General features: G+C 66.2%; 37 protein-coding genes, 2 tRNA genes and 1 pseudogene (2 of these 40 running past the window's edge). 10 read left to right on the top strand and 30 right to left on the bottom strand.

Going from position 1 to position 57,671, the window contains the following annotated elements; all coding sequences use genetic code 11:
- Positions 1-881 carry the 5' portion of a stealth conserved region 3 domain-containing protein gene (locus E5671_RS01160; protein WP_160501963.1) on the bottom strand. 733 nt of this gene lie to the left of the window's left edge, so the window shows 881 of its 1,614 coding nt (coding positions 1-881); it begins with the start codon at positions 879-881; its stop codon lies beyond the left edge, outside the window.
- 1,018 nt (positions 882-1,899) lie between these two features.
- On the opposite strand from E5671_RS01160, the gene E5671_RS01155 reads away from it, so the two are divergent.
- Entirely contained in the window at positions 1,900-3,837 is a 1,938-nt protein-coding gene (locus tag E5671_RS01155) for a glycosyltransferase (RefSeq protein WP_160501962.1), read from the top strand.
- 82 nt (positions 3,838-3,919) lie between these two features.
- Here E5671_RS01155 and E5671_RS01150 read toward each other — a convergent pair whose 3' ends face one another.
- The 18 genes from E5671_RS01150 to E5671_RS01065 form a co-directional block, all read right to left on the bottom strand.
- On the bottom strand, positions 3,920-5,860 hold the full coding sequence (locus E5671_RS01150) for an ATP-binding protein (RefSeq protein WP_160501961.1): 1,941 nt from the start codon (positions 5,858-5,860) through the stop codon (positions 3,920-3,922).
- A complete protein-coding gene (locus E5671_RS01145; protein ID WP_160501960.1) occupies positions 5,857-6,513 on the bottom strand; it encodes a Pvc16 family protein in 657 nt (218 codons plus the stop codon). Before E5671_RS01145 ends, E5671_RS01150 begins: the two co-directional genes overlap by 4 nt.
- 26 nt (positions 6,514-6,539) lie before the next feature.
- On the bottom strand, positions 6,540-7,871 hold the full coding sequence (locus E5671_RS01140; protein WP_160501959.1) for a COG1470 family protein: 1,332 nt from the start codon (positions 7,869-7,871) through the stop codon (positions 6,540-6,542).
- Between the two features lie 81 nt (positions 7,872-7,952).
- Positions 7,953-8,795 carry an NADase-type glycan-binding domain-containing protein gene (locus E5671_RS01135; protein WP_160501958.1) on the bottom strand — a complete coding sequence of 281 codons (843 nt, stop codon included), beginning with the start codon at positions 8,793-8,795 and terminating at the stop codon, positions 7,953-7,955.
- A 213-nt stretch (positions 8,796-9,008) separates the two neighbouring features.
- Complete coding sequence (locus E5671_RS01130) at positions 9,009-9,581, bottom strand: phage tail protein (protein ID WP_160501957.1); 573 nt, start codon at positions 9,579-9,581, stop codon at positions 9,009-9,011.
- Positions 9,578-11,563, bottom strand: a complete 1,986-nt coding sequence (locus E5671_RS01125; protein ID WP_160501956.1) for a putative baseplate assembly protein — start codon at positions 11,561-11,563, stop codon at positions 9,578-9,580. The genes E5671_RS01130 and E5671_RS01125 overlap by 4 nt, the downstream gene beginning before the upstream one ends.
- Positions 11,550-12,011: a GPW/gp25 family protein gene (locus tag E5671_RS01120; protein ID WP_160501955.1), complete on the bottom strand. Its 462-nt coding sequence runs from the start codon at positions 12,009-12,011 to the stop codon at positions 11,550-11,552. Before E5671_RS01120 ends, E5671_RS01125 begins: the two co-directional genes overlap by 14 nt.
- Before the next feature lie 182 nt (positions 12,012-12,193).
- Complete coding sequence (locus E5671_RS01115; protein WP_160501954.1) at positions 12,194-12,517, bottom strand: PAAR domain-containing protein; 324 nt, start codon at positions 12,515-12,517, stop codon at positions 12,194-12,196.
- A 39-nt stretch (positions 12,518-12,556) separates the two neighbouring features.
- A complete protein-coding gene (locus E5671_RS01110) occupies positions 12,557-14,290 on the bottom strand; it encodes a VgrG-related protein (protein ID WP_160501953.1) in 1,734 nt (577 codons plus the stop codon).
- Between the two features lie 148 nt (positions 14,291-14,438).
- A complete protein-coding gene (locus tag E5671_RS01105) occupies positions 14,439-15,173 on the bottom strand; it encodes a CIS tube protein (protein WP_160501952.1) in 735 nt (244 codons plus the stop codon).
- Position 15,174: 1 nt separating this feature from the next.
- On the bottom strand, positions 15,175-15,633 hold the full coding sequence (locus E5671_RS01100) for a phage tail protein (RefSeq protein ID WP_160501951.1): 459 nt from the start codon (positions 15,631-15,633) through the stop codon (positions 15,175-15,177).
- Positions 15,634-17,905: 2,272 nt separating this feature from the next.
- A complete protein-coding gene (locus E5671_RS46845) occupies positions 17,906-18,064 on the bottom strand; it encodes a DUF6760 family protein (protein ID WP_336605638.1) in 159 nt (52 codons plus the stop codon).
- Positions 18,061-18,462 carry a hypothetical protein gene (locus tag E5671_RS01090; protein WP_160501950.1) on the bottom strand — a complete coding sequence of 134 codons (402 nt, stop codon included), beginning with the start codon at positions 18,460-18,462 and terminating at the stop codon, positions 18,061-18,063. Before E5671_RS01090 ends, E5671_RS46845 begins: the two co-directional genes overlap by 4 nt.
- 83 nt (positions 18,463-18,545) lie before the next feature.
- Positions 18,546-18,992, bottom strand: coding sequence for a phage tail protein (locus tag E5671_RS01085; protein ID WP_160501949.1), 447 nt, complete (start codon positions 18,990-18,992; stop codon positions 18,546-18,548).
- Between the two features lie 69 nt (positions 18,993-19,061).
- A complete protein-coding gene (locus E5671_RS01080; RefSeq protein WP_160501948.1) occupies positions 19,062-20,723 on the bottom strand; it encodes a phage tail sheath subtilisin-like domain-containing protein in 1,662 nt (553 codons plus the stop codon).
- Positions 20,724-21,001: 278 nt separating this feature from the next.
- Positions 21,002-22,690 carry a hypothetical protein gene (locus E5671_RS01075; RefSeq protein WP_160501947.1) on the bottom strand — a complete coding sequence of 563 codons (1,689 nt, stop codon included), beginning with the start codon at positions 22,688-22,690 and terminating at the stop codon, positions 21,002-21,004.
- 5 nt (positions 22,691-22,695) lie between these two features.
- Positions 22,696-22,872, bottom strand: a complete 177-nt coding sequence (locus E5671_RS01070; protein ID WP_160501946.1) for a hypothetical protein — start codon at positions 22,870-22,872, stop codon at positions 22,696-22,698.
- A 1,553-nt stretch (positions 22,873-24,425) separates the two neighbouring features.
- A complete protein-coding gene (locus tag E5671_RS01065; protein WP_160502219.1) occupies positions 24,426-24,839 on the bottom strand; it encodes a C40 family peptidase in 414 nt (137 codons plus the stop codon).
- A 965-nt stretch (positions 24,840-25,804) separates the two neighbouring features.
- Between E5671_RS01065 and E5671_RS01060 the strand changes: the two genes are divergently transcribed.
- On the top strand, positions 25,805-26,500 hold the full coding sequence (locus E5671_RS01060; RefSeq protein WP_160501945.1) for a hypothetical protein: 696 nt from the start codon (positions 25,805-25,807) through the stop codon (positions 26,498-26,500).
- A gap of 213 nt (positions 26,501-26,713) precedes the next feature.
- Here the strand turns inward: E5671_RS01060 and E5671_RS01055 are convergent, their stop codons facing one another.
- Entirely contained in the window at positions 26,714-27,361 is a 648-nt protein-coding gene (locus tag E5671_RS01055) for a DUF4360 domain-containing protein (protein ID WP_160501944.1), read from the bottom strand.
- A gap of 744 nt (positions 27,362-28,105) precedes the next feature.
- Here E5671_RS01055 and E5671_RS01050 point away from each other — a divergent pair.
- Positions 28,106-28,189 (top strand) — tRNA-Leu (locus tag E5671_RS01050).
- Between the two features lie 407 nt (positions 28,190-28,596).
- Here E5671_RS01050 and E5671_RS01045 read toward each other — a convergent pair.
- A tRNA-Ile gene (locus tag E5671_RS01045) sits at positions 28,597-28,670 on the bottom strand.
- A gap of 666 nt (positions 28,671-29,336) precedes the next feature.
- Between E5671_RS01045 and E5671_RS01040 the strand changes: the two genes are divergently transcribed.
- From E5671_RS01040 to E5671_RS01025, 4 genes are all read left to right on the top strand, one after another.
- On the top strand, positions 29,337-29,612 hold the full coding sequence (locus E5671_RS01040; RefSeq protein ID WP_160501943.1) for a GlsB/YeaQ/YmgE family stress response membrane protein: 276 nt from the start codon (positions 29,337-29,339) through the stop codon (positions 29,610-29,612).
- A gap of 1,497 nt (positions 29,613-31,109) precedes the next feature.
- Entirely contained in the window at positions 31,110-32,078 is a 969-nt protein-coding gene (locus E5671_RS01035) for a matrixin family metalloprotease (RefSeq protein ID WP_336605614.1), read from the top strand.
- Between the two features lie 1,740 nt (positions 32,079-33,818).
- On the top strand, positions 33,819-34,712 hold the full coding sequence (locus E5671_RS01030; protein WP_160501942.1) for a hypothetical protein: 894 nt from the start codon (positions 33,819-33,821) through the stop codon (positions 34,710-34,712).
- 1,633 nt (positions 34,713-36,345) lie between these two features.
- Positions 36,346-36,657, top strand: coding sequence for a hypothetical protein (locus E5671_RS01025; RefSeq protein WP_160501941.1), 312 nt, complete (start codon positions 36,346-36,348; stop codon positions 36,655-36,657).
- Positions 36,658-37,290: 633 nt separating this feature from the next.
- Here E5671_RS01025 and E5671_RS01020 read toward each other — a convergent pair.
- The 4 genes and pseudogenes from E5671_RS01020 to E5671_RS01005 all read right to left on the bottom strand — a co-directional run bounded on the left by E5671_RS01020 (position 37,291) and on the right by E5671_RS01005 (position 41,028).
- Positions 37,291-37,641, bottom strand: coding sequence for a FluC/FEX family fluoride channel (locus E5671_RS01020; protein ID WP_160501940.1), 351 nt, complete (start codon positions 37,639-37,641; stop codon positions 37,291-37,293).
- Between the two features lie 565 nt (positions 37,642-38,206).
- Positions 38,207-38,425 (bottom strand): annotated as a pseudogene (locus tag E5671_RS01015) (Lrp/AsnC ligand binding domain-containing protein); the annotation flags it as partial.
- Between the two features lie 1,044 nt (positions 38,426-39,469).
- Entirely contained in the window at positions 39,470-39,961 is a 492-nt protein-coding gene (locus E5671_RS01010; protein ID WP_160501938.1) for a hypothetical protein, read from the bottom strand.
- A gap of 734 nt (positions 39,962-40,695) precedes the next feature.
- Complete coding sequence (locus tag E5671_RS01005; RefSeq protein ID WP_160501937.1) at positions 40,696-41,028, bottom strand: histone-like nucleoid-structuring protein Lsr2; 333 nt, start codon at positions 41,026-41,028, stop codon at positions 40,696-40,698.
- Between the two features lie 1,584 nt (positions 41,029-42,612).
- Between E5671_RS01005 and E5671_RS45820 the strand changes: the two genes are divergently transcribed.
- The 3 genes from E5671_RS45820 to E5671_RS00990 all read left to right on the top strand — a co-directional run bounded on the left by E5671_RS45820 (position 42,613) and on the right by E5671_RS00990 (position 46,734).
- Positions 42,613-42,891, top strand: coding sequence for a hypothetical protein (locus E5671_RS45820; protein ID WP_237329980.1), 279 nt, complete (start codon positions 42,613-42,615; stop codon positions 42,889-42,891).
- 389 nt (positions 42,892-43,280) lie between these two features.
- Positions 43,281-44,111 (top strand): ATP-binding cassette domain-containing protein, encoded by an 831-nt coding sequence (locus E5671_RS00995; protein ID WP_160501936.1) that lies wholly within the window; start codon positions 43,281-43,283, stop codon positions 44,109-44,111.
- A gap of 49 nt (positions 44,112-44,160) precedes the next feature.
- Entirely contained in the window at positions 44,161-46,734 is a 2,574-nt protein-coding gene (locus E5671_RS00990) for an FtsX-like permease family protein (protein WP_160501935.1), read from the top strand.
- Positions 46,735-46,881: 147 nt separating this feature from the next.
- On the opposite strand, the gene E5671_RS00985 is transcribed toward E5671_RS00990, so the two are convergent.
- The 5 genes from E5671_RS00985 to E5671_RS00965 form a co-directional block, all read right to left on the bottom strand.
- Entirely contained in the window at positions 46,882-48,750 is a 1,869-nt protein-coding gene (locus E5671_RS00985) for a hypothetical protein (RefSeq protein ID WP_160501934.1), read from the bottom strand.
- Positions 48,751-49,155: 405 nt separating this feature from the next.
- Entirely contained in the window at positions 49,156-50,400 is a 1,245-nt protein-coding gene (locus tag E5671_RS00980; RefSeq protein ID WP_160501933.1) for a hypothetical protein, read from the bottom strand.
- Between the two features lie 21 nt (positions 50,401-50,421).
- On the bottom strand, positions 50,422-52,374 hold the full coding sequence (locus E5671_RS00975; protein ID WP_160501932.1) for a hypothetical protein: 1,953 nt from the start codon (positions 52,372-52,374) through the stop codon (positions 50,422-50,424).
- Positions 52,371-56,465, bottom strand: coding sequence for a hypothetical protein (locus E5671_RS00970; protein WP_160501931.1), 4,095 nt, complete (start codon positions 56,463-56,465; stop codon positions 52,371-52,373). The genes E5671_RS00975 and E5671_RS00970 overlap by 4 nt, the downstream gene beginning before the upstream one ends.
- Before the next feature lie 32 nt (positions 56,466-56,497).
- Positions 56,498-57,671, bottom strand: the end of a protein-coding gene (locus E5671_RS00965; protein ID WP_160501930.1) for a hypothetical protein. The gene runs 1,184 nt beyond the window's last position; 1,174 of the gene's 2,358 nt are visible here — the last part of the coding sequence; the start codon falls outside the window, past its right edge; the stop codon is at positions 56,498-56,500.

The following is a 57,671-nucleotide window of genomic DNA, read 5'->3' as shown; positions in this document are numbered from 1 at the left end:
TTAAAAGTGGGCAGTACGCCTGGGTCTTGGAAGATTTCCTTGTGGTCCACGAGATGAATGCGCTGGTGTGCGGCATTCAACCAGTCGGGCCGCTGTCCGCATGTCACTACGTGAACATTTCTAATCCATGGTGCGTACTGATCCAGAGAACGCAGCGAATACATCAGCTCGTTCCTATTTCTGAACCGCGCGTCGGCGGTGGCAAGCTCGTGGCAGGCGCGCATCTCCGGAAGCGTCTGCGACATGCTTCGGTGCATACTCCATAGTGGGTCGGAGTCATCTACCCATGTGTAGACCGCGTCAATGGGGAAGAGGATGTCCTCCGGCAGATCCACCATGAACAGTGGGGAAGTCGCCACAGTCCGTGATGTTTCCTCATCGCTGCGGGCCGCTACCGTGCCAGGCCACGTGGCCGGCACCCGCACCAGGCGTTGGGCCGCCGGGACGCTGTCGGCGACCATGTTGGGCCGCGGTGCAGTCAAACGCCCTTCGCCGTCTCTGTCCCAGAACTCAATATCGCACCCGAATTCATGCCCCATTAATGATCCGCCGGAAGGGTCACACATAAACCGCGTCACACGTACGACCGGAGCGTCCTGCAGACGTTTCCAAGAACGTGACGCATAGCCAGGAATCAGCTGCAATCTCGCCCCGGGCACGGTGGCGGACACATAGCCTAGGTTCATGGCGCACAGCGCACGCAGCACCCTCGTGGCAGCGCCTCTGTCTGCTGCGCAAACGCCCACAGAAGTGGACTGGAACGACGTGTTGCGCACCCGAAAATAGCTGATCCCGGCACCTTCGAAGGCACGGCACACCGAAAGCAGGTTCCGCTCTCGCGCCAGCGCGGGCGTCAGCCCGTCCGCCACCACGGAGCACACACGCAGGCGGCCTCCAAGGGTCGATACCCGGTAGCCGCTTCCGCGCAGATGCGCACGTCGGCGGTGCCCCCGCCCTCGCCCCAGGGTTGCTTGTACCTGCGCTCCCAGCACGCCGATAACGGCTGCCAGGTACCGTTTTGCCCGGAGACGCACGTATGGCGGCACCCGTTCGGCAACCCATGCGCGTAAAGGCACTGGAACCCGATGCCTGTACCACCGCACTGCCCTGCACGTTTCAGGATTTCTCACATCCGCATGGAACCGGGCCACCATTCACCTTCCTGGAGAAACACTCGTCTATCGCATCAGCCCGCTTGCTTGTAGGGCTGCAACCCGCAATGCCATTTGCGAGGTGACCTGGAGGACCCCAGATCGAGTCTGCAGGGATACTCACGTAGATAGGAAATCCATCACAAAGTATCCCCGCCGCGCACGGATACACGCCAATGAGCAACTCGTCCAGCCCAATCCCATCCCTAAAGTGGGTGGTAGAACGCGGAACGGTGGGGCGGCTGCTGCTTCCTCACTTTCGATCGGTGCTACACGGCAGCGCCAGCGGTGGCTGTTCGGGACGGCGGCAGGCGCCTCGGCGGTGCCGCCCACAGCAGCGTATGCAGTGGGTCTATCGTCATAGGGCGACCTTGCGCTAAAAGCAATCACCGGGCCTAGGTGTGTCCGTGTCGACCGGGCCATGAAGGTGACCATCAACCTGGCTACTTCTCGGAGCTGATGGGCTGATGGCCTTTTCTCAGAGATACTGCACTCGAAACGCCGCCGAATGGCCGAATGTTCGTCATGATCGACATCGGGCCTGAATATCGTCACAACCCTGATCTGTTGAATGTGGCTCCGGGGCATCTTGTGCTGTAGTAGGAAAATCGTATGCCGTTACCAGAGCCTGTCCGAGATCAACCCGAGGTGGTCATGCCGCCGGTCACAAGGTACTGGAGGCGCGTCGAACAGTTGTGAGGCGATTTGGTCCGACTGGTGCGGCACCATGAAGGGTGGGAAGGAGAGCATGAAGATCTCATTCTTGATTCATAGCGCGTACAGCATGGGAGGTGTTCCCCGGCGCACGTTTAACCTGGCGGCAGCACTTGATAAAAGTCACGAGGTGGAAATTGTATCGAGTGAACGGCGCGCTGACAGGCCCGCACTGAGACTTGATCATAAAGTAAAGGTCATCGACCTGACCGATATCCGAGAGGGCAGAATCGATGCCCGTAATCCCAGGTTGGAACAACCGTCGGAGGTGTATCCAAAATGTGATGGGTTCGCCAAGCTTTACAACAGACTTATTGATGAGAGGATGGCGGCTTGGTTTCGCGAGACCGATGCCGACGTGGTTATCTCTACCCGCCCTGCGCTCGGCTCTTATGTTGCCGCTCATGCGCCTAGTCGGATGCTGCGGATTGCCCAAGAGCACGAGGGGCTCCACCGTTCGAAGGGAGAATTACGGAACGTCGTTGACGCGATCTATGCGACCATGGACGCTGTGGTTTGTCTGACGGACAGTGATGCAATGCTGCACCGTGACCACTACCCGCCAGGCGCCCCCCGGATCTTTTCCATTCCGGCTGCTGTCCCGGCAGCCGACACGTATATCCCGCCGGAGGCCGGACGAGTTGTCATCTCGGGTGGCCGACTGGTTTCGTACAAGAGGAACGATGTCCTTGTCGACGCTTTCGCCATTGTGGCAAAGAGGCATCCGGACTGGAATTTGCGTATTTACGGCCGAGGCCCCGAGGGGAGAGCGCTCCGCGAGCAGATCGAGGAGCTTGGGATTCACGACTCCGTAACACTTGTCGGTCCAGCCGCGGATTTGCAGGCAGAATGGGTAAAGGGGGCCATCGCGGCAACAGCCACTGACGATGAGCCCTTCGGCATGTCGATCGTCGAAGCTATGCGCTGCGGACTTCCGGTGGTGAGTGCGGACACCCCGGCCGGCCCACGCGAGATCATTGAACACGGCGTCAATGGTCTCCTGGTGGAAAGGCGGAGCCCCGAAGCCATGGCCGATGCTCTGATCCAGCTCATCGAAGACCCCGACCGCAGAGCCGCCATGGGAGCCGCTGCTGCCGCATCGGCACACCGGTACGACCCGGACCGAATCGCAGACAAGTACACACAGCTCATCGGGGAGCTCGCCGACTATCGCCGTGTCAACACCATGCAAGCCACGTGCCGCGCAGATTCCATGGGTAACCTGCAGATCATCCTGCCGACTGGATTCCCTGATGAGGACAGCTGGCGCGTCGTCTGCCAGCCCCGCGCTACAGACCAGAAAATTGTGACGCTTGACCTTTCCCGCGCTTCCCGCGAAGCAGGGCCCGTGGCAGTCATGGAAAGATCACAACTCGACCTGTCAGAAGGCCGATGGGATTTCTTCCTCGAATACGAGGGGGTGCGCCAGTGCCCACTCCTGGCCAGCCGCGTCGAGCTGGCCGGCCTCCTTCTCTGCCCTCGGCCAACCACCCGTCTGGTCTCCTGGTGGATCCCTTACATCAACGCTGGCGGGCAACTATCGCTGCGGACATGGAGGCGCAATGGCCATGCGGAGTTGGGAGACGTCAAGCTCTCCGACACGGGCCTCACTCTCAGCATCAGCACCCCCACTCCATCCGACCATGACGAACTCGTCCTCGTCCCTCGGAGTGACAGTCGCGCAGTAGCGGTGCGCACACGTCTGCAGCGCACGCGTAGCGGCGTCGCCGCCACCATCCCCGTTGCCGACATCGCTGCGGCTGCGGCCACATCACACGACGACTGGGACGTCTTCCTCGTTCGTGCCGGCTACCCAGAGGTTCGTGTGGCTCGGCTGTTCGACGATCTCGAGCAACGCAAACGAATCCATACCTACCGCAGCGTGCCAGTCGTCTCTGCGCGGGGTACCACGCGCGTGCGGCTCTACTTCACGCCCGCGAATGACCTATCGGTAAGCGCATCTACCCGGTGAAAGCGGCAAAGGCTTCGATTGACGCCTGGCAGTGCGCCACGAGACCTCAGCCAGTCTGCTGTTTCTCCCTCGACAAGGCGTGTTATTGACGGGTAGTTGGCGTCTCTGTCCGTGAGCGTGAGCGGCGGTCGAAGAGACGGCCCAGCTTGCGGTATTCCGTTTCGATTCCGTCGACGAGGTCGGTGACGGTGAGCTGGCGATCATCTGCCGCAGCAGCGAAGAGGGCGCTCTCCACGCTGGCACGGATGCTGCCGCCGGCCAGGGTATAGGCACTGGCCAGCTCGTCGACGCACAGCTCCGCCGGTGCGGCGGAGCCCAGGAAGGTGTGCCACAAGCGGGCGCGTACTTCGGGACCCGGGCTTTCGAACACGATGACTTCGTCGAAGCGGCGGGTGAAGGCGCCATCAATGGAGGCGCGCAGGTTGGTGGTGAGGATGGCCAGGCCCTCGAAGGATTCCAGACGCTGGAGCAGATAGCCGCTTTGCAGGTTGGCGTGACGGTCTCCCGCGCCGCGGACCTCACTGCGCTTGGCGAACAGAGAATCGGCTTCGTCGAAGAGGAGCACGCAGCGCAGGGTTTCGGCCGCAGCGAAGATGCGCTCCAGATTCTTCTCCGTCTCGCCGATGTACTTGGAGACCACTGAGGGCAGGCTGACGATGTAGAGGTCCATCTGGAGCCGCCCGGCGAGGGCCTCGGCGGCCATGGTCTTGCCCGTGCCGGACTCGCCCGCGAAGAGCGCGATGGTTCCACGCCCACGCCCGCCGCCGCGTCGCAGACCCCACCGGGTGAGCACACTCTCGCGGTGTTCGATGCGGGCTACCAACATGCGCAGCCGCTCGCGCACCGGATCGGGCACGACCAGCTCGGACCAGCAGACGTCCGGGACAATGTGGCGGGCCAGACGGCCGAGTTCGCCTGCCGCACTGTCGCGGGCGGCGGCCCACACCGAGGTGAGCTGAGCGGTGCGTGACCGCAGGGCAGCGGTGCGGTGGACGCGCTCCGCTGCGGCCAGTGAGGCCGCGGACCTGGTCCCTGGCAGTCCCTTGTGCGTGCTGGAGCGAAGGTCTGTCTCCGCGGGCGTCAAGGTGTGCCGACCGTAGGACGGCCACGCGCTGTTGCCGTAGAGGATCAGCGGTACGGGCTCGCGGTCCAGGCAGGTGACGAGGTGGTGCAGGACATCCGACGGGTCGGCCGGCGCGCCGGCCGACGCATCCAGCGGGATGAGGAGGCCCGCTCCCAGCAGACGGGCCTCCAGGGTGATGCTCCGGGCCAGTTCGCCTGAGGTCATCTCGCTGGACGGCAGCGCTTCGGGGGCGAGCAGGAGGGGGGTTTTGCCAACTGCTCGCAACGCGGCACGGGCGGCGGGCAGGGCCTCACCTGCGAGGCCCTGGCGGAGGTAGTACGTCTGGGGTGAGCCTTTCGCCAGCAGACCTGCGAGGGCTTCGTCGCAAGCTGCCGGAGCAGGTCCACCGGGCACATCGGACAGCAGATGGAGCCAGGACCCTCGGCCTTTGATTCCTTCCCGGTCCCCGCTGAGAAACGCCAGGACGCGGTCGGGAACGTACGGAATGCGGTCGGGGAAGGGCGCACCCGGGTTCTCATGGGCGATGAGCCCCGCCCGCACCAGGGGGGAACCCTCGCGAAGCAAGCCGCGGCGTACGGCCTCGGGCACCGGGATGGCGTTGACGGCGAGCGCCACGGCCACGGTGGGCCGGGATGAGTGGGCCAGACCGCTCAGGGTGCGGAATGCGGTGCCGCAGGGCGGGATGAGATCGGGCAGCAGGCAGGTGATGAGGAGGTCTGCCTCGTCCGGATGCAACGCGAACTCGCGGACGGCATGGGCCAAGGGATCGCCCTCGTCCGCGAGCCGCGTCGCCTCCTGACTGTCCGGCCATGGAACGCCGTCGTGCCTGCTTGTCCCATGAGGGTGGAGGGCAGCAGCGTACTCCTCGCCCTCCAAGTAGAGGCAGCGCACACGCTCTTCGACGACCGCGAGGCGCTGGGCGAACAGACCGGTGTTCAACCGACCTCCTTGACGTTGCGGCGCGGGCGGCCCGCGGCCCGGTCCAGCGAGTCCTCCCCGCGCGGGCCGGTCTCCCCTTCGGAGGGCGGAAGACGGCGGATGCGCAGGGCGGTACCCCGCACCGGGGCGGGGGCGGCCTGGGTGGCCCGACGTTCGAGCGGGACGGTTACCACCAGGTCGAGCGCGGGGCGCGGCGGTGTGCCCAGTGCGGACCACACCCGCGCGGCCACCGTGCCTTCGCCCTCAGGCCCGCCGCAGCCTCGCAGCCGCATCGTGAAACGACGGCCGTCCTGTTCCGGCGGGAGGAGTTCCTCGGTGTCGGCACACCACTCCAACAGCTGTCCCAGGACGCGATGTTCGTCCAGGACGGTCTGGGCCCATACGGTGATCAGATAGGACAGGGCGAAGTAGCGGGGCGGCTTGCGGTATCCGATCACTGCGCCGTCCTCGTCCACGATGCCGATGTCGCCGCTTTGGCTGCGGCTCGCGTCCTGTTCCAGACTGTGCAGGAAGATGTTCACGCAGGGGCTGTCGCGGTGTGCGGCCCACTGGGGGCCGGGCGTATCAAAGGTGACGGGGATGCGGGTGCCCTCCAAGGGGCCCTGGTGCAGCAGCTCTCGAAGGATGTCATCGACGTGCTGCACCACACTCACTGTGCTGCTCCTGGTGGTCTCTGCGGTCATGCGACGGGGTGGGGCAGGGGGGAGGCGAAGGGGCCCTTCGTAGGCACGAGCATGCCGTTGAGCAGCGCAGTGGCGTCACAGGCCGAGGGGGCGTCGGGGGAGGTGGTGTCGGCTGAGGGGTTGGGGGAGCGTGGCAGGTGTCCTGTGCCGGTTTCCTCAGGGGTGCAGTCCACGGTGAGCGTGATGGTCTTGTCCCCGGGCACGACATAGGGGTTGTCCTTCCAGGCCTGCTGGTGCGGCTCGTCCATGCCGCCGGTGGCCAGCGCCCCGTGGTGCGCGGACAGTTGCCAGCTGCCCCGGGCGGGCCCCGCGGCAGTGATCGTCACACCGGCCAGCCGCAGCTCGTACCCCCGGGGGATTCGGTAGGTGTCCAAGGAGGTGCCGTCGGGTGAGCGGGCGTTGAGGGGCTGTTGCAGAGTCTTCTGCTTCAGCGCCCCCTTCTCCCGCTGTTTGCGCTCTTGCTCCGCCTTCTCCTTGCCTGCTGCGGCTTCCTTCTTCTTTTCGGCCTGTTCCCGGTCCCTCTGCGCCTTCTGCTGCTGGGCCTGCTGGGACGGGCCGCTGAGTGACTGGGTCTTGAGTTCCGCCTTTCCGCCCAGGGGAGAGAGCCACAGGGCAGCGGCTGCCACGGCCGTGGCAGCCAGAGCCAAGAAGACCTTGACCACCCTTTTCGTCAGAAACGGACGGCGTTCGTAGGCGAACTCGAGCTCCCGGCAGGCCTGCGTCTCCCAGTCGATCTGCAGGCGCATCCCACAGCTCTCCGACTCACCCCACAGACGCGGCTTGGTGTTGACCACGTCCACACCGACCCGCGCCCGTTCCCCTGCCTGCAGAACGACCTTGGCCCGTCGGGTCCGCGCCCGTACCGGCGCGGAGTCCTCGTGAGGAGCGCACCGGATGCGGATATGGGCGGGCGCGTTGCCGGTGTTGTGCATGGCGACGAACTGCGCTGCTCCGAGGCGGCCTTTGACCGTCCTGCGCGCGAGTCTGGCGCCCACCTCCCAGAACTCGCCCACGGCCACCTCCGCTTCGGGCACGGCGGTCAGTTCACGGCGCTCCGACGAGACGACCTTGACACCGAACGGGAGCGGTCCGGGGACCGTATCGCTGGAGCGGGGCGGGACCAGCGGAATGCCGATCTGCTCACTGGTGCCGGGGAAGACCACGACCCGTCCCAGTCGCCGGGCACCCCACTCTCCAGGAAGGCCCAGCAGTTCCAGGTCGTAGGCGTCGACGATGTGGCCGTCGTTGCAGATCAGCAGGTCGGCCACGACTGGCTCGCCGGGTACGACGGGATCGCCCGGCATGATCAGTTCGGCCCGAAGAGTCATGCGGAGCTCTCTTTCGTGTCGTCGTGATGGTGTGTTCTGCTGGGGGCGGTCTGGGGAAGCCGCCAACCGGAAGTCCAGGCCCTAGGCCTGCGATCGGCGGGTGAAGAACTGCACCTCCGCGAGGCCCACGGGGGCTTTCGCGCCCTTGCCGTCGGCCGCCCGTACGCCGATGATCTGCAGCCGTACTGATTGCACGTCGTCCACGCCCCAGGAGAAGGTCTGCGGGCCCGGCTGGTCGGTCAGGTCAAGCTCCTTGACGAAAGCGCGTTTACCGGCGGTGATCGCCACTGCCCTGAGCCGTTGTGGGCGGCCGGCCGCCAGATACTCCTGGGGCTGGAGGGAGACACCGTTGAAGACGACCAGCGTGGTGAGGCGGAAGGGGTGCGTGAATTCCGCCTGCCACCACTGGCCGCGCGCCTGCTCGCCGGATGGGGCCGGTGCCCAGGCCCGGTTGTCCACGCCGTCTGCGGCGCAGCGGGCCGGGTACCCCGCCCGCCGGCTGGAGGCGGATACGGCGGAGGCAGCCACCGCGGCCTTCGACGCGAACCTGTCGTATGCCAGCGCGGCGCCCTGGCGCACGGGCCCGGTCAGCGACGGCCCGGCCCCGGCCAGGGTGAGCGTAAGGACGGCGGCGGCCCCGGCGGCAGGGGCGTACCAGCGGCGCTCACGGTGCCACACGCGGGGGCGCCGCCGCAGAAAGCCGCGGATCCCCTCGGTGATCCGTAGCCACCAGGGGCGGGGCGGGGGCGGCAACGGCGGACGCAGCAATGTCCCGCAGCAGGCGCAGAAGGTCCGTGCACGCGGGTTGGGCCGGGCGCAGTCGGGGCCGGGACAGACCACCGGCGGCGGGGTGACGCCGTCCTTGAATGTGCCAAGGCGCAGCGTCTCCTCCTCGGCGGGTGTGAACGGCTGCGGGCTGCGCATCGGGGCCGGTAGGGGTGAGAGGGGGCGTGCGGCGTCGTACGACCGCGCATCCAGGGGCGGGGCGCAGAGGGGCGTGGGTACAGGAGCCGGGGGTCTGCTGCCATCCCAGTCCAGATAGCTCCCGCACGCACCGCAGAAGATGTCGTGGTGGTGCACGGGACTCTGGCAGCTGGGGCACGGCCCGGCGCCGGGCATCGGGGAGGGCGGGGCCATTTACGCCTCGCCCCGGGGACCGGCCGTTTCGATGACCGTGTGGGCATGGGCCGGCAGCCAGTCGCTCACCAGGCTTCTGACCTCGTGCGCGGTCATCCCGCGCGGCACCTCCACCCGGACATGGACATGCGGCGGCTCGTCGTCCTCGGGCAGGTCGTCGGGGCGCGAACCAAAGCGGGTGCCCCCGGAGTCGGTGATCTCTATCTGGGTAGCGAGGACTTCACCGGCCAGCAGCTCCAGGCCGGGGCGGGTGCCGCGCAGCCCTTGAAGACGGGTCCCCGCCCACAGGGCATAGCGTCGGCCCGCCTCGGGCACCGAGGAGGGCAGCGACACACCACCCCAACTGAGCATCCAGTCAAGGAAGTCGAGCGGCGCGGTGGCGGGGGCGAGGTAGGCATCGAGGCAGTCCAGTTGCTCCACGACCGGGGCCAGGACGTCGTCGAAGCCGCAGAGGAAGCGGTCGGCGAAGTCGCCCTGGCGGTAGACCGCGGGGAGCATGGCTCGCAGTGACCGGTGCTCCGGTAGCTCGGCGGCGGGCTGGTCCTGGCTGCGCCGGCCAGCCGTCTTGGTCAAGACGCCCCCCTGGGGCTCCAGCGGGTCGTGGACGCGGCAGCGGAGGGGATGACCGAGATGTGCGGGCGGTAGGACAGAAAGAGGGCCGCGGGCCTCAGCTCGATGCGTGCCGCGGCGTCAGAGCGCTCGCCGGTGGTGAAGTCCGCCGGGTACATCTCCAACCGTCCCACGGCGTCGACGCCGGGCACCGCGGCGAGCACAGAGTGCAGGTCGGCCGAGCGTAAGGGGCGGTTGAGCGGCCAGCCGGGACTGCCATCCGCCGAGGGCAGCGGGCTGAGGAAGGCGTGCACGGCGCGCAGCGCCCGTTCACGTACCTCTTCGGGGTCCTGCCCAGGGGCGGCGTCCAGCCCGGCGACGACCGTCACGCCTTGGTAGGCAGGCCCGCTCACCGCGACACGGATGCCCAGGGGGCGGCGTGCCTCGACCGCCTGGGCCACCGTGGAGAGCATCGCGGGCGAGGGCACGGCCGCACGCCAGTCGATCCCCTCGAAGGCCGCAGGCGCATCCGGTATGACCAGGACACGCACCAGGCCGTGCCCGTCCTGCCTGCCCGCCTCCACGCATTCGACGCGCCCGGCCTCGCGGCAGGCGGTGCGGGCGATGACGGCGTAGTCGCCGGCGGTGACCGCACGCCGTTGCGTGCGCAGCCACTGAGCGGCACGCAGTTTGACGCTCTCGACGGTCTCGGCGTCCACGCCGCCGGTCGCGGGAGCCCGGTTCTCCGTACGGGCGATCATTGGCAGCGGTGTGCGCAGGACGGTCAGTGCACCCGCGCCGACATTGCCGCTGCGGCCGCCGCCTGTGCGGTACTCGGCGGCGCTGATCCGCGTACCGGGCGCAGGCACTGCCCCGTGCTGGTGGATGGCGCCGTCCGCGCCGCGGACCGCGGGCCCGAACTGGACCGTGCCCAGGACCTCATCGACACGCACGTGGCGATCACCGGGCTGGGAGTCGGCGAACGAGGTGACCACGGCCCATTCCTGGACGCCGTGCGCGCTGTGGGTCACCACCGTGCGCAGGGAACCGGAGACGACGGGCAGCCGCTCGATGGACAGGCTCTGGCCGGGGGTGCCATCCGAGACCCCCAGGTCTTGGCCGCGCATGACCTCGCCGTGTGCGCTGGGGGTGGTGCCGCCGATCGTGAACGCCTCCAGGCGGCTGATCCGCGGCGAGGAGGAGTAGGCGGGCTGACCGGCCTCGGTCTCCACGACGCGGCAGCGCAGCCAGGCGGCCCGGCGCCGCCCGATCAACGAGGAGATGTGTCCGTCGGGGAGGTGCAGCACCACCTCGCCCGGCCGGTTGAGGCCCCCGGTCGTGTCCCGCTGGACCTCGCACGGCTCCCAGCCCTGTCCGCAGCGCGCCTCCCACACCAGCGGGGGGTGGTCGGGGGAGATGCCCACGCCGTCCAAGGTGCAGTCCATCCGCAGGACCACGGCGCACCGGGGCGCGGGCTCGGTCAGACCGATGAGCAGAGTGTCTCCGGGGACGGGCTGTTGCGCGAAGCACGTCACCGGGTCACCGGCAGCGAAGCGCTCGGTGACCAGCACCGCGACATGCCCTGCCTCAGCGGTCCCCAGCTGCTGGAACGCGGTGGGGACGATCTCCAGGTCGCGCTCGACGGTGAACACGCACGGCTGGCCGCCGCCGGCCCGCGGGGTGGCGACCTCCGTGCCGGCCGGTACCACCACGGGCGTGTCCTGCGGGGCGGACAGCCAGAAGGTGACATCGGCGCGAGCGGCCTGGGGGGCCGTCAGCTTCAGGTCGAGCAGATCGAGAAAGCTGAGGTGGACCTTCTCGGGCACCCGGTTGAGCCGGTACACCAGCTGGTCCACCATCTGCGCGAACGCCTCGACGAGTGCGACGCCCGGGTCTGAAACGTTGTGGTCGGTCCACTCGGGGCAGCGGCCCTGGATGAAGCGCTTGGCATCGTCGACCAGGTCCTGGAAACGCCGGTCGTCCAAGTGCGGGCTAGGCAGGGGCATCGTGGTCTCTCTGCAGGGAGATGGCGGGAAATGGGATGGTGTCGTGGTGGGCGGGGATCGCATAGAACGGGAAAACGAGATTGCGACGGCTGTTGGTGTGGCAGAGGCGGTACGTGATCTCGATGTGCAGCACCTCGGGTTGGCGGGGCAGCCGGGCGGCTGTGACGTCGTCCACGACGATGCGTGGTTCCCAGCGATCGAGGGCGCGCCGCACCTCGTGGGACACGGCGCCCATCGCGGAGGCATCGCCCGATCCGAAGACGTAGTCGCGGATGGCACAGCCGAATTCGGGGCGCATCGGCCGCTCGCCGGGGTCGGTGCCCAAAATCAGATGGATGGCCTGGACGATCTCCTCGTCGCCGGACACCATGTCCGCGCCTCCGGAGGGGCTTACTCCCATCGGGAAGGCCCAGCCGCGTCCGATGAACATCCCCGCTGTCTCCGTCATCGGACATCTGGCGAGTCGACGATCGTCTTCAGACGCATAAGAATCATTTCTCTCACCTGCTCTGGCCTTAGCTTTTGGCGCGGTTCTGCTCTGGGGTCGGATGGGGAGGGCAACGATCGTGTGCCGCAGTGACAAGATCTTGCTGCGTACGACGCAGCCGGCCCGCCGCGATCGCGCGGGCGTCACCCGCCGATGCACACGGTCGGTGCGCCACCCACGATGACGGTGCCGCATGGCCCCTTGTCGCCCATGCGCAGGGCGGGCAGATCGCCGATGAGTACGGTCTTGCCCGCCATGGGGGTGGGGATGAGGGGGGCCGGCGGCACAGGCGGATGACCGGGGAAGGCACAGGCTCCCGGGCTGCCCGCCACGGCGGCAGGCAGCCCGCCGATCAGAACGCTCAGGGCGCCGGGCGGTGCGATGACTCCGTCGCCCGAGGGAAGCGGGACAGGGGTGGGGTTGGGGAGGTGCGACAGGGCGTCGCCGATCCGTGCTGCCGGTGGCATGCAGCGTGCTCCTTGGGTACGGGCCTTGCTGAGGTGAGGTCAATTGAGCTTGATCAGCGGGGCTTTGAGGGAGCACGTGCCGCCTCCCTCCAGCGATACGGTGGTGTCGGCACGCACGTTGACTCTCTGACCCCTGAGGTCCAGCGTTCCGCCGCGTGCGTTGAGGCTGATGCTCTCGCCCTCCACGTGGATGGCCCTCTTGGCGTCGATGCGCACCTCGCCGTCGCTTTCGATGGAGATGCTGGCACTGCGCTGGTCCAGGTCGAGTCGCAGCTTTCCGTCGCCGGAGGCCAGAAGGACCCCCAGAGGGCCGCCTTCGGCGTCGAGCAGCTCAAGCCGCTGACCGGTCCTCGACACAAAGGAGCGGACGTTGGTGGTGCCCTTGGTGGTGTCGTACAGATCGCTCACGGCATGCCGGCCGGGGGCATTTCGCTGGTTGTACAGGCCGCCGAGGATGAAGGGCCGGTCCAGGCAGCCCTGTTCGAATCCCACGAGGACCTCATCGCCCACGTCGGGGCAGACGATTCCGCCGTCGGGGGTGCCGCCGAGCTGAAGGGTCCGGGCCCAGTCGCTCTCGTAGTCGTCCGAGAGCCAGGGGAAGCGCAGCCGGGCCCGGCCGTGTGCCCTGGGGTCTTGGATGTTGGAGACGGTGGCGCAGACGAGTCCGGCAAGGCGCGGATACGACGCCTCGGCATTGCCTGGGGCCTCGCTCGGGGGCAGCCCATCGCCCTCCTGGACGGTGACTTCGGTGAGGTATCCGGTGTCGGGGTGGAATTCATGGCGAACGGAGGTCGTCGTATAGCGGCCGTTGAATCCTTCGCCGAGCCCGCTGAGGGTCACCGCGGAGCGCAGCCGCAGCTGTGGGGTGCCGGTCACGACCGCGTGGAGCTCGGTGAGACTGGCGGCCACTTCCTGCGCCATCGCGGCGGCGAGCTGCTCGGCCTCGTTCTGGTCGGCGCGCGGCAGCGAGCTCAGCCGCAGAGGCTGGCCGCCGACGGCGGGTGCGCCGGGCCGCCAGGGGACATCACGCGACGGCGCCTGCTGTGCGCGGTGCTCGGCGACCAGCGCCTTGCCGCCGTCGGGGTCCCAGCCACGCACGTGCACGGCATCGACCTGGTGGCGCAGGGTGGCACCGGCGCGCACCCGCAGCAGGTTCTGTCCGTACTCCAGGACGTAGGGACTCTGCTCGGCTCGGGCGGGTGGCGAGGGAGCCTTGCCCGCCTGCGCCCCAGCACGCCAGTGCAGGGCACCGGAGCGTACGAAGACTTCGTGCCCGTTCTGGCGTGCGAGCCGGGCGAGGAAGTCCCAGTCCGATTCTGCCTGGCTGATGTGCTCATAGACGAGCGGGGTGCTGTCGATCCGGCCGGTCTTGAGACCGGCCTTCCTTGCCAGTTCGGCCGCGATGTCGCTCGCCGACCGCTGCCGGTACGCCGCGACGCGCCGCCCGCGCCGCAGCCGGTGTGACACGTCGTGCGCACGTATCACGCTGTAGGTCCCCGACTCCCCGGCGAGCACCTCGCACCCCGTGACCTCGCCGGTGAACAGCTCGCTGCTGCCTGCGCCGTTCTGGGCCATGAGTTTCACCTGGGCCCCCGGTCGGAGCCGGGTGCGCCGGGGCAGTTCACACCCGGGGTCGCGCAAACCCAACTCGCATGCGGCAGGAGAACGCCGGGACTCCTCGACGAACCCCCAGGCCAGGGCCTGCTCCCAGGGGCCGGACAGCTGCTGCCCCTCGACGAAGACGAGCAGGGCGGCGCCGTGCTGACGTGCCATCGGGCCAACTCCTCCATGGTCATGTAGTGGTTCCGGCGAGAGGCGGTGCCTGCCGCACGATCCGGCGGGCCGGTGATGGCGTGCTGCCTCACGGACGGGCCGCGCCCCCCCACGGGGCGTCCGGTAGCTGGCGGCCGGGGGCCGGGTTTCAGGCCGGGTGCCGGTCGGGGCCGCCGAGCGGCAGCACCAGGCGCTGGCCCACCCGCATCCGCGTGGGGTCGTCGATGTTGTTGTGTTCGGCGATCTCCCGCCATTGGGCGGGTGAACCGCCCAGGTGGCGGTGGACGATCGAGGGGAGGGTGTCGCCCGCGATGACGGTGTGCACATGCCGTGAGTCGGGGGAGCCGGATGTCGGGTTCTGCCGTCGCTGGGCCAGGCCGATCTCCTCCAGCACCAGCGTGCAGGTCGCCCGTTCCGGGCTGCCCTGGGGGGAGAACAGCGAGAAGACCGCCTCCACGGTGCGCAGGTACGACAGAAAGGAAACCGACTCAAACTTCCCCCACCGAAAGACCAGCCATGGGGGCGAGGGGCGGTCCGCGTCGATGCTGTCCTCGGTAGGAGTGCACCACTTGAGCAGCTTGGTGATGCGTGAGTCCACCGAGCCGCCTTTGTCGGTGCCGTCGAGGAGCACTTGCAGGGTCAGCACCCCCGGCTGGCTCCCGGTGAACTCCGGCGTGGCGGCCGCTACAGCGGAGCGCACCAGGTGCCGTGACCACGATGCGCCCTTCACCAGGGTGAGTTCCGCGGGGTTGAACTGCAGGGCGATGGTTTCGCCGGGCAGCTTGCGCGGCTCTCCCGCGGAACTGGCCGGGGGCGCGAAGCACTCCAGACTGGCCCGTACCATCTTGTCCTGACCGCCGTCGGGCACGGTTGCGTCCTGCATGTCAGCGGCCCCCGGGTTCGAAGAAGCCGTGATGCACGATCTCCAGGACTTCCATGGCCGCCGTCGCGCTCCTCACATCAAAACTCGGCCCGCTCCAGGACACCGGCACCACCCCCAGCAGCCCCCACCTGGCCAGCACCGCACCGCCGTTGGTGAGCGCGGCGATCTCACCCGTGGTGCGGCGGCGCTCGGCGACCGCGGCAGTAACCCAGCTCACGGCCTGTCGGACACCAGGATGTACCGGCCGGGACAGCAACAGCGGTGGATAGGCCAGCCGCTTGGGCAGGTACCAGCTGAAGCCATTGCTGCCGCCCTCGGCGAACTCCTCCACCTCGACCGAGCAGGCCAGGCCCTCGCAGCTGGTGAAGCGACCGAGGTCCTGGCCGTCGATGGTCAGCCGGAAGTGGTGACTGCGCGCCGGGTCTGATCCGGTCCGCGCCCCGTCGTTCCGGTTCGACATGTCCTACCTCCTCTCTCGGGTGGAACGGCCGCCCGGGATGCCCCAGTTCACGTTTCCGCCAGTGCGGAGGCCGGCGCGCACGACGGCGGGACCGGCCATCAGCCGTGCCGTCAACGGCACCGACGGGTTCCCCGGGTGCCGCGGTGCTGGACTCGGTGCCAGCGCTGCGCCGGACGACGCGATGGCCGGCACGAAGTGTGCACGGACGGCCCGGGCGACGGTGTCACTGGCCGCTGGGCGTTCAGTGGGGATCCATGCGGTGCGCGGGTCCTTGGGTGCGGAGGCGGGGCGCGCGTACGGCCTCACCGTTCTTGGTCCCCGCGCAGGGGCCGACGCAAGGCCGCGATCGCTCTGTGCCGCCGCCATCACGGGATGCGAAGGTGCGGGCGCAGCCCGGGTGCCCCGGTATGTTCCAGATGCCGGGGCCTGTGCCAGGGCTCGGCTGGTAGGGGGTGGCTGGGTGGCGCCGCTTGGCTGGGGGCGCTGCTCACACCCGGTTCGGTCGGGGGAGGCCGCCGAATCCTTCAGCGGGGACCCGGTCAGCGACCCGGCGGGCTCACGCGGCAGTAGCGGGCGGCAAGCGGACAACGCCATGCCGGCGAGCGGTTGACCCGTTCCTGCCCCATCTGATCTGCGCGTGGAAAGCAGCGGCGCCGTGTCTTGCTGCGTGGCATAAACGGCCTGGGCCTGGCCGTCGCGGCTGCCCGCAACGGATCCTGGCGATAGGCCCGGCGCGGGCCGAGGCTGTTGCTTTTCCTCTTCCGTGCCCTTGGCCTGACGGGGTGTCATGCCCGAGGCAGGAGCCTCAAATGGCGTGGAGATCCGAAAGGGCGGCTTGAGCGCTGTCCGCTGCAGGGGTGCGGCAGACACCACGACCGGGCGGCGCCCGGCCGCCAGCCCCACCTTTAGCCTCCCGCGCGCGGGGCCAGCCAGCGGCGATGTGCGGAAGGCCGCGGTGTCTGCGGCGGCCGTCACGCTCGGGATCGCATCACTGGAGTCCTGCCGGAGGGCGGGCGGAGCCGAAGGTGCCTCACGCGCGGTGCCGGGCGCCGGCTCTGATGCCTGTTCACGGCCGGGTGCGCGTGGCGTAGTGCCGGGCAGCAGCCCAGGGTGGTGGGGCGTAGCCGGGAGTGGGCTCGGCCGGTGGCCGGCTCGGGCGGCCGCGGCGGGAGGCACAGCTTCACGGGCTGGGCGCCCTGTCACGGGATGGGGCGGGGAAGCTTGCGCGGCCCTGTGAGCCGTACGACGGCGGGGCACTGGCCTAGGGGTAGCCGTGGAGCCGACACGCTGTGGGCCTGGAGTTCTCGGCGCTGGCTGATCCGCAGGCACATCTGACATCCCCGGGTTCTCTTTGGCAGCGCTGGCCAAGGGCTCGTTCGACGAGGCCTCGTGTGGATCGCTTAAGGGGTGCGTTGTGTGCACCACGGCTGATCCGCTGGTTGAGCCGGCACCATCGGGTCTGACGGAAGGCCCGGGACGGTCTATGGCGAAAGCCGCCTTGGCGGGCTGGGATGTGGCTCCGTCCGGGGTGGGTGGCAGGTGGTGCGCCCCAGAGGTGGCAAGCGGCCTCCCCAGGACCAGGCTCTGGGGAGGCCGCCCGGTCGGGCGGGCCGGGGCGGGCACGCTTTCGGCCGTGCTCGTCGCACGCCGAGCGTCCTGCGCCACGGCCGGCCCTGTCGCACCGGCTTGTGCGGCACCGGCACCACCGGCACCGGCTGGCGGGTGCGTATCGTCATCTTGGCCAGCTGAAGGCCAGTTCTGGGCTCCTTCGTGCCGTGGCTCCGTTGCGCTGCCAGAGGTGGAACGCGAGCGTTGTCGCCGTCCCAAGACCGGGCGCATCAGGGCCTTCCAGAAATCGGCCCCGGAGTGTCGGTTTTCCTCGGTGAGGGCCTCAGCTGGCCCCGCGAGGTGTGTTAGGGGCCCGGATGCGGCAGGCCGGGGGTTGGTCTCTGCCGCATCCGGGCTGTCAGGGGGCGCCCAGACCAGGCAGGCGGCCGGGCGGTGCTGGAACCTGTCCAGGGGGCGCCGCCATGCGACGACCTCCTGAAAGACCAGCGACGGTGGGGAGGCAACCTGCGTACCCAGATCCCCGGTCAGCCTGGGGTCGTGCCAGGCCGCCAGCAGGGCGGCGGTGCGTTCCTCAGCCGTGACGGGTAGCAAGTTGTGCATCTGCAGAGGCCAGCTGGCCGGGATCGCCCGTCTCGGAGCGCGCCCAAGGTGTATCGCAGGCGGTTGCCCTGTCGCGGACCGATCCCACACTGTGTCCTAACCCCTACTCTCTGGCCGTCAGTTGAATGATGGTGCCGATTTCCGCGGCGTAGCGGCGGCGCTCGATGTGGTCGAGGTCGAGGATCTCGGCGAGCGGCCAGTGGAAGTGGTAGGCGAGGTACGCGATCTCCACATAGAGGTCATCTATCGCGTACGTCGTTATTCCCCCAGGCGGCGCCCGAGATCGACCGCGAATTCGTGCGTACAGGCCGGACAGGTCGTCGAAGCTAGCGCCGTGCCATCAGTGTTGATCTTTTCGTAGAACCGCTGCAGGAATGCAAGGTCGGCGGCGAACAGCCCCTCCACGATGCCGGCGTGGACCTCCGGGAGAGCCCCGAGCCGGGTGACCACCCGCCCCAGCAGAACCACCGACAGGTAGGCAGGGTTCTCCTGCACCCGCTGGTCCTTGAGCGGCAGCAGCTCATCGCGTGCGGTTGCCAAACGCATCACACCGTCCCGGTGCAGTTGCCCTTCCCCGTCCACGAAGCCGCGGGGGAGGCGAAACGGGTACTCGGTCACGGGAAGGGGGGCCGGTTCGGAGGCCGCCAGGGGGCGGGGCATGGGACTTGCGAGCTCATCGCTGAAGGGCCCTCCGCTCTGGTCTTTGGCCCTTGGCGCCGGGCCTTCGGTTACACGCCCACGTCTCACGCGATTGTCAAGTCCTCGTACTCGATGGTCACGGTCTCCATGAGCGGCTCGGAGCTTCCGGAGGTCAGGGCGCCGAGTTGGTACTGACTGGCCCAGGCATTGGCGAGGTTGTACCGGCGAACAGTCTCGCCCTTCCCGCTCTTCACTTCGATGGTGACGTTCTTACGGGCCTTGCCGATGTCGTTGCTCTCAGCCGTCAGTTTGATCCAGTCGGTCAGCGCCGTGCTCTTGTCGACACCGCGCGTGATCTCGATGCTTCCGGCCTCACGGGGCCCTTGCTGCTTTCGAATGATCTGCTTGCCGGTGGAGGCGTCGTTTTCCTCGCTCTCGATGACCCGCTGGCGAATGCCGAGTCCCGACACGCCTTTGAGCTGCTCCAGCTGAATGCCATCGATCTGGATGGCGAAGGTATGGACGACGAAGTCGTCCTGAGGGCTGGGCATTCTTTGGTCTCCCTATGTCCTATGCGTTCCGGCTGGTTGGCGTACAGACTCCCAAAGAGAGTCGACCCCTTACTCAGTTGACTCCCCGCCGCCCAGCGCCGCCTGCGACAGACGGAACACCACGAACTCGGCTGGCTTGACCGGTGCGACGCCGATTTCACATACCACTTGCCCGGTCTCGATGATCTCCGGCGGGTTGGTCTCGGCATCACACTTGACGTAGAAGGCCTCTTCGGCTGTGCGGCCGAACAGTGCGCCCTGCCGCCACTCGTTCACCAGGAAGGCGGCGATGTTCCGTCGGATCGTGGCCCACAGCCGCTCGCCATTGGGCTCAAAAACCACCCATTGGGTGCCCAGGAAGATGGACTCCTCGAGGTAGTTGAAGAGCCGTCGCACATTCAGGTACCGCCACGCAGGATCGCTCGACAGCGTGCGAGCCCCCCAGATGCGTATGCCTCGACCGGGGAAGCTGCGGATGCAGTTGATGCCGACCGGGTTGAGCAGTTCCTGCTCGCTCTTGGTGACCTGCAGCGGAAGATCCAGGACACCCCGCACCACCTCATTGGCGGGCGCCTTGTGCACGCCGCGCTCGGTATCGCTACGCGCCCACACCCCCGCCACATGCCCCGACGGCGGCATCAGGACCTTCTTGCCGGTGGCCGGATCCGTGGCCCCGACCCAGGGGTAATACAGCGCGGCGTACTTCGAGTCGAAACCTGTCTCCGTTTGCCGCCAGTAGTGGACCTCGGCGGGAGACATGTTCGGCAGCGGGTCGATGACGGCCACACGGTTGGCCATGCGCTCGCAGTGGTCGATCATGGCCAGCTGCACGGCCTTGACCTGCTCACGGTCGATCACGCTGCGCTGGTAAGCGGCCATCAGGTCAGGAGCCGCCAGTATGGTGACCTCATCGACGGCCTCAAGGCCGGCGAACCCGGAACGCTTGGCGACGTCGCCGACATATCGGCTCACTGCCGATGATTCCGCGCCAACGGCCGCTTCCGGGCCCGTGTCCTCGGCGGATGGGTGCAGGGCCACGGAGTGCTTCTCGGGCAGAGCGAGTGTGTCGCTGCCCGTGGCACGCTCCACAAGCGAGATGAACTGCGAGTGCTTCCGGATCTGCGTGGCCACGTACAGATCCGATGCACGGTCAGTGGAAACCTCGAAGGCTTCAACCCGCTTCCCGGACGCTTTGATCACGAGCCGGAACAGATCAGAACCGCCGTCCCGCGCGTCTGCTTCACCGCAAGCACCGGATTCCCCAGGCCCCTTGGAAGCCTTCTCGGTCTTGTCGGGGGCCCGCCTCTGCTGCCGCGCGGCTGTATCTGAATTCTGGCCGACGACGCGCTGGACCTCGACCGTCAGCTCCTGCTGAGCCACCGCAGGAAGCGGGCATATCTGGAAACTGCCCAGAGGCTGCACTGATCCGGTCGGCGGCGCCTGCGGGCCGGAATCGGCACCGGCGGGCTGATCGTCGACACGAACCACATAGCATGCCCCGCCGCCATTGGCGAAGTACCCATACACCGACCGGGCGAGATGTGAGTTCGCGACGAACTCGCCGAAAGTTGTGAGGAACTGACTCCAATTTGCTACCCGCACCGGCGTGTTGAGAGGCCCCTGCTCGGCGAATCCCACAAAGGCGGCCACCGCGGTGCCGATCCCTTCAATGGGACGTGAACCGCCATCGCTTTCCTCCATGTAGATACCCGGGGATAGGTAATTGGGCACCCGTTCTCTCCTGGATCGTTCGCAGTGGGTTTCCGTCCTGTTGGGAAGTTAACCGCAGTAACGAAGGTTTGGATCACTTGAGTTGATTCTTGTCATCCTCTGGCAGGCATGAGATCAACTTGTGGCCCTCGGCGAGGAGACCGCAGGGGTAAGGCGGGGGAGGCGACCGGAGCCTTCCCTGACGCATGCGGTCTCGGAGCGGCTGAGGCTGACCCCGTGCGCCGGCAACCCTTGGGCGCGTCATTATCGATAAAGCGATGCCAGGCGGCGCGCTGGCTTCAGTGGTCCGCAGGACGGGCAGCCGCGCGCGCGGGCGCGCCAGCGCCATGCCTCTCCCTCCGGGGCAGTTCGGGCCCGCCCGGGGCGGGGGCGGCGTTGCCGGAGCCGGTGGCGCGTCGCGCCACCAGGGCCGCCGCGAGCCGCTCAAGCTCCGCGTCTCCGAGGTCGCTGGACACGGCGTCCGTGGGGCCCCGCCACTGACCGGTGGAAGCCCACGCGGCCGCTCCCTCGCCCTCGGCCCAGGCCGGAAGCATCGCTTCGATCTCACGACGCCGATCCGAGCCGGCGGGCAGCGTCGTCGGGTCGGCCAGGTAGGGAAACTGGATACGGCCGATCCGGGCACCGATGCGGAACACGCCGCGCCCCGGGAGGGGCCTGGCATCCTTCGCCTCGTCCACCAGCTGGCCGGCGTCGTTGCTGTCCAACGTCGTTCCGGAGGCGGCGCCGTCGTGGCCGAGCCCTATACGGACATTCAGGAGCCGATCGAGGGGCGGGGGCAGCGAACCGGGCGGCCCGTCGGAGGCATCGGTCGAACTCTGCGGGCACTGGTGCCAGACGACGAGGAAGACCCGGACCGAGCGGCCACGCTGCGCGATACGGCGGGCCTGCCGGTAGAAGGTCATCAGCCGGGCCATGCCGTCATCGCTGCCGGCAATCCCATCGACGACATTCATCCAGTCGTCGACGTTCAGGTAGAGCGGCGGAAAGTTGGGCTCCGCCGCGTCCTCGCGCCTCATCCGGCGCCGCACATCACTGCGCCGGCACATCTCACGGAAGACCCGGTCGACGGCATCGGCGATGTCCTGCGGCTCCTCCACGATGGTGAGGACCCCACGGGTGCGCTCATGATGTGCGAAGTCGCCCTCGCCCTTGCCGTCCGCGAGCACCACGCCGCCCGTCACGGGATCGGTGGCGCCGCTGGCTTCGGCGTGTTCGAGGAAGCTCTGGTGCTGCAGAGTGATCGTTGCGATGAAGGTGCTGAGCGCCGCGGACTTGCCGACCCCGGTGACCCCCGTGCCAAGCAGATGCGGGTGGCTCGACATGTCTATGACCAGCCACCAGCGGCCATCAGCGAGCTGACGGGCACCAGGCGTACCAGGATCGGTGACCGCGAGCGGAAGCTCGTTCCAGGCCAGTCCCTCGAGGTGGGCCCCGGTGAAAGGGATCTCCGGCCCGGTCGCCATGGCGGGCACCGAGCGAAAGACAGGCTGGTTGTACGCGGCGGCGCGGTCGCAGATGAACAGCTGGCCGGTAACGGCGCGGATCTGGTTGGCGAGGCGACCGATGTCCTTGGCCTCGAAGCGGTCGGCGCAGCGCAGGGTGACCTCTTCGATCTGTCCGCCCCTGCCACGGCGAAGGGTGACGTGCTCGCTCACACGGGTCGGCACCATCTTTTTGACCCACTGCTCCGATCCGTCGGCCTGGCGCGTCACGGTCCATGAGGGCTTCTCCAGCGGGATGCCCATCAGGGACGCACAGCCACGGAAGAGTCGCACCGCCTCCCGGTCGGCGGGATCGTCCTCAGGCGCACGCAACCACCAGCGTGCGACGGGGATCAGCCCCACCAGGACAAGGGAAAGCCAGCCCAGCAGGAACGCTCCGACGAGACCGATCAGTACGGCCCAAACCCGCCGCACCAAGACCTGACTGGCGGAGGGGGCGGCCTTGGTGTCCTTGGCGCTGTCCATGCCGATCACGTCCCCGACGGGGCCGTGGCCTCGGTGGCGGTCGTGGCGGCAGGGCGCGCGGCCCGCTGCCAGCCGAAGATGGCGATGGCTAGCAGGAGCGCGCCGTATCCGACCCGGGGCATGCCGAGGAGGAGGACATCACACGCGAGGAAGCCCAGCACCAGCCAGGCCAGGATGGCCACACGCCGCCGTCGCGGCAACCTCGTCCGCACGAGACGGAGGCAGAACCACTTGTGCTGTGCGCTGCGACGGCTGCGAGCGAAGAATCGGGCGGCGGGCAACAGACGCGGAAGCAGCGGGGCAGTCAGTGGAACTACCCGGCTGGCGCGGGCTCTTTGTGTGGGGTCGGCGACGGTCATTACGGGGCCTTTCCTCCGCGGGAGGCGGTGTAGGTCGGTGGTCGATGGTCGTTCGGTGGGTCGGGTCACCGTGAAGGTGAGGATGAGGATCGTGTGGGTGCTGATCGTTCCCGCGCTGCTGGGCGCGGGTAGCCTCGGGCAGGGTGGCCTCGCCCCGCGCGTAGACGGCCCGTTCGACGCCGACCGTTGCAACAGTGCGCTGCCGTGTGCCGGGTGTGCAGCTGCCCCTCGCCACCCGACCGCGTTGTCTTACGTCGGTCTTATGTCGCCCACGGCGCGTTCCCACTCGCCGCGCGGCACGCTGCCCTCATCGTGCCAAGCATTGAGGAAACCCTCCGGATGGCTGGAGAGGCCAGGGACATGACAGCGGCAGACAACTCGCTTGAGGACAGCGCTTCTCTCCCCCCACCAGGCTCTGCAAAAGAGGGCGCCCTGTAAGGCGGTCACCCAGAGCGCCGACCAGCGGACCATGACCCGCCGGGAGAAAGGGCCTGCCCTCGAAGACACTGGTAGGCCGCTGAAGGGATGTGCTGAAGACGCTACGGGAGGCGGGACATCAGCTGGTCGCCGTCAACCCCGCGAACACATGGAGGTGCCAGCTGGTACACGCCGGATGATGTCTATCGGTTCCTGGATCCGACCTCGGAGCCGGGGCTTCTCGCGCTGGTGGCCGTGCATGCCTCCGAGAAGGTTGAGTACCTGGGCCACCGGCGGCGCTGGTTTCCGATGGGCCGGACGCATGCCTCTAGGGTGCGGTTGACGCCCCGAGCGGCGGGGCGGGTGCGGCCCGTAACGGTTCACCGCATCAGCCTCGGTGCCGTCGGCCGGTGAGACGACGCGCCGGAGGCCATCACCTTGATGTGTCGGCGCGGCCCCTGCGCACCTTCGCCCGTGCGGCGGTACAGCGAAGTGGGCGTCAGCGCGGTGTCGCCGCGGGTGTCGACGTGGCCGTGCTCGAGCCGACCGGGCTCAACGCGCCCCCGCAGAAGAGGAGTTCGCGGTGCATGTGGGCCCTCGGCCTGTGCGTCGGTGCCTGGCGCAGTCGGGGCCTGAGGCGTTCCGGCCCGTGGTGAAGTCTGCTCAGTCGCCACCCATAATCTGCGCGCTGTGCGCGGAGTTGAGGACGGAGGCAGGGAAGGCAGACCGACCCCATATTGCGGTCATCGAGGTGACATGTCCTGGGCATCGATCCGGGCGATCTCTACGCGATCACCTTGCGGATCATCGGCCCTCATGTCCCGGCTTGGAGACGCCGTCCTCACGCAGGGGACGTGTACCTCTGCCTGCCTCCGCCTGGTCGCCCTTCCGCCTTCCACAGGTCGGTGGAATCAGCGCCGGTACACCATTGTGCCGGGCGGGCAGCCCGGACGAGCGCTTCAATAGCGCCCGTACCAGACACGCTTGGTCCACAGCCTCTCCAGCCGCACGCCCTGGCCAGGCTTGGGGGAGTGCCAGACCTTCCGGCCCCCGGCGTAGATGGCGACGTGGTAGACGCGGTTGCCCGAGTGGAAGAACACCAGGTCGCCTACACGGCGCGCGCTGGCCCGCACATGCCGGGAACCGTTGTACTGCGCGGCGGCGGTTCGCGGGAGCTTCTTGCCAGCCTTCTTGAAGGCGTAGAGCGTCAAACCCGAACAGTCGAACCGGGAAGGCCCAGCCGCGCCCCATCGGAAGGGGGCACCCTTCTTCGAGGCGGCGACCCACAGTGCCCTTTCCCCCAACGTGGCTGCGTGCGCCTCACTGGTGGCCCCGGGCAGTGCGCCGGCTAAGGCCAGCATCAGGCCCGCCATGATGCACGCCGCTATGCGGGAAGAGCCCACACGGCGGTGGAAGGGCCGCGCAGAGGGCCGTTGTCGTCCGGAGCGCGCGGGGCGGCACGACTCACGCTGATGGCGGGGCAGTGCGGCGGGCTGCGGGCTCGTCCCGGGCGGCCCCGGGCGGGCGCGGCGGCATCGGTCAGCCTGGCTGGTGACCGTGTCCATCTGGCACGGGCCGGCACATGTGCGGGAGCCCGATCGGCTCTGTGCCGGGTTGTGCCGACAGGTGCACCCGCCGCACGGGGTATGTGAAGTTCGCATAGGAGAAACGCTTCCTCTTGGTTTGATCGGATCACGTTGATGGCAGGCTGGCCCAGCCGCCGTTGATGTGCACGGCTGGGGGGGGCTGCCAGCCATGACTCGTGGCACGTCGAGGGACGCTTGCATGGCTCACTCGGCGTGACTGTGAGGCAGGGTGAACGGGAGTTGGCGCGTAAGAGGGGTGAGCCCTAGAGGGGCGCCCTGTAGCCTGGACTGCTGTGGCGTCGGCGGATCACCATCCGACTGGTCGCTGCTTTTCATTGCGGCCTTTGAACGAGCCAGCTCTTCTATGCAGTTGACAGCTGTCGGCACGCGAGCGTTAAAAAAGAGTTTCACAGGGCCTGCAAAGTGGGTCAATCCACCAAACGGGGCTGAATCCTGTCGATCACCCAACTCGCCCCGGAAAATAGCGCCGCGGATACTGCCGGACCTATTCCTATGGAGACGTCCCGAAATGGCCCACGCTTATGCGGAGGACATCGAGGCTGCCGCGCATGCCTCAACGGCGGGGCACCCGCAAGTCTGGTGGTCCGTACGAACCACGCCAGACCTCAAACGGATCCATTCGCCGCTCGGGCGGCGGAAAACCGCTCGCCTCGGCTGGTCCGGCGTCCCTCGGAGGGGTGCCCTGGAGGAGTCCCCGCCGGACGGAATGAGTCTCTAAGGACAGGACTTCAATGACGAGATCAAGCATTCCTCGACCTCGATTAGCCGCTTGCGCGGTCACCGCCGCGCTGCTTCTTACACTCTCCCCCACCGCCGCCGCAGTAGACGAGCCCACCGAACCAGGCGAGCTCAAGCTGATCGCCACCCCAAGTGGCACCGCCCTCGCGGACAGGGACGGTAACCCGCTCTACTCCCAGGCGGCCGACAAGGCCAACACCTCCCGATGTGTCGGGGAGTGTGCCACCAACTGGCCTGCGGCGACCGGCTATCCAACCAAAGGGGCCGGGGTGGACGGCGTCACGGGGTTCACGAGCTACAACCCGGAAGGCGCCGACAAGCCACAGGTCATCTACAACGGGCACCTGCTCTATTACTACAAGGGGGATCAGCCGAATGAGCCCAAGGGCCAGGCTGTGGGCGGCTGGAGCTTGCTGGGCGCAGATGGAAAGACGCTCAAGAACGCGGAGCGGGATGCAACCCATCGCACCGACATCACCCAACCCCCTGGGGCCACCTCGTCCGGTCCCGTCCGGGGTGGTGTCGAGCACCTCAGCGCAACAACTGAGGATTCCGAGGTACGCCCGCTCGGCATCGGGGCCGTACTCCTCGTTACCGCCGCGGGCGGTGTGTGGGCGCTACTGCGCCTGCGTCGGGGGCAGGACACCAGTGCAGGCAGTGCCTCTGACGCAAAGGAGGGGGAGCGCTGAGTCCCTGATACACAAGCAGAACAGGCTGTGACGCGGCGATGTTGACCTGTGTCGTCGTTGCAATGTGCGCTGTGGAATGTTTCACCCAGATGCTCGTGTCCGCCGGTGATCCCGGCGGACACGATGCTATCGCTGGCTGCTCTCCCGGCCTCGCCTGGCCGGCGAGTTCACCGAGTGGTGCGGGAGTTTGCAACCGGCGTTATGAGGGGGAGGCTAGGGACATGTCTTCCAAGCGAGATGGTAGACCGTGCCGATGCTGGCATCAGTTGAGTCCATGGTGATGAAGCTGGTCTTTGTTCGGTCCGAGGTGCCAGTGTTCACGCGCAATTCAGTGTTGATGTTGAAGTTGCGTTCTTCTCCACAGGGCGCCCAGACGAGGGCATCGATGTCGGTGACATCGGAGACCTGCCAGTTGTCGGCGCGAGGTCCGGCGAACCCATGGGTTGCCGCTGCCGTTTGCGGCATTCCTTGAAAATAGTAGCTCGCCTTTTGCTGCGCAGTGGCTCCCTTCTCTAGGTTCATGAACCCACGGTAGTCAGCTCTGGCAATCGCGTAAGTGATGCCTTGTGGGACATGCACACGCAGGTTGAGCTGACAGTTCTTCCGGAAGTCTGTTGGTCTGGTGCCCGGGCCTACCTGAGCGAGATAGTCGCTGTATGTGACGGTGAATGCTGTGTTGTCGGGGGAGACTGCCACAGCGGTGGTCCCCAGCGGGCAGCCTGACCCGTTGACGGTTGCCAGTTCAATGACGATTTTGTCGGGAGGCGCAACGGCGCCTTCCTGGGCTGCGACCGACCCGGTGATGGTTGAGGCGGTCATCGCGACGGCGGCACAGCCTACTGTCAGCGCACTCTTGCGCATGGGTTCTCCATTCACATGCCCGATCCCAGGATGGAGGGGAAACGTGTTTCTGAGTTCGCCCTTACATCAGCACAACACACAGTGAAAATGAAGCGCGCCCTTGAAGGGAATCAGCCATGGGGCGATCTCTCGGCCAAGAAGAGAGTTGACTTAAATGGGCGTTGTGGCGCATTCCTTGCCATCCGAGCCCGGTACCGCAGGAGCGCAGCCAGTCCCGTTGCCCAAATCGCTTCCGGTTGGGTTGCCGTTCCACACTCCTGATTTGAGCCGAACGGAAACGGTAAGTTCCCGACATCGGCTCATAGTCGACTGATCTCTTCGATACTCCGAACCCTGTAGATCAGGGCCTTCAAATCTTCACGGATCAATTACCGCGACCAGAGGCGAGGTTGTTGTCAGGATGCGCGGGCCGGCGCGTGGAAGAACAACGGACGAACTGGTCCTCGGGCCGGTGTTGGGCCTCCGTTCTCGCTGATGCGGCCCGGCCACGCACCCGCTCTGCTCCCGCGTGTGCCCTGGTCCTGCCTGCCGAGCGTCGGGTCATCCGAGCTGTTGCCCCAACTTCCTCTAGATGGCTGCGCGTGTTCTCGACCGAGTCAGCTATTGACGTCGACTGACACAAATGAACGATCAGACAGCAGTGTGATGGCAACTTTCCCAGCCACTGCACCACCCGCTGGTAAAGGTGCGCCGTTCGCGAGGAGTTGTGTGAGAGCATGCGCACAGGGTTTCAACGAAGCCCAGGGGAGTGTGGCGGAATTGGCAGACGCGCCGGATTCAAGTCCCGGTGTCCTGACGGGCGTGAGGGTTCGAGTCCCTCCACTCCTACTCGCGGTTCCAAACGGCGGGGCCAAGGCTTCTAGCGGGCCAATGCTGACAAGTGCCAGACCGGCAAGCAGGAACGGTGCCGGCCGCAAACCGTTCCGCCGGGGCTCAAGACAGGAGATCTGGAAGACGTCAGCTCCTGGCAGAGCGCAGGATGGCCAACCGGCTGATTGCCCGTGGTGGAGAGCCCGACGCTGATGTCGACCAAGGCAGAGGCGCGCGTGGCGTCTTCGTAGGAGTGATGCTCTGCCATCCGCGCCCCGCAGGGCCCAGGCGGGAGACCGCCAGGCCACCTTGTCGGGGCGCCGCACCGTCCCTCGCGGAAGATGTGCCGATGACGGGTGACGGGGGCAGGCGTAGGCATGCTTCCCCGTAATCGCCGAGAATCCCTTTGCGAAGCCAATGGAGAGTGGGGCGGGTGGGACTCGAACCCACGGCCGGCGGATTATGAGTCCGCTGCTCTAACCGGCTGAGCTACCGCCCCCTGCACATGAGACGCAGACGCCTGCCCCGGAGGACATCGCCGCATTACATGTCAGGGAAGGGGCGGTCCCCCTCCTGAGCCTCTGGCTTTTCTTCTCTGGAAGCGGGGGATATCTAGGACACGGCCTGTGCGACGTGGAGCCGATGAGCGACTGACGCTTCCCTCGCGACCCGGGAGCGACGACGCGCGCAGGGCGGCCAGTTGCGCCGGCAGGCCGCCGACGCCTCATGCGGCTGGCACGCGTGCTCCCCTCATTAGCCAGAGCCGTCTGGGCCGGGGAACCACCGACACCGGTTTGGCCGACCGACCTCTCTGACGTGAAGCTGGTGTGACGTCAAAGAGTTGGCCCCTCTTGAACGCCCCGGGACAGCCGATGGGCTGCCGCCCTCTCTCGGCAGGATCGGAAATTTGAGGAAGCCGCCGCCACGCTTGGCTCTCCCCGCCACAACGTCACTCCATTGATGCAGCCTGCTGTGCCAAGTTCCCGAAAGAGGCTGTGGCACGATGAGAATGTTTTCGATGCTTACCGCTCACAAATATCATCCGATGACGACGATCGAATGATCAAAGCTACCCAGTGCGCGGCGACTTCGGCTGTGTTGAGCTGCTTGCTCGGATGACGCCGATTAACCGCAGTGCAACCACCAAAGATACGAGGAGGAGCAGATGCATTGGTTATGGGCAATCGCTGTGGGTCTAGTGTTGGGTGTACTCGCGAGACTGATTCTGCCTGGAAAGCAGGAAATGCCGCTCTGGCTGACCGCGCTGCTCGGTCTCGTCGGCGGCCTCTTAGGGAACGCCGTGGCCCATTGGATCGGGGTCGGCCACACCAAAGGGATCGACTGGGTGCGTCACGCGCTGCAACTGGGCGGGGCTGTACTCATGATCGTCGTGGGCGCGCCGCTGTGGGCACGCCTCCACGCCTCCCGCAAGGCGACATGATGCGAGGCCACGCTGTGGCCGGCACGTAGCCTTGGGGGCCGCTTCCTCCATCATCCAGATGGGACGCTGGGTCTGCACCGCCGAGCCAAAGACTGATCGGCGGGGATGGAGTTTGTGTGGTCAGGGCGAGGGGTGAAGGCCTGCGATGCAGACCATGGCCTTGTTCGCACCGGGGGGGGGAGGGGGAGGGGGGCTGGTCGTAGCTTGGCATCTGACTGGGCCGCCACACCGCTCCTCTGGGAGGCGCACTCGCTGGTGCAGGCAGTGGCCCGTAGGCGCCGCCACTTGCTCGTGCGGGCCCACGCCCTCTCCCGGCCTTCAGCTCTGGGGCAGGTGCGACTGGCCAGAGTTGACGGAGCTCTCCCGCGCCCAGGCGGGGAGAAGCTGTGTGCAGCGACAAGTCGCCAACGGTTCCCCAAAGGGCCGGAGCGCAGCGAAGCGCCCGCCAGTGGTCTGGTCTGCCCTGAGGCTTGTTCCGGGTCGACGTTGTGATGCGGGGATCTACGACCTGACCGCGGCACCCCCCAAGGCATCGTCGGTGTCGACGACCGTCGCCGGATGCAGGGAACTAGCCACTCCGTGGCACAGCGTCGCTCGGAGGTCGGGGCTGAGCCGGTCGATCGGCGGGGAGGCGTGGGGCCGCACGGTCACCAACGTGGGTCCATCCCCCCGGCAGCTGAGATTCCCAGGCTCTGTTCGTGTGCAAGAACCCTGACTGTGGATGGGCCGGCAGTGCCGACCACAACGCACCTCGAATCTCCGCCTCGCTCGTGGTGGCCACCAAAACCGAGGCCCTGCCCCGATCGGTGCAGCGATTGGCGTTGACTGGGACGTCAAGGAGACCGCAACCACTTCCAAAGCCGCCCCAGGAGAGATGGGCCGTCAGCACGGCTGGGCCGTACACCTGATTCATCCCGTGCACACCACTGCAGACTATGTGCTGTACGAAGTGCGCCGCGTGCGGGCCCGACTTGTCCCGGTGTAGGAACTCCGCTCGCGTGATGCTGGTCTGGGCAGGCCACGTGAGTCAGGAATCCCCATCGTTGGAAGTCAACACCCTGCAGTGAGGTCCCACCCGATCAGCTTCGGGGACCTTGGCCGCGAACCGCTCCACGCTCTCACGCGTAGTCAGCGTCCGGTGATGCCGGTGGGCCGCATAACGCAGAAGGGGGTTGTGGACCGCCGCCGGGCCATGAATAACGGGCGGCGGGCCGCCCGTTGGCCGTCGCCCGTGAACAACGGCTCAGGTCCATACGCCTTGGCGAAGGGTTTTGCCAAGAAGGCGACATACAAGGGGGTGAGCAGACAGATACCTGTTCCCGCCCTACCGACGACGAGCGGAGGAGGCCCTCTTCCAACGACCCCAGGACCGGCCCTTCGACTCATCGGCCTCACATGATCAGTGTGAAATGAGGAGCAATCATGATCACCTCCCCGCGTGGCCTTACGGCTGTAGTTAGTTGGAGGGCGCAACACCGAGCTATTCGAAGGAATCTTGTGTCCTTCGCAGTCATAGGAGTCGCTGTCACCGTTCTTCCGGGGGGACTGGGGCCAGCTGTAGTAGGAACGGTGAATGGTCACAGATGCAGCCTTCCGGAAGGTTCACTGAATGTCACCGACCTGCCTGCAGGCAGGTCGGTGATGGCCTGCGAGGCAGTTGGGCGAGTCGTGAGCTTCGGTGGCGCGGGGCTGACTGTTCCAGAGCCCGGCATGGGCGTATCAGTTGATGGTCTTGCGGTGAGCGGGGGACCGGAACACTTCCAACTTGAAGTGTCTGCCGACGGGTTCATCACCTACCCAGGACAGTACGAGACGAGGAAAGCTGTCGAGTCGGCGACATCATTAAAGTCGTCAGATCCGAACGCCTGCGCAGATGCGGCGTATTCAATCTATGATTATGTGGAGCGTGACGCCTATGTGTGGCACATAGGCGACGGGGGGATGCCTGGGGCTCTCTCCCGATCAGCTGCACAGATAGCTTTCCTTGACGCTATCAATAATATCACCGATAGCTATAACGATTGCGGTCTTACGGATGACGTGTCAGTGAGCCAAAGATACTCGGGAACTACTTCTTATGAGGGCGACTACGCACGGGGGTCCCTTACGTGCACCGAACGCGACAAGGTGAGCACATGGGACGCGGGAGATTTGAACAGCAACGTTCTCGCTGGCGCATGTGTATGGTATGCGATTGTCGACGGTGTGCCCGCAGATGTCATCGAGGCCGACGTCCGATATAACACCGCCGACTTTGACTTCACCAATAACCCGCGCAGGGAAACTTGCAAGAATAAGTACGACATGCGTGCTGTCGGTACACACGAAGCAGGGCATATATTTGGGCTGGCGCACGTATCCGATGGCCACTCAGATCTGACGATGTACACCAACTCGTTCATCTGTAACGCGAAGGCCCGGACGCTCGGCAAAGGGGATGTGCTTGGGCTCCGCAGGAAATACTGAGGTCAACCGAGGATGGACTGCCGGGGCAAGTCGGTGCTTCGTGCTACCCAGGGCGATCGGCTACGCCCGGCGGATCTGCCTTGCGGTCAATCACAGCCGCGTACGGCTCTCGTTCGCCACCGCTTCCGGCCCATCGGTTGCATGGTCCGACTCGCTCAACGCACAAGTTCGATCGCGGTCAGCGGCGCGGCGGCCCACTCAAGTCGCCCTCGCCTCCCGTCCGATGGGCCGGAGATTATAATCCTGCCACATGCGCAGCGCGAAGCGCTCGGCAGGACTGGTCGGCGTCGCTGGCTAATTTTCGCCAGGCCCGAGAGCTGCCCTTCGCTCGGGGTTTCCGCCGGGCTCGAGCTCGTCACTGCATCATCACTTGTGGTCGCACCGGGGGAGACTCGTGCTGGTTCACCGGGGTGGCGGAGACGGATGGGCCGCCAGCTGGCTGTACTGGCGGGACGAGTATGGCTGGAAAGCGCTCGACAGTCCTTACGCAAAGGAACGTAAGGTGCGACAATGAGTTGACGGTTGAACAGAATGAGTTGACGGGTCGGGCAGCCGAACGCGCACAGGGGGAACACGGGATGTCACAGAAGACAGCAACACCTCCCAATGGTCTGGACATTAACTCGCTTTTCGCACCGTTGCCCCTCCCGGCCTTGGAGGCCATGGAGTGTGCTTGCCTGCATGCGTGTCGCGTTACAGAGCGCGTGTGACCGTCGAGTGGTGAGGTGCTGCTCGCGGCGGGAGAAGCCAGAAAGAGCCACGCCGAATCCAGGCCCTACTTGCTATTGACCCAGCTTGCCGACTATTGGCCCGAGGCAGCGTCGCCCGGGTTCTGTTCGCTAGTCCCATCTTTCCCGTGCCCGGCGCGCGAGTTATGACGTCTCTCGTGGTCGTCAACGAGGTTCCGTGTGCCTCCCGACCGGAGGTGTGCCCGCGTAGGGCCGTGTAGGTAGCACCGCGTAATTCTCCGATGAGGACATCTCCATGCTGTGTGGTGCGAGCTGTCCGGGCGCAGTTGCGCTGGCCTAGGTTTCCCGATGCAGGCGAACCCAACTGTCCATAATTGAGCGTAGATCGAGCCTTTCGAATGTATAGCGTGTAAATATTTTCGAATCTGCGATGCGGTCGTGGGTTCGCATGCAGAGTCCCCCTCCCTGCCGTTTCCAATTGCGTGAAGTGTCAACAGAGAGTGGTTCAGGGAGGGTATTATCGACGGTCCCGTAACCCTGTTTAATGCGTTTAAGCTGGAGCGCGGACATGCCAAATGAGCTACTTCAGAGAGCCATTGATGAGGCTGGCTGCACCTATGCAGAGCTGGCACGAGAGGTCCGCACCGTGGCCGGGGAGATGGGGAACACGCGGTTGCGAACCAATGCATCGGCAGTGGCTCATTGGGTGGCCGGCACCCGCCCGGTCCGAGCGACAGCAGACTGCCTGGCCGAGGCTCTTTCGCGGAAGTTGGGACGTCCTCTCACCCTTGAGCATCTTGGTCTGGTCCAACAGGGCACGCTTGCGCTCGATTCGAGTTCGGCCAGTGATGTCGTGGGCGCCCTCATGAGATTGGGAAAGGCCGACATCGAACGTCACACTTCGGTGACCGCAGCCCCGTACTCTGTTACCGCGGCACTTCCAGCCAGTCATAGCGATATCAGTGCCACTGCCTCTGTTCGAAACCGTTTCCCCTCCGATCCGAGAGACACGCGATGTGATCGGATTCAGGCAGTCAGAACCACGACCGAGATGTTCGCCGACCTCGGCAGACGGTACGACGGGCAGCACGCTCGATCCGCCGTCGTGCAGTACCTGGTTTCCGAGGCAGCTCCTCTATGCCAGGCGGCCTTCCTTGGAGAGCAGCAGAGAGAGCAGGCCCTGACGGCCACAGCCTGTTTGACATCTCTGGCTGGTATGAAAGCCAGCGATGCAGGCGAACAGGGACTGGCACAGCAGTATTTCCTCCGCGCGCTTGAGCTCACCAAGGCGGCAGACGATGACCGGCACACAGGTTTCGCTCTCTCGATGCTGGCCCACCACGGCCTGGAGGCCGAACGGCCCGAGCACACTCTGGCCTTGACCAGAGCTTCATTGGACTATGTCAAGGGGCGGATCGACCCCGCAACCGAATCCATGCTGCGGGCCACTCACGCCCGCGCCCTTGCCATGGCCGGATCGCGCCGGGAAGCCATCGCCGAGGCGGCGAGGTCAGCTGAGTTGGGCGTGGGGGCCGACCCGGATGAGATGCCCTACTGGGCAGCGCTCTGGGGGCCGGCCGCTGCCAGCGGAAGCAGCCAGCTCGCCAAGGCTGCCATGCATCTTGGTGACCTGAGCCAAGCCGAGCACCTTTTCGCACAGACGGCCGTGCACTGGCAGGGAGCCGCATACCCCGCCACGTTAGCGCGGCTGAACGTGGGGTTCATGCAATGCCGCCAAGGCAACCTTGAACAGGCCTGTGCTACCTGGAACGACGTACTGGACTCAGCGGGAACGGCCCGGTCCCCACGGCTTGTTGGGTACGTGATCGGCATGCGCAAGGCGCTTGCCCCCTTCAGCCGACGCGGGGGACGCACAGCCCAGGAACTCGATGAACGTGCAGCGGCATGGCTGAGGACCTGCCGCACTCAACCTGGCACAAGGTGAAGGCGGTCACCAGAGGCGTACGCCGCGCTCGACTCGACCCGAGGGTAACCGTGCCAGTACGGAATCGCCCTCCGATAGGTGGGCAGGTATCTCTGAACCCGGCCCGGCTCATAAGTGGCTTGGCTGGGCGGGTCCAGGGAGGGGCGGAGAACGGCCCAAGGTGTCAGCTGACTGCCCGTCAGTTTCCATACCTCCGGCGTCGGTGCCGTGTCGCCTGTGCTGCAGGCACATCCGGAGGTAGTCCAACGGCAGCAGGGTGGAGTGCGGGCTGTTGGGGTGTGCGGCCGGGGCGGGGCGGGCGGGCAGGCGGATTTGCTGTGGCGCCGCCTCCGATGCAGCCGAAGGGTCGGCTTCGTCCCCCGCTTTAGCCAGGGCGCCTACCCATGGCTGATCGCTGATCGCTGATCGCCGATCGCGGAGGACGGCACGGCGTCCCGGTCGGCGCCGCTACAGCGGTGTCGTTTGCTGGTGCAACAGGGTCTGCAGGCATCCTACGTACGACATCTTCAACGTGCAACCTTCCTCTTTCTGTGCCGTAACCAAGAGAATCTGCCCACTATGCGCTAGATCGGCGAAAGATTTGCGTCGCGAGGCGCTGCCTCAACGCCGTTGCAGGCTGCGGAAACCGGACAGTCGGCCCGTGGGACGGGCGCCGAGACATGCATCTCGCCAGACCCAAGTCCAGCGGTATTGTCCAGGTCTTGGCGTGGTCGGCCCGCCCGCGCGCGGTGGGTGATGCCCCGCTCGCAATCACGCACGGTTATGTTCGTTGGCCGTCGTCGGGTTGCGACGGTCAATCGCGGGCCATGCCGCCGCGACTGGGTGGAGCGCCATTGACGTGTGAGCTTCGCTGTCGGCGGTCTTGAACGGCTGGCGCGTGCTGGGCTCGCAGCCGGACGCCGGCCCGTCGGATGTCGGCAGCTGGTGCAGGGGGATCCGTTCGAGGGCGCCTTCGCGGAGGCGCGATGGAGATCGTCCCCTCGGGGAGACGACGTCGGTGTGGAGGGTGAGGCGGCCGATCGTGGCTGCGGCACGGGGACTTGTCCAGCTGTCCCGTGTCGCGCACACCGAACGAGGCGCCCTCGTGAACTGCCGGAGCTGAGTGTCTGATTGCGGCTCTATGGCGTCCAGGGTCCAAACGCCGTGGCCCCTTGCTGTTCCTCGTGATTGCCAGCTGGCCGCCATTTGCACAGCGCGGGTCGGGTCCAGGGCTGGTTCCCTTTTCAAAGACGGATAGGTCCTTTTTTCAATGATCATCGACTCGTCTTTGCACGGCGGTTACGCACTGTCTCCTGTCCAGGGGCCCCGCTGTCGCTTCGAATGCATAGCTCGGCAAAGGTGCCACAGTCCGTGCGTATGCCTCCCACTGAGCAGATTTGAGCCGTTGCCACGGGCACATGACAGTTGACCGGATAGAGAACTGGGGAAGTCTGGTCGTCACGTGCTGTGATGTGTCACGCACCAACGAACATCCCATTACCCGTTCCGGCAAAGGAGGCCCATTTTGATGCGACGCAAATTGAGAACTGCAGCAGCGGTTGCGGCCATGGTGACAGTGGCAGGTGTCATGTCGACTGCCGCTGCGCAGGCGGCGTCGAGCACATCGGGTTCCACTCAAACGGATTCACCTCACTTGGGCTCCGCACAGGCGCCGCAGAACAACCAGTCAGCTGCCTACTGCAACGGCAGCTGGAATTACAGCCCTTGGTGGGGCGACACGGCCGGTATCTCCTGCTGGAACCCCGCTTACGTCAAGGGCTGGATTGCCGACAGCTACCGGGACGGGAAGTGCGTGCAAATGCGCTTCGACTGGTACCGGAACGGCAATTGGGCCGGCACCAAGTACTCGCCCCGGCTCTGCGACCGCTCGGAGGCCAAGAACTTCGAGCTGAAGTCCCCCGACCCGTATGCCAATTGGGTGAACTGGCAGTTCTACCGCGTCTGATTCACCCGCCACAGGCCGCTTGGGCTGTTGGCAATCCCCCGCCCACAGCCCAAGTCTGTAGCGATCCCTCAGCCCGGTGTGAACGTCGAGAAGCACCAGAGACCCGGTCAGCTGCGGTGGGGCAGGCTGGCACACCGATGGTCCAGCGGCCTCTGCTCGGCCGAGTGCGATCGACGGCCTTGCCAGGGAACAACACGAACGCCTGGGCGACCCTGGCCCAGTGGACACACCGGCCCGCTCGGCAAGGAGTTCTGTCCTCGTCCCTTGCGGCTAGCGTCCAGTACATAGTGGGGCACGCCGCCTGCGACGCGGCGTGCCCCTTGTTCTGGCCGACCGAGGTCAGGATGGCAGCCTTGGCGACGTGCTGCATGCGCCGGTCATCTGTCGGGCGTGCGCTGAGAGCGCTGGCCTTCTCACAGGGGGAGCGGAGCGTCCGCTGTTCGCCAACGGCTGGCGCGAAGGCCGAACCGGACCCTAGGGCAGGGTGTCGCGTTCAGGCCGGCAGACGGGGCAGCCGACGGCCCACATGACGTTGTCGTAGTCCCCGGTGGTGTCGTCTACGCCGAGCCACCTCCATGGCGGAGACACGGGCGCAAGAAGGCACGGGAGCTGGGGCGGGGGCTGGTTCTCAGCTCAACTCACCACCACCCCTGCTACGGCTGCAGTGGCGCCCACCAGCCAGCCAGACAGCGCCCTCAGGACTGCCATCCCCTGGAGTCCGCTCTGCACCAGTTCAACGATCTCGTGGCCGATAATGCTGAATGCCGTGATGGCGCCGCCCAGGAGAATGTAGACCGCTGTGGGCAGGCCGTAGGCATCGGCCCGGCCTAACAGGAGCCCAAAGAGGAAGCAACCGCCGACGTTGACCGTGAATGCCGCCCAAGGTAAAGGGGCACCGGGCCAGACCTGGAAGGCACATTTCTCGATGGCGTAGCGCAAGCCCGCGCCCCCTGCCATGCCCAGTAACACCAGCAGTAGGCCCATCAAGCGAACCCTTCTCGGGAGGCAGCGAGTTGTGTGGCAGCGCACCAGCTTGAGGGCGCCACGGGACTGGTCTGGCGCACTGGGCGGTACCGCCTGAGCACGCGCAGAGGCCGTCGGAGGCCAGGGAGTTTGAGACGCGGTGCTCCGATCTGCCTGGAGTCTGACCGAAGAGCAGGCATCAGGTAGGGACCGCCAGCGGCGAGTTCCTGCCGCGTTGGCCGTCGATCGACCGGCTCTTGCCTCCCCCAACAGCTTGGAGCCCGCATCGCCGCAGGCCTGAGTGGTGTGGCGTCCCGCCGTACATCTGGCCTGCCAAGAAGTGGAGACCGGCACCTCGCTGCCCACCCGGCAACACGACGATGGCGCGTACTCACCAAACGGTCGGGGTGGACTGGCCGTTGAGTACCTGACCAGCCTTGCGCAACCAGTTCGGGTTCCTGTCCGACGAGGCCGGCTCATACCTCGCTGGGAACGCAACGCCGAACCACTGAACCGGTCAGCCCTCACATTCCGCTGAAGGATCGAGGCCAACATGCCCCCCGTTTCCATGGCGGTGACCTTTAGGAACCGGACAGGCATGGGTCCGCGTGACGCCTTCAACCGCCTGAATACGTGCGACGATCTGTCCGAGAAGGTGGACACTCTCCGCCTCGGCCGTAACGATCACATCGTACGGACCGGTCACGTCATCGGACCGGACGACCCCTTGAATCCCGGAGACTAAGGCCGCCGCCGAGGCGGCCTTACCGAGCGAAGTTTGAACCAGGATATACGTGCGTTCCATCAGTAGACCCTCCGGAAAAAGAGACTTCATTGCCTCTTAGTGAGAGTGGATAAGCGAAAGAGTTGAACATCTAAGGTCTTCGCGACCCTGTGCTGGCTGCTGGGTGATCGCGGTGATGAGGCAGGGCAGTAGAGTTTGGCTGGCCCGCCGCGCCGCTGACGGGGCTGGCCTGGCGGCGCGATCTGCCGCCGAGAGCGTTCGTTTCACAGGCCGGGAGGAAACGGCTGCGTCGTCGGCCTGCCTGCCATGGTCTGTGTACCCCACCGGCACTGCGCCCCGGGCACACCGACACACCTTTGGCCAGGGCGGGTCCAAGTCCTGCGGGTGAGCGGCCCGCTGGATGCGGCTAGTGGGCGTGCCGACCATCGTCAGCAGGCGCATGCGCAGGCAAGGGGGAGGAGCAGGCACATGTAACCGAGGAAGATATTGGGCGCCTCGCGCGGATTGCAACAAGCAATACGTGGGCAGTGGGCAGTGCTGTAAGGCGGCTTCGGAATTAGGGCCCCCAAGCCGCAAGGAGAGGAAATATTGACAATAGACTTTCTGTCAAAAATCGCTATCGTCAACCACGCGGACCTGGCTTTAGCATTGCGCGACAAGTGGGAATGATGCCAGAGCGGGAAGGATAAGAAGCCCGTTGGCTGCTACTGGAATCCCGAACCGCCCTCCACTGTCGACTCAGGAGTAAGAGCAACCTCCTCGGCCGGGTATATATGGAGCTATTAGTCCCGGTGATGTGAAGGCGCCTGGATAGGGCGCAGGTATTGAGGCCCGGGTGGAGGTGGGTGGAGGCGGGTAGAGCGAGCCTTGAGGCTTTGACCGATCTGCGCAGTGTGACGAAGCATCACCCCTCGCGGGTGCGCCGCTGGTTGCGCCTGCTTTGGCGGCAGCAACAAACTGACCCGAGATCATCTGTCCAGGGATGACGACCGCATGGAACGGCAGCACCGGCCATGCCGCACACCCCGGCTGGCCACCCTCCCTCCCACCCGAGGAACTTGGGACAGGACGGAGGGCGGTCACCTCGCCGCTGCGGAATGGACGTCAGAAGGTGAACACCCAGTTAGATGGCCCGCTGGTCTCGGTGAGCCCTTCCGGTTTGGAACAGGCAGTTTGATCGCCGGTGGCCACGGTGATGACTTGCCGCAGTTCCTTCCCCGCGTACTTGCCGTTGACGATTGGTCCGTCTGCGATGGACAGCAGCTGGCCGTTGGCGTTTGTCGAAAAGTGCATGGTCCAGTGCCACTCGCTGGTTTCCCCGGTGGCTTTACCAGCCCGTTTCCAGTTGAGGGTCTGGGTGCCGGTGCCCCCGGAAAACACTGAGGCGCACGAGGTAGTGAAGTCGCCGGAGAATGGCGCTTCGAATGAGAGCGGCACAAGAGGATTCGCCGCGTCCACGCACAAGGCCGCACTGTCCACGCCAGTGATGCGAACGGTCTTCTCCGTGTAGGTGACGCCTGGCTCGTATTTGATGACGTTCGAGCCTGTGCAGGTCACTAATGGCGTGTCGGCTGACGCTGAATTCGCCGACAGCATGCCAGATAGCAGAACCGCAGCCCCACCAAGGGCCCACATGACCTTACGCATTCCATCCCCCCAACGGCATGAGGGTGGCTTAAGACCACCCTCGGATGGGACGGGATGATGTCCCAGTCCCCGGTGATGCCCAGGGTGACACCGACACGGCCTGAGCAGGAAGGGCGCAGACGAGCGCACGTGACAGGCGCGCAGATCGCAGTACGCGCCGGGCACGTCTGCGGGCGGACCGCCTGCCGCGCGTGGGGTTAACGTCGTTACGAGCGCGGAGCCTTCATGTGAGGCCACCTCGCTCAGCTTGAGGCGACGTCCCGCGGCGCTGATCAGCTTGCTCCGCAGCCAGCTTTCAGCAGGGATGAAAGAATCCGCTTGGTAGCGACCCATTTATCAAGGCACTGCTACAGCCGCAGTTCGGTTTCGATCTAGACGGAACCCGTTATTGATGCGGCTCCTGATAGCGTTAGAAGCCGGACCATAGAAGAGTTTCACTGTCTCGCCCAGCAAGCAGACCGCTCCCTGCAGGCTCCGTCGCCGAGGCCTCCCGCTTGGACAGCCTCGCGAAGGCGTCACCCAGGATGCGGCAACGGCTACAGCGGGGGTCCAGACGCGGGAGTCAATCGTTTTCGGCAGCGACGGGAGACCATCGTCGAGATGGAGCGGAACGGCGAGGGACGACGCCTTGGGCCCCGCCCAGAGCAAAGCCCCCGGCATTCCGCCGGGGGCTTCTCGTCTGATCAGTGAGCGGCTTCGAATGCTTCGCGAACGTCGGACGGGACGCGGCCACGGTCATTGACCTTGTAGCCGTTCTCCTTGGCCCAGATGCGCACATCTGCAGTGCTAGGTCCACCTGCGGGGACCGACCGCACCTTCCGGGCTCCCTTGACGCGACCTGTCTTGCGTCCCTTGTCGATGAAAGGGCTCAGTGCCTCGAAGAGCTGGTCGTAGCTTTCCGGCGCGAGATCGATTTCGTAGCCCACTCCGTCTAGCGTGAACGTGTGTGTCCGGGCCTCCGAGGATTCCTTGCCCGTGAGGTCGTCAGTGTAGATTGTGACAGTTTTCTGAGCCATGGCCGGATCATACTCCATATTCCGGGGGCGTCCATCACGAGTTCTTGAAACCCGTGATCGGAAGGTAACAGCGATGCTGCTTTTCCGCAATGCGGTCATCGAGATTGATGCCCGAAAAGCATACGCTCCCGAGTGCGGTGGAACGATTCCTCCGTACTCCGACAGGTACCGAGCGTGATCAATTGGGGCAGTTCCGGTCGATGGATCGCCTCGCAATTCGGATACAAAGGGATCTTCCGCTCGATGAAATCGGCGCCGCCGTTCCCGTCACCCAACGGCCCCTTCTGGATCTTCGGTGGCAACAGTCCCACGACATCAAAGCGCCACTGGCGGCCCCGTCTTGACAGACAACGATGGAAAGCCCGCAACCCCTCCCCATCCCGATCAACAATGCCAACATGTGGTCTGCCCCGTCGGTGGCACCTCACAAGGAGCGCTCCCATCCAGAGCGTTTATCACACAACGACGACACCAGTCTGCGGCGACAGCGCGTTCACCACGGCGGCAACAACCTCAGCGCCTGGGCGGGGCCCCGTGCCACCGCACGGACGATCACTACGGCAGTCTGCCCTCTTGAAATCGGCCGAAAAGGAGCACAAAAGGCATTCAATGCCGCGGCACTTCGTACTCCGCGTGATGTACGGCAGCCTCTGCGCGATCGTGGGCTGTGACGTCATCGGCTGCTCTCGATGAAGCCCGCGCATCTACCTCGGTCTGAGTCATCTCACGGGCTGTCTGAAGATAGAGCGCCAGAGCCTCCTCGAACTTTATGATCATTTTCATCGCTCTTCCGTATCGTCAGCAACAAGGCGCCCGCAACGTCCTGGTTGTCGACTTCATTGAGTGGAATGGATCCATTCGCCCTTTGCGATCAAGGATTCTGCAAGCGCCTGCAAGTGACAGTTCTATGTCGCCTAGGCCGCCCCGCCCCTCGTCGGCAGGGGGTGCGAAGTTGCGGGCCCTGTCTCGTTCTTCGGACCCAGGAGGCTCGAGGAGATTGCTTGGGGCCTTCACTAGGCATGCGGTCTCCCCTCACCGTCGATGGCCTTCCGCTGGTGAGACGTCATGAGCCGGTCCGTGAGCGCGCTGAAGGAGAGGGCGTTGGCCACGACGATGATCAGGGCGGGTACGTCTCTGCCGCTCGAAGGGTGACAGCGGAGAGGACGGCGCTCGCGATCCCTGCGGCCCGTGCTACCGCCCCCGGGTGCGGAGAGCTCGCAACCGTGAGGCTGGCCACGCATGCCCTTCATCAGCGACGAACCCGAAGAGATCCTGCCGGGCTTACCACTAGCGCCTGAATGCGTATGGCTGCCCCTTGCGCAGGTGGGAGCCGTGGAGAACAGAGAGGTCATGTGCAGGAGCTGAAGGTGACGAGTGCGCTCGCTACAGTTCGAAGTTCGGCACGAGATTCCGCACCCAAAATCGCCAACTGGGTTCGCGCGAACGTCCAGGGGGTGTACAGGTCGACGTGGACCACCACGGGATCCCCGTGCGGCAGTCGCCGCGGGCGATCACGCAAGGCAAGCCCTGCTGTGCCAGGGGAGGCGGCGGCTTCTCCGCCCGTGTCGCGGACACGTGGAGAGCGTGCAGCTCGGCATCGCAGGTGATCTGCTTGACCCAGCGGATGACCTGCTCGCCGATTCCAAGGCCACTCCGACGCAACTCCGTTTCTTGCTGACAGGAATGACCGAGGCGCTGCGGCAGGTCTGCGAGATCGAAGACAGCCGCGGTGCTCGCCTTCTGAGTCCGGACAAAGACCGGATGTGCGCGACGGTGACCAGGATGAGGGTGGCGGACCGCACTTTCCGGTGGATGCGTTCGGATGATGTCGGCGCGGCCGTGCGCGGACAGTTCAAGGTGTGACCACAAGGGCTTTGCGAGCGAGGGAAGTTCGGGTGGCCGACCCAGCGGCTCGGTCGGTGAATCGCGGCGGTCGCCGGGAGACCTTCTTGCTCCATGGGCGGGCCGGCCAGGCGCTGCCGTTTCGATGGCTGCCTCGCCGTCGAGACACACGCCGCGTGCCTGCATCGCGCCTTTCGGCCACGGCTGAGATCCGCCCCGCCTGCAGGCCGGGATCACTCGCACAGTCAACAGGTACCTGCTTGCCGCCGGGCGGCTCGGGAACCGTTATGCCGCTTTATGCAGTGTTGGACACGTCATCCCCAGGTATGACCGCTTAGCACCAGATACCTCTCAAGCATGGCTCGGAACGGGCCCGGGGTTCGACCTTTACGTTCCGCGGGGCCGGGACGATGGACGAGTTGCCCCTTTGTGTCGTTTTTGAACAGGAGAGTCCGTCCGTGACTGCATCCCCCCTGGCCGTGAAGAAGACCGCCCCCGCCACCGCGGTGGCCGCCCATGCCGTCGATCTGACAAAGGTGTACGGCCAGGGGGAGACCCGGGTGGCTGCCTTGGACGGCGTCTCCGTCGAGTTCCGGCGGGCCGAGTTCACCGCGATCATGGGCCCGTCTGGTTCCGGCAAGTCGACACTCATGCACTGCGTCGCGGGCCTGGACACGATCTCCTCGGGGCATGCGTGGATAGGTGAGGCCGAGCTCTCGACCTTGGACGAACAGCAGCTCACCACATTGCGCCGGGACAAGGTCGGCTTCATCTTCCAGGCCTTCAACCTGCTGCCCACGCTCAATGCCCTGGAGAACATCACCCTCCCGTTGGACATCGCCGGCCGCAAGCCCGACAAGGAGTGGCTGGATCTGGTCATCAAGCAGGTGGGTCTGTCCCAACGTCTGAGGCATCGGCCCACTGAACTGTCGGGTGGACAGCAGCAGCGCGTTGCCGTCGCACGGGCGCTGGTGGGCAAGCCCGAGATCATCTTCGCCGACGAGCCGACCGGCAACCTCGACTCACGATCCGGCGCCGACGTGCTCGGCTTCCTGCGCAACTCCGTGCGTGAGCTGGGCCAGACGATCGTGATGGTCACTCACGCCCCGGTCGCCGCCGCCTACGCCGACCGCGTCGTCTACCTCGCCGACGGCCGCATCGTCGACGAGCTGCGAAAGCCGACCGCGGACGCCGTCCTTGACCGGATGAAGCAATTCGAGCCCCACGGCCGCACCAGCTGACTCAGCCCCGCCCGGCCACCGGATCGAAACTCACAGGAGTAACAGCACCGTGTTCCGCACCGCCCTGCGCAACGTTCTCGCGCACAAGGCCAGGCTGCTGATGACCGTACTCGCCGTCACGCTCGGCGTCGCGTTCGTCTCCGGCACCCTGGTCTACACCGACACGTTCGGTGAAGCCTTCAAGAAGAGTTCCGCCAAGAGCTTCACCAACGTCTCCGTCGCGATACGCCCCGACGAATCCGCCTCCGGTCACTCCCCTTTCAGCAGGGGCCAAACGGCAAAGCAGGACCCCAAACTCACCGACGCGTTACTGAAGCGGGCCGGGGGTCTGCCCGGTGCCGAGTCGGCGACCGGCGTGCTGTCCGGCTCCGTGTCGCTTGCCGACAAGCACGGCAAGCCTGTCGGCCAGACATGGGGCACCACCGGCGGCAACTACTACCCCGCCACCACGAAGGGTGCGGACACCCGCTACCACTTCACCGACGGCCGTGCGCCCAAGACTTCCGCCGAGATCGCTCTCGACAGCAAGACCGCCGAGCGTACCGGCTACAAGATCGGCGACTTGGCAAGCGTCTCCACCAACGGCCCGGTGACGGAGCAGAAGATCACCGGTATCTTCGACACCGATGACGGCAAGGTCGCAGCCGGCGGCACGCTCGTCCTCTTCGACAATGCCACCGCCCACAAAGTGCTGGGAAAGACGGGCGAGTACGACGAGATCACCGTCAAGGCCGTGCCCGGCGCCCCCGACGCCGCGCTCAAGAATAGGATCGAGAAGATCCTGCCGCAGGGCACCGAGGCCGTCACCGGGAAGACTCTCGCGGACGAGCAGGCCGCCCAGATCACCCAAGAGACCGACGACATGAGTCATGTGCTGCTCTGCTTCGCCGGCATCGCATTGTTCGTTGGCATCTTCCTCATCGCCAACACCTTCACCATGCTGGTCGCCCAGCGCAGCAAGGAGGTCGCGCTGCTGCGCGCCATCGGCGCCTCCCGCCGTCAGGTGACGCGATCGGTGCTGACGGAGGCGGTCATCATCGGCCTGGTGGCCTCGGTGAGCGGCTTCCTGCTCGGACTCGGCATCGCGGCCGGCATGCGGGCGGCGATGGGCAGCGCCTCGATGCCCGACGGCCCTCTCGTTGTCGCGCCGAGCACCGGTATCTACGCGCTGCTGGTCGGCGTCGGCGTGACCGTACTCGCGGCGTGGCTGCCCGGCCGCCGCTCCGCGAGGATCCCCCCGGTCGCCGCGATGAACAGCGTGCACGCCACGCCCACCACCCGCAGTCTGGTCCTGCGCAACAGCATCGGTTCTCTCGCCGTGGTCGGCGGAGCCGCGGGGGTCTTGTTCACGACCGGTATGAAGCTCAGCGACGCCGTTTACCCGTTGGGGCTCAGTACCGCCCTGCTGATCATTGGTGTCTTCATGCTGACCCCCTTGCTGGCCCGGCCGGTCATCGCAGCCGCCGCCCCGCTGCTCGACCGCTTCGGCGTGGCGGGCAAGCTGGCCCGGCGCAACGCGCTGCGCAACCCGCGCCGCACGGCAGCCACTGCCGCCGCCTTGATGATCGGGCTTTCCCTCATCACCTCGATGACCGTCGTCGCCGTCTCCGTGCAGGGCGCGAGTGACGACAGGTCGGTCACCGCTCTCAAGTCCGACTACGTCATCAGCATGGCCAACGGCGACCCGCTCTCCCCGGACGTACGCAAGACGCTGGATACGCTGCCCGAGGTGACGGCCTCCAGCCCGCGGCGCCTGACCGGCGTTGTCGTCGACGGGGCACGGACACCGACAGGGATCTCTGGTGTCGACATGAAGAGCATCGGTGAACTGCTCAACGTGAACCTCACATCCGGCTCCGCGAAGAACCTGTCGGCCAGCGACGCCCTGGTCGACTCGGAGACCGCCGACAAGGCCGGCCTCAAGGCCGGGGACGCGTTCGCGGTGAAATTCCATGACGGCAAAGCCGAACGCCTGACAGTCGCCGGAGTGTACGAGGGCAACGCCGGCAACAAGATGTTCATCGACAGCGGTATCCGTGTCTCAACCACCGTGGTGGACAAGCACCTTGCCACGGTTGCAGACGATCTGGTGCTGGTGAAAGTGAAGGGTGGCCCGTCCAGCAAGGCCGAGGACACCATCGTCAAGGCCCTCGGCCAGAACCCGGCCATCGATGTCCTCGACAAGAAGGCCCTCAGCGACAAGTACAGCCTACAAGTCAACCTGATGCTGAACGTGCTGTACGGGCTGCTGGCGATGGCCCTCGTGATCGCCGTACTCGGTGTGGTCAACACCCTGGCCATGTCGGTCTTCGAACGCAGGCATGAGATCGGCATGCTCCGCGCGACCGGTCTCGCCCGCGCCAAGACCAAGCAGATGGTCCGCCTCGAGTCGATCGTCATATCCCTCTTCGGAGCGGTGCTCGGCATCGGCCTCGGGATCTGCCTGGCCTGGGCGATCGGGACGTCCATCACCAACAGCCTGCCGACCTACACGATGACGATCCCCTACCCGCGGATTGCCCTCTTCCTGCTGATGGCCGGAGCGATCGGCATGGTGGCGGCCGCGTGGCCCGCGCGCCATGCAGCCAAACTCAATGCCCTGGACGCCATCAAGACGGAGTGAGGGGACGGTACTTCAGGGTGGCCACGACGTCCCATCGCCCCGGCCATGCCGTGAAGCATGGCCGGGGCGACGGGACTTCGATGCTGGGGCGCCTGCCCCGGCCGTGACCGGTGCGGCCGGGGCAGGGGCGCGAGAAGCGCCCGGGGGCTACTCGCCTGGGGTCCAGGTGATCCTGACGGCGCCGTTCGCGCCGGGGTTGCCCGGGCCACTGCTGTCAGGGCTGCCTCCGGTGCCGGCGCCGCCGGGCGAATAGCCGGCGGGCGTCGGGCCGTTGCCTGCGTTGAAGTGGGTGCTGGCCTGCGTCAGGCTCGGGCCTTGGGCGCCCCCGCCACCGCCAAAGCCGAAGCCCAACGAAGCGCCGGCACCGCCGCCGCCGCCGCCAGCACCGTAGCCTCCGGCGCCGATCCCGCCGCCGCCGCCTCCGCCTCCGCCTCCGCCGGGACCGGGCGTATTCCCTGCGCAGCGACCGCCCGCGCCGCCGCCGCCGCCTCCGGCTCCGCCGCCTCCGCCGCCTCCGCCGCCTTCGGTCTTGGCACCGATCCCGCCGCCGCCTCCGCCGCCGTAGCCTCCACCGCTGCCGTGACCGCTGGTCCCGGCCTGGGCCACGACCCCGGGGACGGTACCGACGCCGGCACTTCCGCCGGCGCCGGCGCTTCCGTTGCTTCCGCCGGCTCCGCCACCTCCGCCGTAGGGGCCCACTCCATGCTGAAGGGCGTCTTGGCCGTTACCGCCCGGATTTCCGGCGGGGCCTGTGTCGGCACCATCACCACCCCTGGCGCACAAGTTCCCAAGAACGGTGGCCTGGCCGCCCTGGCCACCCTTGCCGCCGGCGATACCGCCACCGCCGGGGCCGCCGGGGTAGCCCTCGGTGGTGGTGCCTGCGAGGCCGGAGCCGCCGCCGCCGTCACCCCCGGGGATGCCCTGGGCCCCGGCCCCGCCGCCGCCCCCACCGGCGCCTGCGACGAGCTTCACGTCGCCGCTGGGGTAGTAAGTGCTCTGAGTGTCACCTGGCGCACCACCCACATGGAAGCTGAGGCTGTTCCCTGGGTCGACGCTAAAAGTATCGCGGAGATAGGCGCCGGCACCTCCGGCACCACCGGTGGCGTGGGCGGCGCCGTTGATACTGTCGCCGGCGCCTCCTCCGGGTCCCCAGAGTTCGACGGTGATTTGTTTGACGCCGGCGGGGACGGTGAACGTGGGATCGGGGCCGCCGGGGGTGGTGTAGGTCTGCACACAGGCGGTTTTGGTGCTGGGGACGGCAGGGGCCCATTCGGTGCCGGTGACGAGGTGTGCCTTGTCTTTGACGGTGCCGTCGCTGTTGAGGGTGGGGGCGGCCCAGGTGATGCCGTTGTTGAGGTCGTTGGGGAGGCCGGTCCAGCCGGTCCAGGGGTTTCCTTGTGCGTTGGTTGTGGCGTTGATGTTGAGGGCTGTGGGTTTTCCGTTGTTGTCTTTGAAGTCGTCCTCGGGGGTGTGGGTGGTGGCGTCGATGAGGTAGCACTGGTTGCCGCCGAAGAACCAGATCTTCTTGTTGGCGGTGAGGAAGGCGGCGTCGACTTTGGGGAGGGGGAAGACCGTGGATTGTGTGGGGGGCTTGGTTGTGCTGTCCGATGTGTAGGTGGCTCCGAATACTTGGGAGATGGGTATGGGGTCGATGACGTCGTCTGTTTGTGGTGTGTGGTCGGTGTAGGAGCCTGTTGCTTCGAGGGTGTAGTAGATGCAGGTGGTGCCGTTGAACAGGTAGATGTGTTTGGTGTCTACGCAGAGGGTGCCGTCGACGGTGTCCCAGGGGATGTCCCAGTGGCCGAACAGGCCGGGGTCTGCTGCGGTCCCTACGAGGTTTCCCTGACCGTCGGGTGTGTCGCCGAACCAGGGGCGTTTGGTGCCGGACCATTCGTAGCGGTCATAGGTGTTTGCTGCGGTGTTGAGGCAGTACAGGCTCGGTGCGCGGTGGCTATGGCCGTCAAAGGGGGTTTGCACTGCCGGCGCTGAGAACGCCGCATTGTAGGTAGTTGTCATGGTGGTGCTTCCTTCCGGACAGGGGGAGGGGCGAGGGCGTCCCGCGCCATGGCGTATCGGGGCGCACACAGACAACTGGCGCAGTTCTGCCTGCGCTGATGTCTCTGAAATTCGTTGTTCTGGCTATGGGTCTGTCCCGCGCTGTTGGCCCTCGCCTCTGCCCACCCTGACCAGCAGGCGGTGCCGACGTGCATCCTGTCTTCGCAGGTGTGGCAGTGGTTGGGCCAGCAGTGGGTTGATCTCCAGGTTGTGGTGCTGTGTCGGCGGGATTTCCTGTAACCGTGAGCGTCTCGACTGCTACGAGATGGCTTGCTGATCGCCGTGGGGAGCTGAGCGCAGGCAGATTCTTCTGTCATGAAGTTGCCTCGTCCGCTGCCCGGGTCTGGGCTGGGTGTGGGCAGCGGGTTATGCGGAGGGTGCGGGTTGGGGGGGAAGGGGGCCGAGGAGAGGGCCGGTGCCGAGGGGGTACCACATGGCTCGGTAAGTGCCGGCGGATTGCGTTTGGATGAGATTGACCGTGGTTCCTTTTGCGACGGGGAGAAGGATTCGGGGGCCGACGAAGGTGTAGCCGTCGTCCGGTTGGGATCCCTCATCGGTGGTGATGACGTAAGGGACGGCGTCCCCCCCTTCGGGGGGCGTGAGGCTGATGACCACTTCGGAGGGCTCGCTGTTGGCGGAGCCTTGGACGGTGCACAGCAGGAACCCGTCGGTGCTGGCGATGGCCGTATCTGCCTGGGTCACGGGATTGGCGATGGTCAGGATGCTCGCGGTCTCGTTGAGGTCCAGGTCGGTGAGGGTGACGTCGGTGGGGGAGACCACGGCGAGTGTGGTCAGGCTGTGGGTGATCTGCTGGCCGTTTTTGTCGCAGAGCGTGAGGTAGAGGGTGAAGGGGGTGGTGTGGGAGAGGGTGAGGAGCTCGCCTCCCTGGCCGGTGAAGGATCCTCCGCCGTTGTCGCTGTTGTTGTCCGTGACATCCACGGGCTTATCGACCTGGTCGTAGTAAATTGTCATGGTGTAGTAGGGGGGGGAGGGGTGTTTTGTCTTTTTCGAGAAGGGGGGCTTGGCCGTCCATTGGAGTCTGAGAGGATCTCCTCGTTTAACGACCACTTGGTCCGCAGGGGAGGTCGTGAAGTTGCGGAAAGCAGTGCCTGTGGGGTATTTAGGGACGGTGAACCCCGTAATGTTGGTGACGGGGTTGCCGCTCAAAGAGCTTTTCTCGATGGTCCTGCACTTCGCCGTCGTCAGCGTGCCGTCTGCGCCGAGCGCATTGTTGACCAGAATTTTGTTGATCTGGAGCGAGAACTCGAATTTGTCGCCGGGTTTGAAAGTGAAGTACTTGGACCCCGGTGGGGTGAGCATGAAATAGTATTTCGTACTCGTGCCGTCGCCAGGGCCCGATACTAGTTTTCTGGTGAAGCTTGCATTGATGCCAGTGGGCTTCTGGGGCGTGGCGTTTCCGAGGGCGTCCTCGGTGGCTAGGCTTTCGGGTCCATCACCCGGATTAAGGTCGATACTGATGTATGCGCAGCTGACTGCGACGTCCTGCTTATTTTCAACGGTGCACATCAGGTTGACGATGCTGCCGACCGTCGCCATATCGGGGTCGGTGCTGTAGTCGTAGCTGAGCAGGACATCTGGGTAGTCGGTCATGATGGGCGTTCCTCCGTGGTGTTAGGCGAGTTTCCCGGTGCCCAGGGGCAGCCAGGTCAGCATGTAGTCGGAAGGGTCATTGGGGAGCACCGTGAATTCAACCGTGCTGGATTTGCGGACGGGGAAAGTGAAATTCTTGTTGTTGTCCTGCGTTGATCCGGACTGGCCGGTGAGGGTCGCGGTGGAAACCGTTGATCCTGAAGTGATCTGGGCCTGGAGGTTGCCGCTGCAGTCCTGGTTGAGTGCGGCGAAGATGAATCCGTCGCTGAGAGCGGTGTAGGCGGTGCCGATGTCGAAGGTGTCGGAGCTGGTGTGGAGGATGCCGGCGTGCCCGCTGGCGGTCAGGTTGCCGGCGGTGAGGTCTCCGTCGGTGATGACGCTTGCGGTGGTCTGGCTCTTGATTTCCCCGCTGGGCGTGTGGGTGGCCTGGAGGTGGTAGCCGATGGTGAGGCCGTTCAGCGGCTGGGTGGGGACCGTGAAATACCAGAGTTCGGCGTCGGCCGGGTCAGGGGTGAAGTAGCTGTTGCTGGGGTTCCGCAGGTCCGCGTCAGCTACGTGCACCTGCACGACCCCCTGTTGCGGGTCGGTGGTGTTGTAGTAGAGGTCGTATTCGATGTCTGTGTTCTGGGAGCAGTGCCAGTGCAGGTTGGTCGTGGCGCCTGCGCTGACCGGGAGGTCATCGGGATGGAAGTCCTCGAACACGCCCTTGTCCCCGGTCGGCCAGCCGGAGTCCTTCGCGGGCCGATGGCGTCGGCCGCCGTCCGCTGTCCCGCTGCGGCCCGCGGGGCTGGGGGGCGGGGCGGAGGCGGCGGAGTGCGGGTTTCTCCATGACAGGCAGTCCGTCCCGGTGCCTTCGACGAGGTCACCGTCGCCGAGGGGCTGCCAGATCAGCCGGTAGCAGTCGGCGTCGTAGGGGACGGTGAATTGAAGCGTGCTGCATTTGCTGACGGGGATGGTGAAGTTGTGGTTATCCTCGTCGCTGGCTGATTCGGATGTGATGGCGTGAACGGCCGACTGGAGGGCGCCGCGGGGCGCAATCTGGGCCGTGAGGGTACTTTGGACGTTGTTGTTGTTCGCCGTGACGGAGCCAAAGAGGAATCCGTCCGTGGGTGCGGTGTAGACGGTGCCTGCCGTGAGAGCGGTCTGGCCGACGGGGTGAAGGATCCCGGCATTTCCCTTGACGTTGATGTCGCCGGTGTCGAGGTCTCCGCCGATGACGAAGCTCGCGGTGGTCTGGTACCTGGCCTCTTCCTGCCAGGTGGCCTGGAGGTGGTATCCGATGGCGATGCTGTAGAGAGGCTCGGTTGTGTAGGAGAAGTCCAGGATGTTCGAGTCCTGTTCGGCGGTATAGTTTGCCGGATTGCGTAATTCGCTGTCCGTTACCGGGGGGAGGTCTCCTGCCGTGCTGCCCGTGTTGTAGTACAGGGTGTAATGGATTTTCGGGTTTGCGGCGCAGCGCCAGTGCAGGGTGGTCGAATTACCCCGTTGGACGGGTGCGTCGTCGGCGCGGAAGCCCTCGAAAATTCCCTGGTCGCCGCCCGGCCAGAACACCACGGGGAGGGGGTAGGAAATCTGGGCGGCAGGGTCGGAGCCCTCGGTCAGATGCAGAGGAGCGACGCCGGGGGCCGTCGGCGGCTGAATGTTGTCCAGGGTGAGGGTGAAATGGTCGCCGGGGGCCAGCCGGGCGAGGGTGGTGGATGGTGTCAGGGTGTAGGCGCCGGAACCGGCGGTCAGCGTGAAGCCCTGGCTGACGGCGGCGTGGATGGTCTCGGGGCTGGTTGTCAGGACGGTGGTGTCGGGGCCCTGGGGTGTGAGGGGGAAACCGAGACTGATGCTGGGGCAGTCGATGGGCTGGTCGCTGTCGTTGGTGGCGGTGAGCGTGAGCGTGGCGACTTGTTCGGTGTCGAGGAAGGTGGGGGTGCTGCGCAGGGTGTAGCGCAGTCCGCTGGCGTTGGTGACGGTGCGGGTGGTCATGGTTGCGGCTCCGTGCGGTTTGAGGCGGGGTCGGGGGAATGGGCAGGGGACTGGTCGGCGTTGTCGCCGGCCCGCCGGACCTTCTCCGGAGGCGGTGTCTGGCCGACGGCGGTGGTCAGGGTGAGGTAGCCGGTGCGGGCCGGGGGCGGGGCCTGGTCGAGATGCGCGGCGTTGTCGGTGGGGGTGATGGGGTAGTGGTCCCACGGCTCGGCGGCCTGCGCGTCCTGGGCTGCGGAGGCGCTCTGGTAGGCGGTTTCGTGGGGGGGTTGTGGCTGGGACCAGTCCCAGATGCCCTTCCAGGCCGACGGGCAGGGCATGACCACGGCGGTGACCTGGTCGTCGCCGGTGCCGGTCTCCCCCGTGGGAACGGGGCGGGTGCCGGCCAGCAGAGGACCGGTGCGCGAGGCGATCCGCAGGTGGGACAGGGGCGTGCGGACGTCCTCGTCGGGCAGGCGCAAGGTGGCCGCGGGCAGAACGTCACTGATCGCGTTGATGTCCGACCAGGGGTGGGCCACCAGCGTGACGAAGGCGGTATACGGATTCGTCGGGTCGAAGGCCGCGTCGGCGTCGAGGACTTCGGATTTGGGGGCGGGGGCGGGGTTGACCGGCAGGGCCAGGTCGTGGGCATCGATCTGCTGGGCGTAGCCGCTCGCCGCGCCGACCGGGGTGCGAAAGACGTTGTAGTCGGTCGGCTGGGTGGGGTCGATGCGGCCGTCGGCCCCCGTCTTGTGGGTGTAGTAGCCGATGAGCCCGTCGGTGGTCTTCGTGACGCCGTTGTCGTCGCGCGGCGGGCCGCCCAGCCGGATGTTCCATTTCCATTGCTGGGTTAGATAGTCGGGGGTGGTGAAGTCCAGGGCCTTGTCCCAGGTGGGGTCGGTGTAGGGGAGGGTGTCGGTCTCCAGGGTGAGCCGGGCGCGGATCAGGGCGACGGGCTGGCCGATCAGCGGGGCCATCATGGTGCCGGCGGTGGCGGGCGGCTGGGCGGCGGTGGTCGGAGCATCGATGCGAGCCATGAGGGCGTCGAAAGCATCGGGCCCGTTGCTGCGCAGGCCGGTGATGAAGTGGAAGAGTTCGGGGCACTGGGTGGCGAAGTCGCTCTGTGCATCGAAAGGATCGTCGTTGTAGGCGGTGTCGTCGTCCGGGTCGGTGTAGTAGGGCAGGGTGGCCCAGTCCACGGCGGGCACTTCGCTTCCGTTGCTGATGCCGATGCCCTTGCGGGCTTCGACGATGCCGCGCCCGTGCTGGTCGTGGATGAGCAGGGAGCCGGTGAGGTGATTGGCCAGCAGCCAGCCGACCACCGGGGTGGTCTCGGGGTGGTCGTGCGTGGCGACCTCGGGCGGATCATCCACGACCGTCGGGGCGACCAGCTCGCCGTCGGCGTAGGGGTCGTTGGTGGACACGAAGTCGAACCGCAGCCGGGTCGGCTGGAGGATGCGGGGTGTCAGCTGCAGATAGCAGTCCTGGTCATCGACGTGGATGTCATCCGGGTCGGGGTTGGTGGTGTCGCCGAAGGTGAGGTAGGTGTTGGGGGCGACCAGGTTGGGGGTGACGCTGGGGGCGCGGTAGGGGGGGTGCATCTCCGGGAAGGTGTTGGAATCCGCCTCGCCCCAGGCGTCGATGAGCGTCAGGTGACGTCCCATGGAGTCGACGATTCCGGCGAAGGTGAAGACGAACTGTGCTCCTCCGGCCGGAGTGAACCGCAGCGTGGGACCCTTCGAGCCCATGGCGTAGTCGGGGGCGGGCGCGGGGAAGCCGTCGTGCGGATAGTCGGTGAGCAAGTCGCTATATGGAGCACCGGCATTGGGGATGATGCCGATGCCGGACAGGCGCTGGAGCAGCGAGCGGTGCAGGCCTTCCACCGTCTGGGAGATCTGCCCGAACTCGTCGGCCTTGCCGACCAGCTCCTCAAAGCCCTGGTGGGGCGCGTCAGGGAAGGTGCGGATGTGCCGGTCGGCGCCGCCCCCGACGAGAACCCGGGGCACGTCGGTCAGGGCGCAGCGGCCGCTGAGATGCAGGGGCGCCACCGTCGGCTTGCCCGTGGAGGTCTTGGTGAGCTCATACCGGCCGCTTTGGGGGTTGAAGACCCACTGGTAGTCCTTGTCGCCCTCCAGAGGCACCGGGTAGTACTGCATCCGCCACAGCAGGTAGACCGGTGACCAGGCCTGGTCCCAGATGGGCCTGATGGCGGTGAAGTGCCCGGGGCCGGCCGGGTTCCCCGCCGAGTTGAGGAAGGAGCGGGAGACATGAGTGTCGGGGTCCAGGCTGTTCACGTCGTTGATGAGGTCGTTGCTGTCCGCGGTGCCGGTGGCGGCGGCAGCGGAGAGCAGCGTGAATTCGGCGAACAGGCCGGTGAAGGTGTCTTGCACCTGCGGCGGCAGGCGGTCCCAGCCCTGGGGCGGGCCAGCCAGCGGGCCGGTTTGCATCGTGGTTTTGATGAGCATGCTGGCCACTAGCTGATCGCGGGTGCGGCAGAACAGCGGGCCCTTGTCCGGCTGCGGCTTTTTCGCGGGGTCCTTCCAGAGCCCGCCGAGCAGGACCACCGGGTCGTTGGGCGTCTGGAACGCCGGCAGCGGAACAGACTTCAGCACCCGGTGCACCTTTTTCGGATCCGTGCCGTCCGGGTCCAGGCCCCAGGCCCCAGCGTACTTGGCGATGCTGTCGGCGAACGCCTGCTCGGTGTCTCCGTGCGGCAGGCCGGGAATGCCCGACACTCCGTTGACCACCTGGTCCTGAATGAGTCCGGTCATCTCGGCCAGCACTGCCCGCAGACTTGCGGCCAGCTCGTCCATCATGGGCGTGGGTTGGAAGGACTCCGGGCGGCCGCCGGGGTTGTCGAAGTTGTCTTCCAAGGGTGTGATGCTCAGCCGCCACAGCTCATAGAGGCGGAACCGCAGCCCGGAGGCGTACCGGGCCAGCTGGTTGTAGCTCGCCTGTTTGGCGTTGAGGTCGGCCAGCCAGTTGCGTTCCTTCACCAGCTCGGCGTCCGTCAACGGCTCCGACAGCCCGGAGGGCGGGTCTGTGATCTGCCAGGTGTGATCGGTGTTGTTCGGGGTGAACCACGTGCTGTGGAGGGTGTCGTCGAACCCTTCGGGGTTCTGATCGAGCTGCTCGAATTTGCCGGTTAAAAAGGCCTGGAACAGGCGTCCGGCCGCCACATCGTTCGTCTTGTGCAGGCCGGGCGCGGTCGCCGCGTCGGCCGCGTTGTGCCCCACCGCCAAAAAGACCTGAGCCAGGCTGTCGGGCCTGTTCCCGGTGAGAGCCGGGGCATTGGCCGTGTCGTCCCACTCCAGCCGCAGGGCCGCTCCGGCATACAGGGACATCGCGTCCGGGGTCCCGCTGGTCGTCCAGTCGAGCTCCTCCATCAGCGCGGCAACGCCACCCGAGCCGGCGAGGATGTCCCCGCTCTCCGGCGAGAACCAGCCGCACACCAGGTAATCGAGTGTCGCTTGCGCGGGGTCGATGTCGTGCAGGTTGTCGTAGAAAGAGAAGACGCCCTGGTTGTAGGGCTGGTAGCCGCAGAATGCCATAATTCCCGGCCCTACCGCCGTGAGGAAGAGAGGATTACCCTCGGTGCGGCTGTAGTCCCACTCCTGCAACTCCCATACCCGTCCGATCGTCATCGGCATGTAGTCGCCTGGGTCGTATCCCGGATAGTGGTCCGTTTCCGTGACCTGGTGGGCCCAGGCAGCGTAGTTTCCGTTCCACGGGTAGTCGTAGGGGTCCTGCTGGTACTCGGCGAGGTAATCGCTCTCAACCACCCATGCCTTGAAGGTCGGGGTCGCCTCCGGTTGGCCGGACGGCCGGCTGGAACGGACGACCATCCAGCGGTTGGGGACCGGCGGGAATTTTCCGTCCGTATCGCTCTGGGTGCGAAAAGCATCGGGCACCAGCCAGTGCACCTGCGCCCCGGTCTGTGGAGCGATGTCCTGCCTTCCAGTGAACGGATACGGCTCAGGGGGGTTGGAGATTTCCTTGGGATCCGAGAAGTCGAGTTCCCAGCGCCCGTACGGGTCAGGGTCCTCCTCGCTCTGCATCTGGGAGTTGACGAGGTAGACCTCGATCTCAACGGGAACGATCAGTGGATTGGTCACAGCTAGCTCCAGGATTCTCTATTCCGCAATGGTTACGGTTGACGGAAGATCTGCCGGTGGGGGGACTGGATCATCTGGACAGCAAATCCCGCCGGCGATACCTGCTCGCCCGTATCCAGCTGTTGCTGATTTCTGAGTGATGTGGTCAGGAGGTTCACCACCTGGGAAAGCTGCAAGACCTCAGGCTGAGCGGCACCCGGCGGCGCCGGCGACCGGAAAAGGTTCTTGAGTGAGAACGAGGCCCCGGTGATCGGGGCGCCCGGGTGGTCGCCCTTCAGATAGCGCAGGTCGATGACGTAGTCATCGCCCTCGGCGCCGAAGTACAGATCCTGGTGGGGCTGGCCGAGCGTGACGATGTCGGGCACCTGGTCGAAGAGGCACAGCAGCAGGTCCGGCCCGAGGTAGTCCCGGCGCACGATCGTCACCGGGTTTCCGCCCTGGGATGCTTCGATGATTAGGCCCGGCCAGTCCTTGGCCAGCCGGGACCGCAGCAGCAGTCCGGCCTGCGGCGGCGGCTGGCGCGAGTCCAGGTGGGCGGTCACGGCCGCGGTCACGGTCTCCTGGAGGGCCTGGTCCAGCGTGGTGCTCACGCCGGCGCTCGCAAGTCCCTTGACCAGTGCGGCGATCCAGGTGGAGTCCACGTGGAAGAAGCGCACGCTCTCCGGGGGCAGCATCCGGGGGTCGGCGACCAGGTGGTCGAAGGAGACCAGCTCCAGGGTGTAGAGCGCTTCGATGATGTCCGCCACCTGCCCGGCTTCGTCCGTCAGGGCCTCGGCCAGTACCGTGCGCACCTCCTCGCGCTGCAGCGCAGTGCGCAGCCACTCCGCCCTGGACCCGGCCGTGTTCGCCGGCACGGACGCCGGCACAGACGCCGTCCCGGCCGGTCGCGCCGCGTCGGCCGCCGGGATCCGTTCCAGACGCTGCGCCAGACCATCTCCCACCAGCTGGTGGAAGCGGCGCAGCGCGGGCCAGTTCCCGGTCAGCTCCTCGAGCGTGGGGCTCACCCCGCTCTCCAGGCCGCTGATCTCCGGAGAAGTGCTCAGGCGGGACAGCACCCGAAGCGCGGCGGCGCGAGCCTGCTGCTGCATTTGTGATACCGCGGAACCCGCCGGTGCGTGGGAAAGCGCCACCAGACGGCCCATGGTCCATGCCGCCGCATAGGACAGGTCGAACACGCCCCAGTCGGGCAGGTAGACCAGCAGGTCG

The sequence above is a fragment of the Streptomyces sp. BA2 genome, from assembly GCF_009769735.1.
Classification (GTDB): Bacteria; Actinomycetota; Actinomycetes; order Streptomycetales; family Streptomycetaceae; genus Streptomyces.
The sequence above is the reverse complement of the archived record's forward strand: the minus strand, read 5'-3'. Positions and strand labels throughout refer to the sequence as shown.

What these genes read in the sequence shown, in the direction of transcription:
- E5671_RS01155 (WP_160501962.1), top strand. Translation starts at nt 1,900, where the DNA reads ATGAAGATCTCATTCTTGATTCATAGCGCGTACAGCATGGGAGGTGTT.
- E5671_RS01140 (WP_160501959.1), bottom strand. Translation starts at nt 7,871, where the DNA reads ATGACTCTTCGGGCCGAACTGATCATGCCGGGCGATCCCGTCGTACCC.
- E5671_RS01135 (WP_160501958.1), bottom strand. Translation starts at nt 8,795, where the DNA reads ATGCGCAGCCCGCAGCCGTTCACACCCGCCGAGGAGGAGACGCTGCGC.
- E5671_RS01125 (WP_160501956.1), bottom strand. Translation starts at nt 11,563, where the DNA reads ATGCCCCTGCCTAGCCCGCACTTGGACGACCGGCGTTTCCAGGACCTG.
- E5671_RS01120 (WP_160501955.1), bottom strand. Translation starts at nt 12,011, where the DNA reads ATGACGGAGACAGCGGGGATGTTCATCGGACGCGGCTGGGCCTTCCCG.
- E5671_RS01115 (WP_160501954.1), bottom strand. Translation starts at nt 12,517, where the DNA reads ATGCCACCGGCAGCACGGATCGGCGACGCCCTGTCGCACCTCCCCAAC.
- E5671_RS01110 (WP_160501953.1), bottom strand. Translation starts at nt 14,290, where the DNA reads ATGGCACGTCAGCACGGCGCCGCCCTGCTCGTCTTCGTCGAGGGGCAG.
- E5671_RS01105 (WP_160501952.1), bottom strand. Translation starts at nt 15,173, where the DNA reads ATGCAGGACGCAACCGTGCCCGACGGCGGTCAGGACAAGATGGTACGG.
- E5671_RS01100 (WP_160501951.1), bottom strand. Translation starts at nt 15,633, where the DNA reads ATGTCGAACCGGAACGACGGGGCGCGGACCGGATCAGACCCGGCGCGC.
- E5671_RS01090 (WP_160501950.1), bottom strand. Translation starts at nt 18,462, where the DNA reads ATGCCCCGCCCCCTGGCGGCCTCCGAACCGGCCCCCCTTCCCGTGACC.
- E5671_RS01085 (WP_160501949.1), bottom strand. Translation starts at nt 18,992, where the DNA reads ATGCCCAGCCCTCAGGACGACTTCGTCGTCCATACCTTCGCCATCCAG.
- E5671_RS01075 (WP_160501947.1), bottom strand. Translation starts at nt 22,690, where the DNA reads ATGGACAGCGCCAAGGACACCAAGGCCGCCCCCTCCGCCAGTCAGGTC.
- E5671_RS01065 (WP_160502219.1), bottom strand. Translation starts at nt 24,839, where the DNA reads ATGGCGGGCCTGATGCTGGCCTTAGCCGGCGCACTGCCCGGGGCCACC.
- E5671_RS01060 (WP_160501945.1), top strand. Translation starts at nt 25,805, where the DNA reads ATGACGAGATCAAGCATTCCTCGACCTCGATTAGCCGCTTGCGCGGTC.
- E5671_RS01055 (WP_160501944.1), bottom strand. Translation starts at nt 27,361, where the DNA reads ATGCGCAAGAGTGCGCTGACAGTAGGCTGTGCCGCCGTCGCGATGACC.
- E5671_RS01040 (WP_160501943.1), top strand. Translation starts at nt 29,337, where the DNA reads ATGCATTGGTTATGGGCAATCGCTGTGGGTCTAGTGTTGGGTGTACTC.
- E5671_RS01030 (WP_160501942.1), top strand. Translation starts at nt 33,819, where the DNA reads ATGTTCGCCGACCTCGGCAGACGGTACGACGGGCAGCACGCTCGATCC.
- E5671_RS01020 (WP_160501940.1), bottom strand. Translation starts at nt 37,641, where the DNA reads ATGGGCCTACTGCTGGTGTTACTGGGCATGGCAGGGGGCGCGGGCTTG.
- E5671_RS01010 (WP_160501938.1), bottom strand. Translation starts at nt 39,961, where the DNA reads ATGCTGTCGGCGAATTCAGCGTCAGCCGACACGCCATTAGTGACCTGC.
- E5671_RS01005 (WP_160501937.1), bottom strand. Translation starts at nt 41,028, where the DNA reads ATGGCTCAGAAAACTGTCACAATCTACACTGACGACCTCACGGGCAAG.
- E5671_RS00995 (WP_160501936.1), top strand. Translation starts at nt 43,281, where the DNA reads ATGGACGAGTTGCCCCTTTGTGTCGTTTTTGAACAGGAGAGTCCGTCC.
- E5671_RS00985 (WP_160501934.1), bottom strand. Translation starts at nt 48,750, where the DNA reads ATGACAACTACCTACAATGCGGCGTTCTCAGCGCCGGCAGTGCAAACC.
- E5671_RS00980 (WP_160501933.1), bottom strand. Translation starts at nt 50,400, where the DNA reads ATGACCGACTACCCAGATGTCCTGCTCAGCTACGACTACAGCACCGAC.
- E5671_RS00975 (WP_160501932.1), bottom strand. Translation starts at nt 52,374, where the DNA reads ATGACCACCCGCACCGTCACCAACGCCAGCGGACTGCGCTACACCCTG.